Source organism: Pseudoalteromonas sp. 2CM36K, from assembly GCF_023161865.1.
Taxonomy (GTDB): Bacteria; Pseudomonadota; Gammaproteobacteria; order Enterobacterales; family Alteromonadaceae; genus Pseudoalteromonas; species Pseudoalteromonas tetraodonis.
The window spans coordinates 133,856-180,418 of sequence record NZ_JALNTK010000005.1 but is presented as its reverse complement, the minus strand read 5'-3'; the positions used below and the strand labels follow the sequence as shown (position 1 = coordinate 180,418).

Annotated in this window: 42 protein-coding genes, 2 tRNA genes and 2 pseudogenes; 21 read left to right on the top strand and 25 right to left on the bottom strand. The window is 39.7% G+C overall.

The window, feature by feature from the left end; translation table 11 throughout:
- Positions 1 to 2: 2 nt before the first annotated feature.
- Both MTN97_RS04910 and MTN97_RS04905 read right to left on the bottom strand, forming a co-directional pair.
- Positions 3 to 75, bottom strand: a tRNA-Thr gene (locus MTN97_RS04910).
- A gap of 72 nt (positions 76 to 147) precedes the next feature.
- Positions 148 to 223: transfer RNA gene (locus tag MTN97_RS04905), tRNA-Phe, on the bottom strand.
- 306 nt (positions 224 to 529) lie between these two features.
- On the opposite strand from MTN97_RS04905, the gene MTN97_RS04900 reads away from it, so the two are divergent.
- Positions 530 to 3,313, top strand: a complete 2,784-nt coding sequence (locus MTN97_RS04900; protein WP_248473808.1) for an ATP-binding protein — start codon at positions 530 to 532, stop codon at positions 3,311 to 3,313.
- Between the two features lie 58 nt (positions 3,314 to 3,371).
- On the opposite strand, the gene MTN97_RS04895 is transcribed toward MTN97_RS04900, so the two are convergent.
- Positions 3,372 to 3,644, bottom strand: coding sequence for an oxidative damage protection protein (locus MTN97_RS04895; protein WP_013464143.1), 273 nt, complete (start codon positions 3,642 to 3,644; stop codon positions 3,372 to 3,374).
- 33 nt (positions 3,645 to 3,677) lie between these two features.
- Positions 3,678 to 4,739, bottom strand: coding sequence for an A/G-specific adenine glycosylase (gene mutY / locus MTN97_RS04890; RefSeq protein WP_248473807.1), 1,062 nt, complete (start codon positions 4,737 to 4,739; stop codon positions 3,678 to 3,680).
- Between the two features lie 150 nt (positions 4,740 to 4,889).
- Between mutY and trmB the strand changes: the two genes are divergently transcribed.
- The 4 genes from trmB to arcA all read left to right on the top strand — a co-directional run bounded on the left by trmB (position 4,890) and on the right by arcA (position 9,641).
- Complete coding sequence (gene trmB / locus MTN97_RS04885) at positions 4,890 to 5,615, top strand: tRNA (guanosine(46)-N7)-methyltransferase TrmB (protein WP_024601262.1); 726 nt, start codon at positions 4,890 to 4,892, stop codon at positions 5,613 to 5,615.
- Between the two features lie 36 nt (positions 5,616 to 5,651).
- Positions 5,652 to 6,677 carry a methyltransferase gene (locus tag MTN97_RS04880; RefSeq protein ID WP_138563604.1) on the top strand — a complete coding sequence of 342 codons (1,026 nt, stop codon included), beginning with the start codon at positions 5,652 to 5,654 and terminating at the stop codon, positions 6,675 to 6,677.
- A gap of 183 nt (positions 6,678 to 6,860) precedes the next feature.
- On the top strand, positions 6,861 to 8,465 hold the full coding sequence (locus MTN97_RS04875) for an ATP-binding protein (RefSeq protein WP_033102601.1): 1,605 nt from the start codon (positions 6,861 to 6,863) through the stop codon (positions 8,463 to 8,465).
- Between the two features lie 459 nt (positions 8,466 to 8,924).
- Complete coding sequence (gene arcA, locus MTN97_RS04870; RefSeq protein ID WP_008110444.1) at positions 8,925 to 9,641, top strand: two-component system response regulator ArcA; 717 nt, start codon at positions 8,925 to 8,927, stop codon at positions 9,639 to 9,641.
- A 7-nt stretch (positions 9,642 to 9,648) separates the two neighbouring features.
- Here arcA and arcB read toward each other — a convergent pair whose 3' ends face one another.
- Positions 9,649 to 11,967: an aerobic respiration two-component sensor histidine kinase ArcB gene (gene arcB, locus MTN97_RS04865; RefSeq protein WP_248473806.1), complete on the bottom strand. Its 2,319-nt coding sequence runs from the start codon at positions 11,965 to 11,967 to the stop codon at positions 9,649 to 9,651.
- A gap of 207 nt (positions 11,968 to 12,174) precedes the next feature.
- On the opposite strand from arcB, the gene folE2 reads away from it, so the two are divergent.
- The 4 genes from folE2 to MTN97_RS04845 all read left to right on the top strand — a co-directional run bounded on the left by folE2 (position 12,175) and on the right by MTN97_RS04845 (position 15,574).
- Positions 12,175 to 13,095, top strand: coding sequence for a GTP cyclohydrolase FolE2 (gene folE2 / locus MTN97_RS04860; RefSeq protein ID WP_248473805.1), 921 nt, complete (start codon positions 12,175 to 12,177; stop codon positions 13,093 to 13,095).
- Between the two features lie 102 nt (positions 13,096 to 13,197).
- A complete protein-coding gene (locus tag MTN97_RS04855; protein WP_013464137.1) occupies positions 13,198 to 13,794 on the top strand; it encodes a DUF2726 domain-containing protein in 597 nt (198 codons plus the stop codon).
- A gap of 109 nt (positions 13,795 to 13,903) precedes the next feature.
- A complete protein-coding gene (gene mtnN / locus MTN97_RS04850; RefSeq protein WP_016900621.1) occupies positions 13,904 to 14,611 on the top strand; it encodes a 5'-methylthioadenosine/S-adenosylhomocysteine nucleosidase in 708 nt (235 codons plus the stop codon).
- Positions 14,612 to 15,574, top strand: coding sequence for a cobalamin biosynthesis protein (locus MTN97_RS04845; protein ID WP_248473804.1), 963 nt, complete (start codon positions 14,612 to 14,614; stop codon positions 15,572 to 15,574).
- Positions 15,575 to 15,613: 39 nt separating this feature from the next.
- On the opposite strand, the gene tyrS is transcribed toward MTN97_RS04845, so the two are convergent.
- The gene (gene tyrS / locus MTN97_RS04840) at positions 15,614 to 16,813 is read right to left on the bottom strand and encodes a tyrosine--tRNA ligase (protein WP_028834382.1); all 1,200 of its coding nucleotides are present in this window, start codon (positions 16,811 to 16,813) and stop codon (positions 15,614 to 15,616) included.
- Positions 16,814 to 17,302: 489 nt separating this feature from the next.
- Here tyrS and MTN97_RS04835 point away from each other — a divergent pair, with 489 nt between their 5' ends.
- A complete protein-coding gene (locus MTN97_RS04835) occupies positions 17,303 to 18,616 on the top strand; it encodes a peptidoglycan DD-metalloendopeptidase family protein (protein ID WP_036980092.1) in 1,314 nt (437 codons plus the stop codon).
- Positions 18,617 to 18,697: 81 nt separating this feature from the next.
- On the opposite strand, the gene MTN97_RS04830 is transcribed toward MTN97_RS04835, so the two are convergent.
- The 5 genes from MTN97_RS04830 to MTN97_RS04810 form a co-directional block, all read right to left on the bottom strand.
- Complete coding sequence (locus MTN97_RS04830; RefSeq protein WP_171034712.1) at positions 18,698 to 18,874, bottom strand: hypothetical protein; 177 nt, start codon at positions 18,872 to 18,874, stop codon at positions 18,698 to 18,700.
- A gap of 56 nt (positions 18,875 to 18,930) precedes the next feature.
- On the bottom strand, positions 18,931 to 19,902 hold the full coding sequence (locus MTN97_RS04825) for an aldo/keto reductase family oxidoreductase (RefSeq protein WP_248473803.1): 972 nt from the start codon (positions 19,900 to 19,902) through the stop codon (positions 18,931 to 18,933).
- A 136-nt stretch (positions 19,903 to 20,038) separates the two neighbouring features.
- Positions 20,039 to 21,169 (bottom strand): sodium ion-translocating decarboxylase subunit beta, encoded by a 1,131-nt coding sequence (locus MTN97_RS04820; protein ID WP_013464130.1) that lies wholly within the window; start codon positions 21,167 to 21,169, stop codon positions 20,039 to 20,041.
- A gap of 14 nt (positions 21,170 to 21,183) precedes the next feature.
- The gene (gene oadA, locus MTN97_RS04815) at positions 21,184 to 22,965 is read right to left on the bottom strand and encodes a sodium-extruding oxaloacetate decarboxylase subunit alpha (RefSeq protein WP_016900617.1); all 1,782 of its coding nucleotides are present in this window, start codon (positions 22,963 to 22,965) and stop codon (positions 21,184 to 21,186) included.
- 12 nt (positions 22,966 to 22,977) lie between these two features.
- On the bottom strand, positions 22,978 to 23,223 hold the full coding sequence (locus MTN97_RS04810) for an OadG family protein (protein WP_013464128.1): 246 nt from the start codon (positions 23,221 to 23,223) through the stop codon (positions 22,978 to 22,980).
- Between the two features lie 522 nt (positions 23,224 to 23,745).
- Here MTN97_RS04810 and MTN97_RS04805 point away from each other — a divergent pair.
- The 3 genes from MTN97_RS04805 (at position 23,746) to MTN97_RS04795 (ending at position 24,797) form a co-directional block, all read left to right on the top strand.
- Positions 23,746 to 23,919 carry a DUF1328 family protein gene (locus MTN97_RS04805; RefSeq protein WP_036980098.1) on the top strand — a complete coding sequence of 58 codons (174 nt, stop codon included), beginning with the start codon at positions 23,746 to 23,748 and terminating at the stop codon, positions 23,917 to 23,919.
- Between the two features lie 46 nt (positions 23,920 to 23,965).
- Positions 23,966 to 24,157, top strand: coding sequence for a hypothetical protein (locus tag MTN97_RS04800; protein ID WP_013464127.1), 192 nt, complete (start codon positions 23,966 to 23,968; stop codon positions 24,155 to 24,157).
- Between the two features lie 172 nt (positions 24,158 to 24,329).
- Complete coding sequence (locus MTN97_RS04795; protein WP_008115132.1) at positions 24,330 to 24,797, top strand: YcxB family protein; 468 nt, start codon at positions 24,330 to 24,332, stop codon at positions 24,795 to 24,797.
- Positions 24,798 to 24,852: 55 nt separating this feature from the next.
- Here MTN97_RS04795 and csrA read toward each other — a convergent pair whose 3' ends face one another.
- The 6 genes from csrA to ribA all read right to left on the bottom strand — a co-directional run bounded on the left by csrA (position 24,853) and on the right by ribA (position 31,291).
- Positions 24,853 to 25,044: a carbon storage regulator CsrA gene (gene csrA, locus MTN97_RS04790; RefSeq protein ID WP_004587515.1), complete on the bottom strand. Its 192-nt coding sequence runs from the start codon at positions 25,042 to 25,044 to the stop codon at positions 24,853 to 24,855.
- Positions 25,045 to 25,134: 90 nt separating this feature from the next.
- Positions 25,135 to 26,352, bottom strand: a complete 1,218-nt coding sequence (locus tag MTN97_RS04785; RefSeq protein ID WP_036980100.1) for an aspartate kinase — start codon at positions 26,350 to 26,352, stop codon at positions 25,135 to 25,137.
- Between the two features lie 6 nt (positions 26,353 to 26,358).
- Positions 26,359 to 28,959, bottom strand: coding sequence for an alanine--tRNA ligase (gene alaS, locus MTN97_RS04780; RefSeq protein WP_138627320.1), 2,601 nt, complete (start codon positions 28,957 to 28,959; stop codon positions 26,359 to 26,361).
- Positions 28,960 to 28,978: 19 nt separating this feature from the next.
- The gene (locus tag MTN97_RS04775) at positions 28,979 to 29,431 is read right to left on the bottom strand and encodes a regulatory protein RecX (RefSeq protein ID WP_069439196.1); all 453 of its coding nucleotides are present in this window, start codon (positions 29,429 to 29,431) and stop codon (positions 28,979 to 28,981) included.
- Positions 29,431 to 30,219, bottom strand: coding sequence for a BPSS1780 family membrane protein (locus MTN97_RS04770; protein WP_248473802.1), 789 nt, complete (start codon positions 30,217 to 30,219; stop codon positions 29,431 to 29,433). Before MTN97_RS04770 ends, MTN97_RS04775 begins: the two co-directional genes overlap by 1 nt.
- Positions 30,220 to 30,667: 448 nt before the next feature.
- Positions 30,668 to 31,291, bottom strand: a complete 624-nt coding sequence (ribA, locus tag MTN97_RS04765; RefSeq protein ID WP_248473801.1) for a GTP cyclohydrolase II — start codon at positions 31,289 to 31,291, stop codon at positions 30,668 to 30,670.
- Positions 31,292 to 31,523: 232 nt separating this feature from the next.
- On the opposite strand from ribA, the gene MTN97_RS04760 reads away from it, so the two are divergent.
- Positions 31,524 to 32,621: a TonB family protein gene (locus MTN97_RS04760; RefSeq protein WP_248473800.1), complete on the top strand. Its 1,098-nt coding sequence runs from the start codon at positions 31,524 to 31,526 to the stop codon at positions 32,619 to 32,621.
- A gap of 40 nt (positions 32,622 to 32,661) precedes the next feature.
- Here MTN97_RS04760 and MTN97_RS04755 read toward each other — a convergent pair whose 3' ends face one another.
- The 3 genes from MTN97_RS04755 to MTN97_RS04745 are packed head-to-tail and all read right to left on the bottom strand — an operon-like array spanning position 32,662 to position 34,330.
- Complete coding sequence (locus MTN97_RS04755; protein WP_248473799.1) at positions 32,662 to 33,114, bottom strand: low molecular weight protein-tyrosine-phosphatase; 453 nt, start codon at positions 33,112 to 33,114, stop codon at positions 32,662 to 32,664.
- A gap of 40 nt (positions 33,115 to 33,154) precedes the next feature.
- Positions 33,155 to 33,808, bottom strand: coding sequence for a glutathione S-transferase family protein (locus MTN97_RS04750; RefSeq protein WP_248473798.1), 654 nt, complete (start codon positions 33,806 to 33,808; stop codon positions 33,155 to 33,157).
- 15 nt (positions 33,809 to 33,823) lie between these two features.
- Positions 33,824 to 34,330, bottom strand: a complete 507-nt coding sequence (locus tag MTN97_RS04745; RefSeq protein ID WP_138627061.1) for a DUF3087 domain-containing protein — start codon at positions 34,328 to 34,330, stop codon at positions 33,824 to 33,826.
- 214 nt (positions 34,331 to 34,544) lie between these two features.
- Here MTN97_RS04745 and MTN97_RS04740 point away from each other — a divergent pair, with 214 nt between their 5' ends.
- The gene (locus MTN97_RS04740) at positions 34,545 to 35,702 is read left to right on the top strand and encodes a hypothetical protein (RefSeq protein WP_248473797.1); all 1,158 of its coding nucleotides are present in this window, start codon (positions 34,545 to 34,547) and stop codon (positions 35,700 to 35,702) included.
- A 286-nt stretch (positions 35,703 to 35,988) separates the two neighbouring features.
- Here MTN97_RS04740 and MTN97_RS04735 read toward each other — a convergent pair whose 3' ends face one another.
- The gene (locus MTN97_RS04735; RefSeq protein WP_248473796.1) at positions 35,989 to 36,345 is read right to left on the bottom strand and encodes a transposase; all 357 of its coding nucleotides are present in this window, start codon (positions 36,343 to 36,345) and stop codon (positions 35,989 to 35,991) included.
- A gap of 165 nt (positions 36,346 to 36,510) precedes the next feature.
- Positions 36,511 to 36,693, bottom strand: a complete 183-nt coding sequence (locus tag MTN97_RS04730; protein WP_248473795.1) for a hypothetical protein — start codon at positions 36,691 to 36,693, stop codon at positions 36,511 to 36,513.
- A gap of 840 nt (positions 36,694 to 37,533) precedes the next feature.
- Here MTN97_RS04730 and MTN97_RS04725 point away from each other — a divergent pair.
- From MTN97_RS04725 to MTN97_RS04700, 6 genes and pseudogenes are all read left to right on the top strand, one after another.
- Positions 37,534 to 38,865: an MFS transporter gene (locus tag MTN97_RS04725; protein ID WP_248473794.1), complete on the top strand. Its 1,332-nt coding sequence runs from the start codon at positions 37,534 to 37,536 to the stop codon at positions 38,863 to 38,865.
- Positions 38,866 to 39,185: 320 nt separating this feature from the next.
- Positions 39,186 to 39,869, top strand: a complete 684-nt coding sequence (locus tag MTN97_RS04720) for a CsgG/HfaB family protein (protein ID WP_248473793.1) — start codon at positions 39,186 to 39,188, stop codon at positions 39,867 to 39,869.
- Positions 39,866 to 40,213 (top strand): DUF4810 domain-containing protein, encoded by a 348-nt coding sequence (locus MTN97_RS04715; RefSeq protein ID WP_069439176.1) that lies wholly within the window; start codon positions 39,866 to 39,868, stop codon positions 40,211 to 40,213. Before MTN97_RS04720 ends, MTN97_RS04715 begins: the two co-directional genes overlap by 4 nt.
- Before the next feature lies 1 nt (position 40,214).
- A complete protein-coding gene (locus MTN97_RS04710) occupies positions 40,215 to 40,895 on the top strand; it encodes a DUF799 domain-containing protein (RefSeq protein ID WP_036980120.1) in 681 nt (226 codons plus the stop codon).
- Positions 40,896 to 41,036: 141 nt separating this feature from the next.
- A pseudogene (locus MTN97_RS04705) lies at positions 41,037 to 41,669 on the top strand (energy transducer TonB).
- A gap of 14 nt (positions 41,670 to 41,683) precedes the next feature.
- Positions 41,684 to 42,031 (top strand): annotated as a pseudogene (locus tag MTN97_RS04700) (RNA polymerase sigma factor); the annotation flags it as partial.
- Between the two features lie 154 nt (positions 42,032 to 42,185).
- On the opposite strand, the gene MTN97_RS04695 reads toward MTN97_RS04700, so the two are convergent.
- The 3 genes from MTN97_RS04695 to MTN97_RS04685 all read right to left on the bottom strand — a co-directional run bounded on the left by MTN97_RS04695 (position 42,186) and on the right by MTN97_RS04685 (position 46,486).
- Positions 42,186 to 43,562, bottom strand: a complete 1,377-nt coding sequence (locus MTN97_RS04695; protein WP_214552771.1) for a Na+/H+ antiporter NhaC family protein — start codon at positions 43,560 to 43,562, stop codon at positions 42,186 to 42,188.
- Positions 43,563 to 43,642: 80 nt separating this feature from the next.
- Entirely contained in the window at positions 43,643 to 45,283 is a 1,641-nt protein-coding gene (pbp4b, locus tag MTN97_RS04690) for a penicillin binding protein PBP4B (RefSeq protein WP_064664012.1), read from the bottom strand.
- A 30-nt stretch (positions 45,284 to 45,313) separates the two neighbouring features.
- A complete protein-coding gene (locus MTN97_RS04685; protein WP_248473792.1) occupies positions 45,314 to 46,486 on the bottom strand; it encodes an exo-beta-N-acetylmuramidase NamZ domain-containing protein in 1,173 nt (390 codons plus the stop codon).
- Positions 46,487 to 46,563 lie beyond the last annotated feature (77 nt).

Sequence of the window (46,563 nt, the reverse complement as noted above, 5' to 3'; positions counted from 1 at the left end):
GGTGCCGACTAACCGAGTCGAACGGTTGACCTACTGATTACAAGTCAGTTGCTCTACCAGCTGAGCTAAGTCGGCACACTAAACTGTGTGCTAAGGCACGTGTAATAACGTTTAATCTTATGATTTGAAACACTATTACTTTAATAATGGTGCCTCGACCCGGAATCGAACCAGGGACACGAGGATTTTCAATCCTCTGCTCTACCAACTGAGCTATCGAGGCACTTAAACAGTGCTAATTAAAAATCTTAACTGATTTTTAATGCAATTCCCAGCTAGCTCTACTAACTGGCTATCTGGGCGTGCGGCGTATTAAACGAGTTTTGCCCCTACAAGTCAACTTTTTTTTTATTCTTTATAATCGTTTGAACGGTTTTCAAACAACTCGAGGCTATTTTCGTTAATACAGTGTATTTATCCAACAAAAGAGTTTAAAAAACGTAGTGAATTATTTTTTTTAGGTGTTACGATTGAATAATAACTTTCGGTACAGGCTTACCGTTTTAATAATAAGACCACAGGAAAACTCATGCAGAGCAAGCCCTCTTCAGCAATAAAAGGCCTACTACCTTTATTCTTAGTTAGTAACCTTATAATAACCGCATTATTTGTAGTCGCCTTTGTGCTTTATTCACAAGGCAATGCTGATAACAACGCATCTGCTCCAACCTCTACTTTATCGTTAACAAAACTTGCTGAGCGTCTTGATCAGCCTTTAGCAGAAGCATTAACAATATACGAGCAAGACAAGGTCACGCAATTACTCGATATGACCACCTTACTCAATGATGATTATAAATATACGCTCCACCGTTTTAATGCCAATAATCAAGCCGAGTTAGTTTATAGCAATAACAGTAAAGCAATTGCGCCTTTAGCTGTTAATAAATATATTAAAGAACAAAATACTCTTCATCATTTAATCTCATCAGAGGGACAGGTAATTGGAGAGCTTATTATTGAGCAAACACAGTCCTCAGTTACACCATCAAATCAACACTCACCACTAAATGCCTATATTGTAGCCTTTGCTGCACTGGTGGTGCTGTTTGTATTAGCATTCATGTTGAATAAATACATTAACAAGCGATTACATAAAAATACAGATTCACTTACTCAAGAACTAAAAGAAATTACGCAAAACGATAACTATCAAAGTACCCTAAATGAGCAACTAGAGGGTGGTTTAGAAACGGTAGCTCAACAAGTTAATTTGTTACTCAAAAAGGTGAGTAAGGTTCAAGCTGACGATCAAGCGGCGAAAAAAGAATTAAAAAAATTACAAACAAGCCTTGAAACAGAAGTACAAAACAGAACCTTTGAGTTAGAAAAACAAACGCAAAAAGCGCTAAAAGCCAGTGAAACTAAAACCACCTTTTTAGCCACTATGAGCCATGAAATAAGAACACCAATGAATGGCGTAATCGGTACCATTGATTTACTTCGTCAAACAGAACTTGATGGTGCACAGCAACGTTTAAGTACAATTATTCGTGAATCTGCATTCTCGCTGCTAAGTATCTTAGATGATATTTTGGATTTTTCTAAAATTGAAGCAGGAAAGCTCAATATAGACCCGACTCCCTTTTCTGTTGCAGATACACTAGAAGAAGTCGCAAAGGTGTTATCGTCAGTTGCAAAAAACCGTCACCTAGAACTCGATTTATCAATTGCACCCGATATTCCTAGTAACCTTATGGGCGACTCAGTCAGGGTTCGTCAAGTACTTTATAACTTATGCAGTAATGCCATTAAATTTACCAGCACTAACGGCTCTACCCAAGGTAGAGTGAAAATATCGGTTGAAGTGGCACATAACACTGCCGATCATTTTACGCTACGTTTTTGCGTAAGTGATAATGGTAAAGGAATGACTCAGTCCCAATTAAGGAAAATATTCAGCCCATTTACTCAAGCTGAAAGCTCAATTACCCGAGAATTTGGCGGTACAGGACTTGGGCTTTCAATTTGTAAAAGCTTAACCGAGCTAATGCTTGGTACTATACATGTTACAAGCCATGAGGGGATTGGTAGTGAGTTTACCCTTGAACTGCCTTTTTCAACGGCAGGTAAAACTGAATTTGCCCATAAAAATACACTAAATGGTAAACATGTCGTTGTTGTTAGTGATAATGCTGAACGCAGCAAGGTAATTTATCGTTACTTATCATTTATGGGGGCTAAAATAACCTATGCCCATGAGCAAAAGGACATAGAAGCTCATCAAGACACAAAGGATATTATTTGGGTTGTTGATGGTATTGACGACATGAGTAGCATTAGCACTTTGCTGAGAAGTTTACTTTACTCACTAGAAGATAATAATCAGCAAATGGTGGTATTAAGTAAACTAGATGAAGCCGTTATTAATCATAAAAATATTTTTTATATTAATGCTTCACCACTATGTAAATCTAATTTTATGCTTTCAATTTTGGTTGCGGCGGGCTTACATAAACCTAAGCAAATAAAAAAAGCTAAAAGCATGAATCATTACTTAAATTCAGAAGAAGCACTCGCTGCAAATAGGCTTGTTTTATTGGTAGAAGATAACTTACTAAACCAAGAGGTACTTACCGAGCAGTTACATATACTAGGGTATAGTGTGGAAGTAGCGAATAATGGTGAGGAAGGCATAGAGATGTGGCGTAAAAACAGCTATTCGCTCATCCTAACCGATTTACATATGCCGAAAATGTCTGGCTACGATATGGTTGAAAAGATTAGAGAAGAAGCGGCACTGTTAGAAGCAATCGATGCCCAACCTTATATTATTGCTGTAACAGCCAATGCCTTAAAAGGCGAAAGAGAGCGCTGTTTAGCTGTGGGAATTAATGACTTTATAACTAAACCGATTGAGTTAAATGCGCTTGAGGACATATTAAATCAATGGAGCGATTTAGATAATAAACAGCCAAAACAAATTAGCTCAGCTGAAAAGCCAGCCATGCCTATTAATATGGAATCTGCCAATAAATATATAAATGGCGATGATGCTAAAAAAATTCGCTTCTTTAAAATGTATTTAGAGCAAAGCCAAGAACAAATTAAATCAATCAACTTTGCGGTACTACAAAAGAGTCAAAGTGAAATTATAGCTGCCTGCCATCAATTGAAATCTATATCAAAAACAGTGGGGGCTAATATTGTGGCTGATTTAGCGCAGTCATTTGAGGATAAGTGTAAGACTGATGAAATCAATGCCGATGAGTTAATTGAGATGAGAGATGAGCTCGAAATTGAATATTCAAGAGCAGCACAATTTTTAAAAGAACAAATTAGAAACCACGATCAACAAGATGACTTGATTTAACTAAACTGTTCATAGGTATGCACAACAAAAAAGGGCTTTTATAGCCCTTTTTTAACGATTATTTTTCTACTGGCTTATAGCCTTCAATCTCGACCTCTTTACCTTCGAATAAAAAGCCAACCATTTGCTCTTCTAAAAAAGTACGATGCTCTGGGTCCATCATATTTAAATGCTTTTCGTTGATCAGCATCGTTTGTTTATGCTGCCACTGTCCCCATGCTTCTTTAGATATATTATTAAAAATCTTTTCGCCAATTTCACCAGGATAAAGTTGAAATCCAAGGCCTTCAGCTTCTTTTTGTAACTTTTGACAAAATACAGTACGTGCCATGATTTATTCTCTCTAACGCTAAATGCTGCTAGTTTAACCTATTGGGCTCATTTGTTTAACCAACTTTTTAGTCGGTGCAGCTAAACCCACCTCTATTGATTGATCAAGTGGATACCATATTAACTGCTTGTCGTTCACCACATCAGGAATTTGCTGAACATTGAGCACATGTGGGTTTATGGTTAGCTCAAAATGTGAGAACACATGGGTAAAAGGCGCTAATATCTCAAGCTCACTTTTTAGCCCTTGTTGTGCTAAAAAAGTGTCGAGCTCGCTGTGCTCATTAAATTCAAAAAATCCAAATAAGCCGCCCCAAATACCGCTATTTGGGCGCTTTTCCATGAGTACTTTGTCGTCATGTTTAATAATTAACTGATGACAACTTTTTTTAGGCACTGCTTTTTTAGGTTTAGAATGTGGAAACTCTTTAACCTTACTCGCATTAAAAGCACCACATTGTGTTTTTAACGGGCATGCTTCACAGTCAAAACGACTTCGTGAACAAAGGCTTGCCCCTAAATCCATCATAGCTTGATTAAACTCAGTCACATTATTTTTAGGGGTGAGTTGTTCACTTAAATGCCACAGCTGATTTTCTACCTTTTTGACACCATACCAACCTTCAACCATGAAAAATCGCGCAAGCACCCTTTTTACATTGCCATCAAGAATAGGATGATGCTGCCCCAACGATAAAGATAAAACAGCACCGGCAGTGGAGCGCCCTATTCCGGGTAAATCCATCATCTCTTCAAGTGTGCTGGGAAACTGGCCTTGATATTTGTCTCGCACTATTTTGGCCGTTTTATGCAAGTTGCGCGCGCGTGCATAGTAACCTAGACCAGTCCAGTGATGCAGAACCTGATCTTCATCAGCATTTGCTAAAGCAATAATATCGGGAAAGCTTTGCATAAACTTTTCGAAATAGGGAATAACAGTCACAACTTGAGTTTGCTGCAACATCACCTCAGACACCCACACTTTATAAGGCGTTTTAGCTAATTGCCATGGCAATGTTTTGCGCCCATGGAGATGATACCAATCAACTACTTGGTTAGAAAACCAATCAGACTGCTGCTTTTTTAAATCCAACATATTTACTTTTTTACTAATGCTCAATGGCGGCTCAGTCTATTGGAGTTGTTGAAAAGATCAAGCTATAACGCCCTAGAGCTTGTCAACCCCGCACGGGTCAGGGATAATACGCAACCATTTTTAAACACATTGTTTTGTCAGGCCAATAATATGAGTGAATCAAGTAACAACAACCTTGAGCAAGCTAAGCAAGAAGGTAAGTATATCCGCACTATTCGTAGTTTTGTAAAACGCGAAGGCCGATTAACCAAAGGCCAAGCCGCTGCAATCGAAAAATGCTGGCCAACAATGGGGCTTGAGCATAAAAACGGCCTGCTTGATTTAAACGCAGTATTTGGCAATGACAATGATGTAGTGTTAGAAATTGGCTTTGGTATGGGCAAGTCATTGGTTGAAATGGCAAAAAATGCACCACATCTTAACTTTATCGGTATAGAAGTACATCGCCCAGGCGTTGGCGCGTGCTTAATGGATGCCGACGAAGCAGGCGTTACTAATCTTCGTGTATTTGAACACGACGCCGTTGAAGTCCTTGCAGATTGTATAAGTGATGAAAGCTTATCGACCTTACAATTGTTCTTCCCTGATCCGTGGCACAAAAAGCGTCACCATAAGCGCCGTATTGTACAAACGGAGTTTGCAGAAAAGCTACGTTCTAAATTAAAAATTGGCGGCGTTTTTCATATGGCAACCGATTGGGAAAACTATGCAGAGCATATGCTTGAAGTAATGCAAGCAGCACCTGGTTACAAAAACCAATCAGAGACTAACGACTATGTACCTCGTCCTGATTTACGTCCGCTGACTAAATTTGAACAACGTGGCCATCGTTTAGGCCATGGCGTATGGGATTTAATGTTCGAACGTACTAAATAACCGTTAATTAAATAATCAAGTAAGGTAAAGCCATTTATGAGCGTATTAACCAATCCGAGCCTATTATTACTTCGCAACAGCGAGGAGCTAAAAGGTAAATCAATATTGGTGGTCAACTTTGTTCAAGATGGCTTTTTAAATGAGCTAAAAACGCTCAACCCACAAAGTAAAATAACGGCTTTTAGCTATAACCATGCAAATGGTGAATTTGCTAAAAACATATCGGGTATAAATGTAGAAGTTAATCACACGATTAGCGCCGGTGAATATGATTTAGTAATTCTTTATTACCCCAAGTCTAAGCCCGAGCTATTAATGGCATTAGACAACATACGCGCAGTGATATGTAAAGAAGCTGAGCTGCTAGTCGTTGGCGAAAACAAAAGCGGTGTAAAATCAATTGAAAAGCAACTCGCCGGTAAAACGGCGTTTAGTAATAAAATTGACTCTGCAAAACACTGCGTTTTATATTCATTTTCAGAAATAACCCTTAATTCAACATTTGATATTAGTACTTACCACAAAGAGTTTGTGGTAAACGTAAGTGATATTGGGTTTACTGCTGTAAGTATTCCTGGCGTGTTTAACCATGGCGGCCTTGATGCAGGCACTAAAATGCTACTAGAAAATGCACCAAATTTAAAACACGGTAACGTTCTTGATTTTGGTTGTGGCGCGGGGCTTATTGCTACGTTTTTAGGGCTAAAAAATCCGGCTCTTACATTTACATGTAGTGATGTAAGCGCACTAGCTGCCTATGCAACAACACAAACGCTTAAACTTAATAACGTTAATGGTGAAGCCTTACTGAGCGATGGTTTAAACAGCATTGCAGGTAAGTTTGATTTAATTATTAGTAACCCACCATTTCATACCGGTATTGCAACTGACTACACAGTGGCCGAATCGTTTTTAAATAATGCTAAACAGCACCTAACTAAAACAGGTAAGCTCACTATTGTTGCTAATAGCTTTTTAAAATATCCACCTATTTTAGAAGCCCAATTTGATAGTTATCAAACGGTGTTTAAAAATAATAAGTTTGCTGTATACAGTAGCTAAAACTTATTATTAATCCCCTATCAAAACATAAATATGCGGTATATTAGCCGCATATTTACTTTATGACGTAGGTTAACTAAGAATAAATAGTGTAATTAAGCTAATCTTTTTGCTTCACTTTTTCCTGTTTTTGCTAAACTAGTATTTATTACATTCACAATTGACACGGATGACCCTCTCGCAATGCCTAAAACTGTAGAGCAAAATAGCATTCGTAGCATATTGTTTAAAACCATCATGCTTATAACAGCCATCTGTTTGCTATTATCTCTTTCTATTTCTACTTACTTAAGTACACAAGAGCAAAAAAAGCAGCTGATTAGTAAACTTGTGCTGGTGTCAGAGATCATTGCCTTTGATGCAATGCCGTCATTACTAAATAAAAATAGACCTGCAGAAGAAAGGCGGTTAAAGCTTCTTCAACAAGTTTCATCGGTTACAAACTTACATATTTATGCGCTAGATGAGCAAACAAGAAAACCAGTATTTTTTACCAGTTTTAATGCCCGAAAATCGCCACCTGTACCAATCAAAACAGACAGTATTAACGACTTTATAGAACCCCAAGTAGGTGATGAGTTTATTGAGTACATTACTCCAATACTCAATAATGATCAGTTACTTGGTTATGTGTATATTAGGGGCAGCTTGGATAACTTAAATAAGCTTATCACTAAAAAAATTATAATTGATATTGCCATTATCGCTTTAATACTTATCTTCATCTCTTTGATTATTTTAAGGCTACAAAAAAGGATAGCCAGCCCAATAGAAAATTTAAGCTTGTTACTGCAAAACATAGCTAAAAATCATAACTACTACGCCCGGGCGCCTTTAACAAACTTAACTGAAATAACCCGGCTTTCTAATAGCTTAAATGTAATGCTGGCGCGAACACAAAGACAAATAGAGCGCCACGAAGAAGATAAAAAAGAAATTAAGCTACTAAACTCAAATCTTGAAGAAAAAGTAAGCCAACGAACCATCGCGCTCAGAGAAGCAAATAAAGAGTTGCTATCTACACTTGAAAAGATGCACCAATACCAAACTCAAATTGTCGAAAACAAAAAAATGGCTTCATTAGGGCAAATGGTGGCAGGTGTAGCTCATGAGGTAAATACCCCTATAGGGCTTGGGATCACCGGTTCTACTTTACTAAGGGATAAACTCGCGGAGCTACAAATTAACTTTCAAAATAAGTCATTGACTGCCAGTCAATTTGAGCAATTTACTAACGATGGCATTGAAAACTTAGACCTCATCTACAGTAGTTTAAACCGTGTCGCAGAGCTTATTTCTAACTTTAAAAAAGTGGCCGTGATCAAAGATGATGAAATCACTAGCACCGTTCACTTACAGCAGCTCATAAACGATACATTATTGTCTATGGGGCAAGAATTAAGAATAAAAAATCCTAAAGTTCTTATAAATTGTCCAGCAGATTTAACCGTTGAAAGTAAAAAAGGGCCACTGCAGCAAGTTTTCCATCAACTAATTTTAAACTCCCTACTACACGGATTTGTAGCTGGCGGTGACAATGTAGTGCAAATTGATATTGTGGCAACAAACACAAAAACACAAATTACCTACACCGACAACGGCCTAGGTGTAGAGAGCAACATAAGAGCGAAAATTTTTGACCCCTTTGTTACCTCAAAACGCGGTCAAGGAGCCAGTGGATTAGGCATGCATTTAGTTTACAACTTAGTGACCCAGGCTTTGGCTGGAGAAATTGTGTTAGATACTGAGTATCAATCAGGAGCACGATTTATTATTACGCTATTTTAAAAAGTGAAATAAATCCGTTGCCTGCTCTTGAATTACGACTTTATGACCATACTAAGACAGCACTCATTGAACAGTTGTATCATTAATGCTGTATTTTCACACAATTAATGAACTTAATTGTGTTTAACATATCACATACATTGATGAAAAATTGTAAAGTGATATAATTTCGTTTTGAATTAGTCTGATTATTTTAAGTATCTTTAGGTGGTTGATGGATGTATCAATTATTAAAGGGAAATGGCTTCGACTTTATAATTCAAATTATACATCCAACGTTAAGTATCAATTAAGCCGCGGTTTTTAATAATACGTCAAAGTAGGTTTGGGCGCGCAGCTGTTTTTATCTAATTTGTTTTTACTTGTTAACATTTAGATATAATCCTATAATTCTAGTAATCGGTTTTGATGATCACACCGATTTTAAAATAAAACACACTCCAAAAAGGTTAATTAAAAATGCAAACGCCAGTCATTCTGATCGTAGAGGATGAAGACGTAACTAGACTAAACCTCGTTAGTTTATTTGAAGCCGAAGGTTACAAAGTTATTGAAGCCATTGATGGCGATGATATGCATGATAAGCTTACAAATAACGATGACGTCAATCTTGTAGTTATGGACATCAACCTGCCAGGTAAAAACGGGCTTATTTTAGCTCGCGAATTACGCCAAAAACGCAAAGTTGGTCTTATTTTCTTAACAGGCCGTGACAACGATGTAGACCGTATTTTAGGTCTTGAAATTGGTGCTGATGACTATATTACTAAGCCTTTCAACCCGCGTGAATTAACTATTCGTGCTCGTAACTTAATTACGCGTACTGCATTAGGTGGTGAAGAGTCTGCTATTGAAACAAATGGCGTGATCACCTTTAACGGTTGGGAACTTGACGAAAACAGTCGTTGCCTTACTTCTCCAAACGGAGACGCGAAACGTCTACCTAAAGGCGAATACAGAGCACTGCGTTTAATGCTTGACTCTCCGGGTCGTATATTTAGCCGTGAGCAACTAATTAAACACATGACTGGCCGAGAGCTCCGCGCTAACGACCGTACGGTTGACGTAACAATTCGTCGTATCCGCAAACACTTTGAAAGCGACAACTCAACATCTGAGTTAATCAGCACCATCCATGGTGAAGGTTACCGTTTCATTGGTAAAATCGACAGCTAATTAGTTATTACTCTAATTGCTGTAAAAATAAATGAAGGGCCTGTTGTCCTTCATTTATTTTATCTGTTAACTCCTCAAGCCACACAGCTAACACTTCGTCACTTTGCTCCAGCGCCCCATGCTCCATTTGCTTTGCATGCAACTGAACATCATTAAGACCCACCGAACCAGCGGCACCTTTTAATTTGTGCGCAACCGATTTGTACTCTTCTCTATCAGCAGCGTTTAACGAAGCTAATAGCTCTTGTTGGTACTGCGGATTTAGCTTTGCGAACAACTGGCTACTGCGTTTAAATACTTCAACGCCCATCGAATTTACAAAGTCTTCAATGGTTTCAACATCCAACAAGTCAGTATTAATTTGATTTAATAACGCTTGATTGACCACTCGTTGAGGAGCCTCGGTTTGCGCTTGCTTAATGCCAAAGAGTTCAGCGAGCATATTATCTAACTTGCTTGTGTTTATTGGTTTAGCTAGTGCGCCTTGAATAGATATACCCTCAAGCTCTTCTTCAGCACTGCGAACATTGGCCGTTAATGCCACTATTGGTAGCTGATCAAAATGACTTTGAGCGCGAATTTGTCTTGCCACTTCGTCACCATTAATATCAGGCAACTGCATATCAAGTAATACTAAATCTAAGTCATCTTCAGTTTCGACAAACGATAAAGCATCTTCACCCGTTTCAGCCCACAGCACTTCGTGTCCACGTTGCTCTAGTAGGTTAGTAGCAATTTCAGCATTAAGTGGCACATCCTCCACTAATAAAATATATAAGCTACGCCCAACATAACTATGTTCGGTAGGAGCACTACATAAATTCAGCGGAATTTGTACCGTAAAGCAGCTGCCCTCTCCTGGGGTACTATTAACCGTTATTGTACCTTTCATTGCGCTTACTAACGCTTTGGTGACAGCTAACCCAATACCTGAACCAATGGCATTGGTGCCTTTAAGATCTGGCGCTTTATAGTACATGTCAAAAATGCGTGTTAGTTGCTCTTGTGGAATGCCTTCACCGGTATCGAGTATTTTAATAATAAGCCAAGGGCCATCTTCACGGTTTTCTCTGGCACAATCTAAGATTACGCTCCCTTGTTGAGTAAACTTAACAGCGTTATTAATTAAGTTCCACACCACTTGGCGTAAACGAGTCGGGTCAAGCAAAGCATATATGTCAAGCATGCCAGAACGCTTCACTTCAAAAGAAAGCTCTTTTTGCTCAGCAATAAGGCCTGCAAAGTTAACCACATCATTGATAAAGTCCGAAACATTAATTTCGTTGGCGGCAATATCTAACTGCTCACGGTCAATTTTATCTAAATCTATAATATCGTTGAATATGTTACCTAGCGTTTCGGCGCTTGAAAACACGGTATTACACCAACTGCGTTGCTGTTTGTTTAATTCGGTATCCAGTAGCATGCGCGTTAAGCCCACAATACCATTAAGCGGTGTGCGTAACTCATGGCTTAATGTGGCAATAAATTTCCCTTTATCTTTATAAGCTGTTTCTAGTGCCTGCGCAGCTTCTTTACGACTGGTAATATCACGGCCAAACGCAAGTAAACCAATGTAATCCCCTTGTTCATTAATAAAGGGAAGTTTACGCAATTCAAACCACCTAATTTCACCGTTTACTGAGTACTCCACATCTATAGTTAAACCTTGGTGCGTACGCTCAACCTGCTCATCAGTTCTGAGTACTTCTGATAAAAAGTGGCTTGGGAATATTTCTTCTGCGGCTTTACCAATAAGTTCGCCACTGGTTTTGCCCATTACCTCTTCAAACATTTTATTACAACCGGCAAACACCCCGTTGTTATCGCGGTAATAAAATAAATCCGGCGAGGAGTCTACTATTGAGCGCAGTAACATGCCTTGCTGTGCGAGTTCTTGTTGTGTTTTTTTACGCTCTGCAATTTCACGCCTGAGCTCTTCTATTGCTCGATGTTTGGCATGAAAAGCCATTTTACGTTCGTCAATTTCAATATTTAAGCGGTTAATATTGTCTTTGAGGGTTTGATTTAAAAGCTTTTCTTGTTTTGTGGCACTATCTAAATAAGCATAAGAGGCATCAAGTTGCCGAATAGAGTTTAATAATATGCTGATAACTAAAGGAGAAACAACCGAGGTAAAAAATACTACGGCCAGTATATCAACCAAGTTTACTTCGCCTATGGCGACGTAATAAAACATACTTGATAAAACCAGCGATATTGTCAGTAATAATGCATAGCAAATAGCTGCAGTTTTAAACTCACCTAAACGAGTTATTGAACTGGAAAGAACTCGAACCCACGGGTTCAAAGAAGAATCAGTCATATATCAGTTTTTCTCTTAGCTAAATGCTTAGGGTCTGTTGACCTTTCAAGGTTAAAGGCTAATTTTAGCATTTTCTACCAGCTATTTTCATGTTGTGCGACAAAAACAATAAAATTTCATGTTTGGTGTTATTTGCTGCATTTCAGCAACCCTTTATTTAGTGTAAAATGCGGCGTTTTAAATATTGCAAATAACGAGTAACGTATCATGCAAAAAACTATGCCAGATATTGCTAACACGGCTGCCACATTACAAACAGGTAAATTAGACTGGGTAGGTATGGGCGATATAGAGCTGCCTTTTATTTTTGAATCTCTTGATTTAGCTCCAGTTACCGTTAATGCAAAAGCACGCGCCTTTGTTAATTTACACAAAGAAGATGCTAAAGGCATTCATATGTCGCGACTATTTTTAGCGTTGGATCACCTCTCAACTGAGCAACAGGTCAATCCACAAAGCTTAGCACAAGCCTTAGATACCTTTATCACCAGTCATGAAGGCTTAAGTGATAAAGCACACATTGAATTTAAATTTGAATTGCCGCTACGCCGTAAGTCATTACTTAGTGGTAAAGCAGGTTGGAAAAGCTACCCTATTGTACTTACCAGCACTATCAATCAAGGTGTCATTAGCTTTGAGCTCAGTGTTGATGTGACTTATTCATCAACCTGCCCCTGCTCTGCTGCACTGGCTCGCCAATTAATTCAAAACGCATTCAGCGAAAAGTTTTCTCAAGAAACACTCACTCAATCAGAAGTTTTAGAGTGGCTTGGAACAACTCAAGGAATTGTTGCCACCCCGCACTCACAGCGTTCAATTGCTAATGTTAAAGTAAAGCTAGATCAAAATATTCAAGAGTTTGATGTAGTTAACTTAATTAATTTACTCGAAGATGAGCTTAAAACACCAGTACAAGCTGCGGTAAAACGTGAAGACGAACAAGAGTTTGCTCGCTTAAACGGTCAAAATTTAATGTTTTGTGAAGACGCAGCACGAAAAATTAAAACGACGTTAGAGTCAAAAGAGTTTAGCGATTACTTCCTGCAAATTAACCATTATGAGTCTTTACATGCTCATGATGCAGTTGCGATTGCCGTAAAAGGTATTGAAGGCGGCTATAAAGCATAATAGTGCTCATCCCCATTCGTTAATAAAACAACCATAACAACTATTTGGGCACATAAATTGCTTTAGAAAAACAGTGTCAATTTGTTGTTATGGAGTTACCGTATGGAATTCGCTTTATTATTAATATTAGTGCTAGTTGTTGGGGCATCTGTCGTTGCGTCAAAATTTAATGATGACGGCGGAAACCCTTATCCTTTTACTCGTAAGCAAAGTGTATTTACCCAAGTAGAAGGGGCGTTTCTGAATTTATTAGAGCGCGCTGTTGGCGATCAATATAAAATTGTTAGTCGCGTTAAACTAATCGATGTGATTGACTGTAAACAAGGCCTGTCTGTTAAATCTAAACGTGCGGCAATGGCTAAAGCAAAAAATAAGCAGCTCGACTTTGTTTTAGTAGATAAAGAAAAAATGACCATAGTGGCTGCGGTTGACTTAGTTAATAACGCTAATAAAGATGGCCACAAAGCACAGCGCGACTGGTTTGTTAATGGCGCATTGGAAGCCGCAGGTATTCCACATATTCGTATGAAAGTGAAGGCAGGCTACCGCCCAAGCGAAGTACGCGATGCAATTATGTTTAAATTAGGTAAGCCAGCGGCATCTAAACCTTCACGACCTACGCGTGCTAGAGTTCATAAACCGGCGGTATTGTCTCCTTCTCAAGCAAAGGCACAATCAACAGCCCTTGCTGAAATATAATCAATAAGTTTATAAAGTGCGGGCTTTTTAAGCTCGCATTTTTGTTTGTTTTACCCCACGTTATTTTTTGCAGTATAATCACCGTATTCAAACTCAGGAATTTAACACTATGAATGTTGGTATTATTGGCGCAATGGAGCCAGAAGTTAAAATTTTGCGCGAGGCGATGCAAAATCCACAAGTTTTAACCAAGGCTGGTTTTACTTTTTACACAGGCGAGCTTGCAGGCAATACCGTCACTTTAGTGCAATCAGGTATAGGTAAAGTCGCTTCGACAATCGCAACCACATTACTTATCGATAACTTCAATCCAGATTGTGTTATTAACACAGGCTCTGCCGGTGGATTCGACCCATCACTAAACGTTGGCGATGTAGTAATTTCATCTGAAGTACGTCATCACGATGTTGATGTAACAGCGTTTGGTTACGAAATTGGCCAAGTACCACAAATGCCAGCAGGTTTTACTGCTCACCCTAAACTTGTAGAAGCAGCCGAGCAAACAATTGCACAAATTAGTGAAGTAAAAACCCTTGTTGGTTTAATTTGCACTGGCGACTCGTTTATGTGCGACCCTGTTCGTATTGAAAAAGCACGCAGTGACTTCCCTACAATGCTAGCAGTAGAGATGGAAGGTGCATCAATTGCGCAAACGTGTTTTGCACTTAATACACCATTTGTTGTTATTCGCTCAATGTCTGATATTGCAGGCAAAGAGTCGCCGCAATCATTTGAAGAATACTTAGAAACAGCCTCTATAAATTCATCAAAAATGGTCGTAGCTTTACTTGAGAAATTAACGGCGGTTACGCTGTAAATGCTCAATAATATTGTTCAAAATCATTTGGACTTTATTGTATTTATTTGTGCGCTCCTTGCTGAGCGCTTTTTACCTTTAGTAAGTTGGTATCACCCTAACCACATACTCTCTGCTATTTTTAGCGCTATAAGCCAGCGTATTTATAAAAAAACAGACACCAAGCAATATCATTATTTAGCAGCCTCAATGGCAAGTACTCTTATACTTAGTACTGTGCTTATTATTGTAGTTTTACTGCTTCAGTTTGCCTTTTACCCCGAGCTGTTATCAGGTCTTATTTTATATTTATGCCTAGAAAACAGTAGCCTGAATAAAAAAGCGATACGCATAGCTAGGCTAGTCAAAAAAAATCAAAAATCGACAGCACGCGAATTATTAAAGCCACTAGTAGCCCGAGAAGTTATTGCACTTTCAAGCCCCGGGATCATTAAAGCCATTATGGAAAGTGTCATACTTAGAACGGCGCGTCATTACTTTGTGGTAATTTTCATATTTTTAGTATTGGGCCCCGTCGCCGCTCTAGCCTATCGTTTAATCACTTTAATTCAACAGGCGTGGCGAAGTGATATAGCCCCAAATAGCTCTTTTTTGATGCCGCTTAAACTGGTTCTTTTTATTGTTGAGTACATTCCCATACGTTTACTCGCGCTGACAATTGCCTCACTAAAGGCCAGTAAAAAAAGCATGCATTATATTAAGTATTATGGCCGACACTTCTATCAAACCAATACAGGCTGGTTACTTAGTGTATGTTCTGCATCTTTGGGGGTACAACTTGGTGGGCCTGCTATTTATAATACACAGCGTTTTAATAAAATGCGTGTCGGTGTAGAGCGCCTTCCCAACGCCGATGACGTACCACAACTACTCAATACACTTAACCAAACTCGCCTTTTTTGGTTTCTGATTATTATTAGCGTTGAAGTTATTAAGGCTGTTCTCGTTTTTAAGTTCGCATAAAAAAACCAGCCGTAGCTGGTTTTTATAATGTCCGAAGTTTTAAGCTACGGTGATATTTGCAAATTTGCGTTTACCTACTTGGTAAATAGCCGTTGTGCCTTTTGCAATTTCCAATTTGGTATCTGTAATTTTGTCTTCGCCGTTAAGCTTTACTGCACCTTGTTTGATCATCCTCATGGCTTCTGAGGTACTCGCCACTAAGCCCGCTTCTTTAAGTAAGTTAGCGATTAAAATTGACTCTTCATCAATATTAACTGTCAGCTCAGGGATTTCATCTGGCAAAGCTTTTTTCTGAAAACGCTGGATGAAGTCATCATGAGCAGCTTGCGCATCAGCTTCACTGTGAAAACGCGCAATTAGCTCTTTAGCTAATTCAATTTTAATATCGCGCGGGTTAGTACCCTGCTCTACACGCTGTTTTTGCGCTGCAATTTGCTCAATAGAAAGGCTACTTAGCAAATCGTAGTAACGCCACATGAGTACGTCACTAATTGACATGATTTTACCGAACATATCTGAAGGCGTATCAGTAATACCAATATAATTACCGAGTGACTTCGACATTTTCTGAACGCCGTCAGTTCCCTCAAGTAAAGGCATCATTAATACTGTTTGTGGTTTTTGACCTTCATCTTTTTGCAGCTCACGACCCATTAATAGGTTAAAACGCTGATCGGTGCCGCCTAGCTCAACATCTGACTCTAATGCGACTGAATCCCAGCCTTGCACCAGTGGATACAAAAACTCATGAATCGCAATCGATTGACCGCCAGCATAGCGCTTTTTAAAATCATCACGCTCAAGCATACGCGCCACAGTTTGACGCGCGGCTAATTTTATCATCCCCGCAGCGCCTAATTTCTCCATCCACGTAGAGTTAAAAGCGACGGTTGTTTTAGCCGGGTCTAAAATTTTGAACACCTGCTCTTTATAGGTTTCGGCGTTGGCAAGCACGTCATCACGTGTAAGTGGTTTACGGGTCACATTTTTGCCCGTTGGATCGCCAATCATACCGGTAAAATCACCAATTAAAAAAATAACCTCATGACCTAAATCTTGAAAGGTTTTCATTTTATTAATGAGTACAGTGTGACCTAGGTGTAAATCTGGAGCCGTAGGATCAAAACCAGCTTTAATTTTTAGCTTTTTCCCCGACTTTAATTTTTCAACCAACTCATCTTCAATTAATATCTCTTCTGCACCGCGTTTTATCTCTGCTAGAGCGGTTTGTAAATCCACTGTGTGTTACTCCAAAAATTCTGACAACGAAGGGGTGTAATATGCTCACGGTTTATTGCTAGCGCGTTATCACAAAGCAAATAAAACTATTTAGCTAACATAACAAATTTCCACCTAATTAGAACAACTTTTTTAACTAATCGCAGCACCAACCAAATTGCAGGGTGTACGTTCTAAAAGGGGATATAAACGAGCGATTAATAATACGCCAAAAGTGTTTATCACAAACTAAAAACAGTTTACAAATTAATCACTTCTCGTAATTAAACCGTTTTATAAACTAATATAACATTATGATGAAAAAGCAAAGTATCCAAGAATATAAAATAGTGTAACAGTTCAACTTTAAACACAAACAGCCTGAATACCCTACGATTTTAGCCTAATTTAACTCGAGTTTAAATCTACAAAATACTAGTATTCACAGATTATTCGTTATATCCTGCAATATAACCTATTTATTATCTTGACAGCAGAAAAAGGCACGTTATGGTTCACGTGGTTAACACGCTCCCCAAAAAACACAAAATGCTTATTCTAGGTTTGGTTTCTGCTATTGTTGCCTTAGCCTTTCTTCCTTCTGAAAAAGCCACTGCATCCAAAGACAATAGTGAAAACACACTAGAAATTGGTAAGCGCTATGAATTACAAATTAAAGTAGGTGAGAACGAAAAACTCACTGACCTAAATTCAGAGCAGGCAGCACAAAAACTTCCAGAATATGATTTTGTCGATCACCAAGTTAAAAATGGTGACAATTTAGCGATTATTTTTAAGCGCGCTGGTTTTTCTGCACAAACGCTGCATAAACTTGTAAACACCAACGCTGAAACACGTAAGCTAACTAAAATTCACCCAGGTGAAACGTTAAGCTTTGCTACCGCCGAAGACGGTTCATTAGCTCAATTACGCTACGTTATTTCTAAAACGGATACGCTATTCGTCACACTTAATGACGAAGGCCAATACGACACCTCAATTGACAGCAAAGAAATAGAAACACTGAGCAAAACAGCCGGTGGGGAAATTTCAAGTAGCTTTTGGACCTCTGCAATTGCAGCAGGTTTAAGTGAACGTCAAATCATGAACTTTGCCGATATATTTGGTTGGGACGTCGATTTTGCAAACGACATCCGCAAGGGTGACGAATTTGGCTTAATTTATGAGTCTCATTTTGTTGACGGTGAGTTTATTGGCACCGGTAAAATAATTGCCGCTGAATTTATAAACCAAGGTGAGCGTTACACCGCTATTCGTCACACAGACGGTAACTTTTACACCCCTGAAGGCCGTAGTATGAAAAAAGCCTTTTTGCGTGCGCCTGTTAATTTCAAATATATTAGTTCAAGCTTTAACCCTCGCCGCCTACACCCCGTTACAGGACAAGTGAAAGCACATCGCGGCATTGATTACGCTGCACGTACCGGTACGCCAGTTGTATCATCGGGTAATGGTAAAGTAATTAAAGCAGGCTATAGCAAATATAATGGTAATTACGTATTTATTAGCCATGGTACTCAATATGTTACTAAGTACTTACACCTTAACAAGCGCCTCGTCAGAACAGGGCAAAAGGTAAAACAGGGAGAAAAAATAGGTACTGTTGGCTCAACTGGTCGTGTAACCGGTGCGCATTTACATTATGAGTTTTTGGTTAACGGCGTTCACCGTAACCCTAAAACCGTAAAACTACCTAAGTCTGAACCATTACCTCGTTCAGAGCTTGCTAAATTTAAGCCTATTGCTGATAACTTTATCGCACAACTAGAGCGCAGTCGTGAGCTACAACTAGCACTTAGATAACCACTTCACTGATTAAATAAAAAAGCCTTTGCTGGGGTTACCCGCAAAGGCTTTTTTGTGTGTGATATTTAAGTTTCAATCTTAATTTACAAGTACGTAAATTAGCTGCACAACCAAAGATATCATGACTAATGGCCAAATATACTTGCTGTATTTGGTAGCACCCTCTAGCCCCATTCTACTTTGGTACTTTTCTAGCAAAGGAATAATGATCACCAAAGCAATCACTAAGCTAATTAAAATGACAAATATATTCATATCAACACCTTTGTATTATACCAATTTGTTCAAATAATATTGAAACGGGTATTAACTCACGGCAAAGCGCAGCCTTTCGCGCTAATATATAACTCATACCAATGCTCTCGACTTAAATTAATATTAATTGCATCACTCGATGCCTTAATACGATCTACATTAGTTGTGCCTATAATTGGCTGAATCGATGCAGGATGGCGAAGTAGCCATGCCAATACAATAGCTTCTGCACTTGTGCCATATAAAACAGCAAGCTTACTAACTAAAATACTCGTGTTTACATCCGCTTGTGACGCTTTTGACAGGTCACCGCCTGAGTATAAACCTTGGCACAAACTGCCCCAACTCTGAATTTGAATGTCATGCTCACGACAATACTCAACACACCCTGGGGTAAAGTTAATATCTTTGCCATCGGCATTACCCACATAAATGCCCTCATCAACCCACTGATGTTTTTGTAAACTGGCCTCTATTTGATTTGCCACAATTGGCATATCTAAAGCGCGCTGCAAAAACCTTATTTGATGTTGAGACATATTTGAAACTGCAAAATGACGCACTTTGCCACTTTCTTTTAAACAGCTAAATATTTGCGCAACTTCCTCCACCTCCATTAATGGATCGGGGCGATGCAACATAAGCACATCTAAGTAGTCGGTATTTAATCGTTTAAGTGAGCCCTCAACAGAACGCTCAATCCAATCAGCAGAAAAATCATAACGCTGCGGGTTTTTCTCATCAGCAAAGCGAATACCACACTTAGACTGAATATACATTTGTTCTCTAAGCTCAGGACGCTCAGCCAACGCTTTACCAAAAACGTGCTCAGCTTTGCCTAAAGTATAAATATCAGCATGATCAAAAAAGTTAATCCCGCTTTCCAATGCTGCGTCTATGCATGAATGGGCTTGCTTTAAGTGCCCACTGTTAATGGCGTCTTTATTCCAAGCACCTCCTAAACCCATACAACCAAATACAAGCTTACTAACCTTGGGTAAATATTTTGCCAGCGGTGTGTGTAACATTTGACAGCCCTTTAAAAAAATGAAGAGTGATTACTTTAAACAAAAAACCCTATACAAGAAACCGCTTAATCTAAAACATTAAATTTTAGGCAAAAAAAAGCGCAGTAAACTGCGCTAATGGTTGGATTAAATATTACTAGCCAACAAGTGCTAATAAAATACCTGCAGCAACAGCACTTCCCAGTACGCCAGCTACATTAGGCCCCATGGCATGCATCAGTAAAAAGTTGTGCGGGTTATTTTCAAGACCGACTTTATTAACTACACGAGCCGCCATAGGAACAGCCGATACACCCGCTGCACCAATTAATGGATTAATTGGGGTTTTTGATATTTTATTTAAGCCTTTTGCCATAAATACACCTGAGGCCGTACCAATAGCAAACGCCATTGCGCCCAGTACTAAAATACCAATGGTTTCCACTGTTAAGAACTGCTCGGCAGCAAGCTTAGAGCCTACCGCTAGTCCTAGAAATATGGTGGTTATATTAATAATTTCGTTTTGAGCACTGTTACTTAGCCTATCGACCACACCCGACTCACGCATTAAGTTACCTAAACAAAACATACCAACCAGTGGAATGGCGGCTGGTAAAAAGAGCGCAGTTAAAGTAAGTACCATCAGCGGAAAAATAATTTTTTCCTTTTTTGATACTTTACGCAGTTCTGGCATTTGAATTTTACGCTCTTCAGGCGTTGTAAACGCACGCATGATAGGCGGCTGAATAATAGGAACCAACGCCATGTATGAGTACGCAGCCACGGCTATAGCGCCTAATAAATCAGGCGCCAGTTTTGACGCTAAAAAGATAGCGGTTGGCCCATCAGCGCCACCAATAATGGCAATTGCTGACGCATCTTGTAAACTAAACTCAAACCCTGGGATAAAGTTAAGTAAAATAGCCCCAAATAAGGTAGCAAAAATACCAAACTGCGCCGCAGCACCTAATAACAACATACGCGGGTTGGCAATTAACGCACTAAAGTCAGTGAGCGCGCCCACTCCCATAAATATTAATAACGGAAAAATTCCGGTATCAATACCTACATAGTAAACATAATAAAGTAAGCCACCAGGGTCAGACAAACCTGCCACAGGAATATTAGTTAAAATAGCACCAAAACCAATGGGCAGTAATAGTAGCGGCTCAAAGTTTTTAACTATAGCTAAAAATAATAACAAACAACCAACGGCAATCATGATCAGCCCAGGAAATGTAAAGTTAGCAATGCCTGTGGCATGCCAGAGGTTTAAAATACCATCCATCCTCTATTTACTCCTTAAGCTAATGCAATCATTGCATCGCCGGTTGACACTGAATCACCTTCAGAGACAAGCACGTCTGCAATTGTACCGGTATGCATAGCGCGTACTTCGGTTTCCATTTTCATGGCTTCCATAATAATCACCACATCGCCTTCATTTACTACCTGACCTGGCTTTACTTTAATTTTAAAGATATTACCGGCAAGTGGCGCATTAAGAGTTTCACCTGAAGCAACTGATGCCGACTGCGGAATATGCTCAGAGTCTTTTAGCGTCACCTCTTTAAGCTCACCGCCTTGAGCAACCACGACATCGTATACTTTGCCATCTACTTTAACGCTGTATTGCTCAGCCTTAACGCCTTTATTGTTTGCCGCTGATTTTTCAGGTGCTTTATTTGAGCTATCATCAGCGCTGGGAACAGGTTCAAATGCGTCAGGGTTATTACGGTTTTTAATAAACTTCAAACCAATTTGTGGGAATAAGGCATACGTGAGCACATCATCAATTTGCTCATCAGCAAGCGTTAAGCCTTGCTCTTGCGCAAGTTTACTTAATTCAGCCTCAAGCGTTTCAAGTTCAGGTTTGATCACATCTGCAGGGCGACAGGTAATTGCTTCGCTGCCATCAAGTACACGCTCTTGTAGCTCTTTATTCATAGGAGCAGGTGTTGAACCATACTCACCTTTTAATACGCCAGCGGTTTCTTTGGTGATGGTTTTATAGCGCTCGCCAGTAAGCACATTAAGTACTGCCTGAGTACCAACAATTTGCGAGGTCGGTGTAACTAATGGAATAAAGCCCAAATCCTCACGCACCCGTGGAATTTCAAGTAATACTTCGTTTAGCTTATCAGCAGCGCCTTGCTCTTTAAGCTGATTTTCCATGTTAGTTAACATACCACCTGGCACTTGGGCTAATAAAATTCGGCCATCAACACCTTTTAAACTGCCTTCAAACGCAGCGTACTTTTTACGTACGTCTCTAAAGTAAGCTGCAATTTCTTCAAGGTGGTTTAAATCAAGCCCAGTATCACGCTCAGTACCTTCCACGATTGCAGCAATTGTTTCAGTTGCTGAATGACCATAAGTCATACTCATAGACGATACAGCCGTATCGAGCATATCAATACCGGCATCAATCGCTTTTTGATACGTTGCTGTACTTAAACCCGTTGTTGCATGACATTGCATGGCAATAGGAATTGAAACCGTTTCTTTTAAGCCTTTAATCAGTTTTTCTGCATCGTAAGGCTTAAGCAATCCCGCCATATCTTTAATACAAATTGAATGACAACCTAATTCTTCAAGCTGCTTAGCAAGTGTTAGCCACATATCCAATGTGTGTACTGGGCTTACCGTGTAAGAAATCGTACCTTGGGCATGCGCGCCTACCTTAACCGCCGCTTTTATAGCAGTTTCTAAGTTACGTACATCATTCATGGCATCAAAAATGCGAAATACGTCTACGCCATTTTTGTGTGCGCGCTCAACAAACTTTTCAACAACGTCATCAGCATAATGGCGATACCCCAATAAGTTTTGACCGCGAAGTAACATTTGCTGGGGTGTATTTGGCATCGCCTTTTTAAGCGCGCGAATACGCTCCCAAGGATCTTCGCCTAAATAACGAATACATGAGTCAAAGGTAGCCCCACCCCAAGACTCTATAGACCAATAACCTGCGTCATCAATTTTTTTTGCAATAGGTAACATGTCGTCTAATCGCATGCGGGTAGCTAAAAGCGACTGATGGGCGTCTCGAAGTACGAGTTCTGTTATTTTTAATTTAGCCATTGGTATGCTCCTCTAATTATTATTTGTTTTGTACTGAGCAATGGCAGCACTAATTGCAGCGATGTGCTCATTTGGCACACCTTGAGATTTAAAAGATGGTGTTCTCTGTGATACTTCAAGTTCTGGCTGAGAAAATTTGCTAGCCAGCTTAGACATAACTGTCACTGCACCAATCAATAAAGAAAGAAATACAAACACACCCACCATACCGGTTAGCATTAAATTGCCTGCAGTTGTAAGCAAAGCCCCTATATCCATAATTCTCCCCTGTTCAAAACTGAATACATAAAAAGTCAGTTTATTTAAATAAATATTCACCAATAGTAACAAAAACTACTCTTTTGTCTACACATTGTAAATTGGTAAAACCAATTAATCTAAAAGTAACATATCACCAATAAGGTTAACACCACCTAAAATAGCTTATTTAACCTATATATATAGATGGTAAAAATGTTCGTTATAAATAAAGAATATATAAAAACCCTAATATTCTGTAAAAACACATAAAAATATACCAAATGAGCTAATCCACTAAAAACTGCCAAAGTAAATGCTAATTGGTCTTACCAAAATAACGACTGTAAAAACTATTTATTATCTCATCAGACACCACTGTGAATAAGTTACAGATAAAACCGTAAAAATTACCAACCTAATATAAAGCTAAACTCAAAAAGATAAGTTAAACCATTGATTTAAAACAAAATAAAATACTGGCATATTACTCGCTTATATAAAAACAACACTTTAACACTTAGATAAATCAAGGAGATGACAATGTTACGCTGGACAATTACATTTTTGGTGATCGCACTAATCGCAGCCGTTTTAGGATTTGGTGGTATTGCAGGAGCCGCAGCAGGAATTGCTAAGATCATATTTTTTATCTTTATAGTTTTACTGGTTATTTCACTTGTCTCTGGCGCTTTACGTGGTAAAAGCCCCAAGTAGATAAGAAACAACGAACTTTTTAAATTTATATACAAGGAATTACATTATGAAATCATCAACACTTAAAGCAGCAGCTATTGGCCTATTCGCAAGTGCATTTATTATGGGTTGTGAAGACAATCATGCAGAAGAAGCCGGTGAACGCATCGACGAAGCCGTGACAGATGTTCAAAATAAAGTAGAAGATGCCTGTGAAGAAGTAAAAGAAGGAGTCAACGCTGAAGAAACAAATTGCTAATTCAGCCCCCTTTTTTAAAAGCGACCATTTGGTCGCTTTTTTTTTGTGTTTAGTATTAGTCGCCAAGTTGCTACCCATTAATTATAAACTCTGAACTATTAATTCTTTTTAAGCTGCGCATTTACCACATAGCTTGCTAAAATGATAAAAAATAGCTTTTAAGTATAGATGCATGGTATTTACGACAACCTATAAACTCGATAAACCTTACTTTTATGAATGCTTCGACCAATCGCTGCCTTATAGTAAACGCGCGCAACCTAAATATTTTTTATTAGCACTGCTTGTTGTATTGGGATTATTTGGTATTTATGGTTTAGGAGATCATTACCTAGGTACATTTTTGCTGATGCTAGCCCTACTCGAATGCATCGCCTTTTACTATCGCCGCCCATGGTGGGTTACCAGGCAAATGCTAAGCAGAGCGTCTGGTTCTGAAGTCACTCTCACCTTCGACGAAGACGGAATAAAATCAACCAATCATTACAAAAATTACCAGTTAGCTTGGCACGACATTAACGAAATTATTACTACAGATTGTGGACTATTGTTAAAAAGTAAAAGCGGTATGCAATACATTTCTAAGGCAATACTCGACGAAGAAACGATTGATTTTATAAACAAAAAAGCCACTCAGTGAGTGGCTTTTACAAATGTCATAGTTATATTAACTAGCACATTTTATACTATGTTGATTAAGCATTGCCCGGATTAGGGTTAGACTTTTCAGCTTGTATGCGCATGTAAATTTCTTCACGATGAACTGATACGTCTTTAGGTGCGTTAACACCGATACGAACTTGATTTCCTTTAACACCCAGAACAGTAACGGTTACTTCGTCACCAATCATCAGGGTCTCGCCTACTCTACGAGTTAGTATTAGCATTCTCTTGCTCCCATGTTCCAATAAAATTATAAGATTCCGAACAAACATTTTAATTAAAATTAGACTAAAAAGTAAGTAAAAACCCTCAATCTATTCATTTTCTGTTAAAAATGTCTTATGTAATGCACGAACAGCCAGCTCGAGGTATTTTTCATCTATTAAAACTGAAATTTTAATCTCTGAGGTGGCAACAAACATCACATCAATGTTTTCTTGTGCTAACGAATCAAAAAATAAGCTCGCTACCCCGGAATGAGATTTCATCCCCATACCCACCGCTGACACTTTCGCCACATTGGTCGATCCGTCAATTGCCTGTGCATCAAATTGCTGTTGCTCAGCCGTTAACAAATCAAGTGCGTTTAAGTAATCATTTAAATGCACAGTAAAAACATAGTCGACTTTTTCAACTTTATGATTAATTTGATTAATCATATCTATTTCGATGCCATTATCAGCAAAAAGTTTCAAAACTTTTGCAAGATGTTTGGTGCCTTGCGGCATTCCATGCACCTTAATTAAGCACTCATCTCGATTAAATGCAATACCCGATACGACATTGCTTGTCACGTCGCACTCCTCAAAACTAATTAACGTGCCTTCATCGGGTTTAAAGCTAGATAACACCCGCAGAGGAACATTGTGTTTACCAGCAGATTCTACAGAGCGAATATGTAACACTTTAGCGCCTAAACTTGCCAGCTCAAGCATTTCGGCAAAGGTGACATGACTTAAACGTCGTGCGTTAGGTTCCACACGCGGATCTGTAGTATATACGCCATCAACATCGGTATAGATCTGACACTCATCGGCTTTTATTGCACCCGCTATTTCAACCGCAGAGGTATCGGTACCACCACGCCCAAGTGTGGTCACATTACCCTCAATATCGCGCCCCTGAAAGCCGGCAATAATAGCAATGCGGTTGTGTTCAAGCTCATGTTTTAAACGCGTTGCAGCCACGTCTTCTACACGGGCTTTACCGAACATGTTATCGGTTAATATATTCACCTGATCGGCTAACAAGCTTACCGCAGAATGACCGCGTTTAATAATCGCCATCGCTAATAAAGCTATAGAGACTTGTTCACCGGTACTCAGTAATACATCGAGTTCACGACTACTCGGGCGAGAGTCGATTTGTTTGGCAAGATTAATTAAGCGATTGGTTTCTCCCGACATTGCCGAAAGCACCACAACCACTTGGTGGCCTTGTTGCTTAGTTTTAACAACAAGGTCGGCGACCGCTTCAATACGCTCTATTGAGCCTACCGAAGTGCCGCCAAATTTTTGAACTATAAGTGCCACTTAAGCTTAAGTACGCTCAGTTAACCAAGCTGTTACGCTATCAAGTGCTGCTGTTAAATTTTGTGGCTCAGAACCACCCGCTTGCGCCATATCTGGACGACCGCCGCCTTTACCACCGACTTGGCCTGCCATGTGATTAACTAACTCACCCGCTTTTACTTTGCCAGTTAAGTCTTTAGTTACACCCGCAATTAGGCTTACTTTGTCGCCGCTGGCAACACCTAAGGCAATAACACCTGAGCCAATTTTATTTTTAAGGTCGTCAACCATACCGCGAAGCGCTTTTGATTCTGTGCCCTCAACGTTGGCCACTAACAATTTAACCCCGTTAATTTCAACCACTGAATCAAGTAACGATGCACCTGCCGCACTGGCTAGTTTATCGTTAAGCTGGGCAACTTGTTTTTCAAGCCCTTTCGACTTTTCAAGCAAGGCAGTTACTTTTTCAAGCACTGACGTATTGTCACCTTTTACAAGCGCTGCAACATCAGCTAATTGTTGCTCTTGCTCGCTTACATAAGCAATTGCCTCTGCACCTGTTACCGCTTCAATACGACGAACACCGGCAGCAATACCGCTTTCAGATACAATTTTGAATAAACCAATATCACCCGCACGCTCTACGTGTGTACCACCACAAAGCTCAATTGAGTAATCACCTATGCTTACTACACGTACTTCGTCATCGTACTTTTCGCCAAACAATGCCATAGCACCTTTTGCTTTAGCATCTTCAATTGCCATTAGCTCAGTATTAAGTGCAAAGTTACGACGAATTTCGTCATTTACTACACGTTCAATTTCGCGCAGTTCTTGTTTGGTCACAGCTTCAAAATGAGAGAAGTCAAAACGCAGACGATCTGGCTGCACAAGTGAGCCTTTTTGCGATACGTGCTCACCTAAAAGCTGACGCAGTGCTTCATGCAAAATATGTGTAGCGGTGTGGTTTTTCTTAATGCTTTCACGACGCGCATCGTCAATGGTCGCATCCACTTTATCGTTAACGCCAATACGTCCTTGAACTGTTCCATGATGAGCAAAAGCATTACCCAATTTAGTGGTATTCGTTACATTAAACTCACCACCGGCAACAGTAATTGTTCCGCTATCACCAATTTGGCCGCCTGATTCAGCGTAAAACGGAGTACGGTCTAAAACAATAATACCTTGCTGACCATCTTCTAATAACGATACCGATTCGCCACCGGCAAAAATTTCTACCACAGTGCCACGGTAATGATTACTATCATAGCCTTTAAAATCAGTGTGCTTATCTGATTTTAATTGCTCATTATAATCTGCACCAAATTTGCCTGCTTGCTGTGCTGTTTTACGTTGCACTGCCATACATGCTTCAAAACCTTGATGGTCAATGGTCATTTGGCGCTCTCGCGCTACATCGGCTGTTAAATCGGCAGGGAAACCATAGGTATCGTAAAGTTTAAATACTAAATCACCTGGGATCACATCCCCGGTTAAATCACTCAAGCTTTCTTCTAAAATAGCTAAACCACGCTCAAGCGTTTTACCAAACTGCTCTTCTTCAATACGCAGTACTTTTTCAATAATTTCTTGTTGCTTAGCAAGTTCTGGGTACGCTTGACCCATTTGCTCAATAAGTGCAGCAACCAATTTATAGAAAAACGCGCCTTTAGCACCTAACTTATTACCGTGACGTACTGCACGACGAATAATACGACGCAATACATAACCACGGCCTTCATTTGATGGCATAACCCCATCTGAAATTAAAAACGCACACGAACGAATATGATCTGCTACCACGCGAAGCGATTTATCATCCATATCTTGTGCATTAGTAACGCTTGCAGCGGCCGCAATTAAGCCTTGGAATAAGTCGATTTCGTAGTTTGAATGCACACCTTGTAAAATAGCTGAAATACGCTCAAGGCCCATACCAGTATCAACAGATTGCTTAGGAAGTGGCAGCATAGTTCCGTCGCTTTGACGGTTGTATTGCATAAATACTAAGTTCCAAATTTCAATGAAACGGTCACCATCTTCTTCAGGTGTGCCAGGAGGACCGCCCCAAATATGCTCGCCATGATCATAAAATATTTCAGAACATGGACCACAAGGACCGGTATCACCCATAGACCAAAAGTTATCGCTCGTTGCAATACGAATAATACGATCTTCAGGTAAGCCTATATCGTTAGCCCAGTAGCCAAAGGCTTCTTCGTCATCATGATAAATAGTTACTAACAGCTTTTCTTTTGGTAGTTTTACAACCTCAGTTAAAAACTCCCACGCAAATTTAATTGCATCTTGCTTAAAGTAATCACCAAAGCTGAAATTACCTAGCATTTCAAAAAAGGTATGATGACGTGCTGTGTAACCTACGTTTTCTAAATCGTTATGTTTACCACCAGCGCGCACACAACGCTGCGAACTAGTTGCGCGTGTGTAAGGGCGGCTTTCAGCGCCTAAAAATACATCTTTAAATTGCACCATACCGGCATTATTAAATAACAACGTGGCATCGTTACCCGGTATGAGCGAACTAGAAGGAACAACTTGGTGTTGCTTGCTGGCAAAAAAGTCTAAAAACTGTTGCCTAATTTGTGCGGTAGTCATGTGCTGCATGTGAAAGTCTCACCTGTATTTACTGTGCTTGCATTGCAAAATTTATTTGATCATAGCTAAATCCTCGATACATTAAGTAGCGCACGCGCTTAGCTTTTTCTTTGTACTCGAGGTTTGCCGGTGTCGTTGAATATTTTTTGTTGTACGCTTCCTGCGCGAGCTCAAACCAATCTATTTCCAGCTCTTCAATCACTGTTTCAAGCAGTGCTCTATTAATCCCTTTACTCATGGCCTCACTTTGAATTCGCTTTAAGCCATGGCATTTAAATATGTGTTTTCTTACAAACCCTTCACAGTAACGCTGCTCGTTAATAAAATTGTGCTTTTCACACCAATCAAGCAGGTTTTCTATGAACTCGTCGGTTGCTTCTCTTTGCTGTAACTTTTGGGTTAACTCACGGCGCGAATACTCTTGCCGACCAAGCAACCAAAGCACATAGTTTTTTAACTTTTGTTTTAACGTATCATCCATTAAGCGTCAAAGCGTCCGCTTTGCTCGCTACTTAAAGGCTTAATGTTACTGTCATCACTTGGTGGCACAACGGGCATAAAAATAGCCTGATAAGATACAAAGAAACTAATGTAGCAAATTGGCATTAAAATCAACAGCGGTAGTAGCGATAAGAACATCGACAACACCATTAATAATGCGCAAATAATACCATAAACACTCAGTGGTAAAATATTATAATAAAACACCATAAACGAACTTTTTAAGGCATTTAAAATACGTTGTTCTTTATTAAAGTAAACCAGCGGTACCGCATAGGCAAACGAAGTAAAGTATATCGACAGCGCAATTAAAAACAGTGCCACATTGGCAAACGAAATACTCTTAAGCATTTGGCTAATTGCTGTATTAGGATCTAAGTCAGGCTGCGTCATAACCGCCATCGCATCGGCAAATAAACCATTGGCGAGCAGCGCAATTAAAATACCGGCACCCATTTGATAAAGCGCTAAGCGAAATAAGCCTAAGCGATTTCCTTTGGCTGAAAAGGGCTTCAAAATGTCGGCTAACATAATTTTTCCGCCTTGCTGCTTGGTAAGCACGGCTTGATAAAAACCAGCGGTTAAAAATGGTGTAGCCAATGCTGCAGCTATTTGTAATAACGGCAAAAATAAAGACAACAAGCCAACAATGCCAATAAACAAGTGCATAAAGATAAAGGTTAATGGCTGAGTTTTAAAAATTAGCCAACCCGCTTTAAACCATTTTAATGCCGCATCCGCTTTAAAAATTCGTAATTGTGTAGACATACTTGCTCTTAATTAAAACAAAACACGCCGAGTATAACTCGGCATTGGTTGGTATTACAGAGGTGGCGGCGATAAATGCCGTTAATATTAGGGTCTGTTGCCCTTTGCGGATTAAAATTTGTTCAAACTAGGAGCGGTTTAATCACGGCGCGAGGTTTGTAACCTAGTGGGCTCGATAACTGCTCCTGCGTTATTCTACTGGCTTACATCCATGTAAGAATAAGTAAAAACCGAGCAAAGCTTCCGCGTCCTGCTCACGCCCCTTACCTACATCCATGTAGGCAACAAAGAGTAAATCACCCCTAGGCAGAACCCTTCGGGCAGCGCCTGTTTGGCATTGATGCTGCGTTATCGCCTATTTATGGGGAATAACCACACCACATAGGCTCTGCCTTGCCTAAATACCAAACAGACTGCTGCAAATTTAACCTTAAAAGGTCAACAGACCCTAAGTTTTTTTAATTTTCTTAATATCTAGCATATGAGAGCCATGCTTAATTTTAGTCTCTAAATACGCCTTGTTACCTGAAAGCCCTGCTTTAATGTGTGCATGAGTGCCCACAACAGAGTCCACCTCTATGCCAGCATCTTTTAATGCGTTAAGCTTTTTAGGATTGTTAGTCATTAATTTTACATGCTTTAAATTGAGCGCATTGAGCATTAATACAGCATCCGAAAAATCACGTAAATCATCAGCAAAGCCCAAATGATTGTTGGCCTCGTAAGTGTTCATACCTTGTGACTGCAGTACATACGCATCAATTTTATTATATAAACCAATACCACGCCCTTCTTGGCGTAAATAAAGTAAAATACCGCCTTGTTCGTGCATCATTTCAATACACTCATTTAACTGCTCACCGCAATCACAACGTGACGAGTGAAACACATCACCGGTTAAGCATTCAGAATGCATACGAATAAGCGGAACACCTTGCTCGGTATCGGCGTTATTAAACACTATAGCAACATGCTCTTGGCCATCTTTTAAGCCACTAAACGAGATAATTTCTGCAGGAATATCACTATTTTTGCCAACATTAAGCTGGACTCTTGCTCTTACTTGCGCCACGACCAATCCAAATATTAAAAAACTACGACCCGATAAAGTGATAATATCACAAAATAGGTTAAATACACCGTAGTACAAGACTGTTTATGGCAAATATATGGCGACGGTAGCGACTATTTTCAATCTTTAACCGCAAATATATTACTAGCGAGCGTTTACCTTGATTTACCTAAAGTGATGACATATACATAAGGATTTGCTAATTTGTTATCGACAAATAATAGGGATCATTATGAAACTAAACAAACTTGCATTACTGATGGGCTTAAGTTTATCTTTATTAAGCACCACGTCATTTGCCGAGCAAGCAAATAACGCTCAAACCATTTTCAACGACGCGTATCAAAATTATTTAAATGCGATTAAAACCAAAGAAAATGTGCAACAAGCCGCGGAGCAGGCTTACACATCAGGTAAAGCTGTTTACGGTGATAATTCAGATAACACCGCAAACTTAGCGATTAACTATGCAAAATCAATTAATGGCTATGGAAAAAAATGGATTGAAAAACGTTTTTCACTATATCAACAAGCCTACACTATTTTAGTTAACAACCATGGTAACCAATCGTTAGAAACCGTTGATTCTTTAGTTGGTATGGCTAATTTTGCCCCCTCAGCTCAAAAAGCGGACTATTATTTAGAGCAAGTAATTGCAATAGCAAATACAGAAAATAGACCTAAATTTTTGGCCGATATGAAATTAGAAGCGGCAACCATATTAGCCAATAAATTCAGCTACGAAAAATACCGTGAAGCTAAAAACTACTTGGAAGAGGCCGATGAGTATTACCAGGCTAACTTACCTAAAAACTCAGTTGAACAAATAAAAGCTGACTTTTTAATGGCGTCGTTTGCTGAGGGTAGAAAAAGATACGACCAAGCAATTGAACGGCTTAATCGTGTAGTAAAGGTCTTTGATGAAAACTTAAGTTACGATCACAGCGCCGAGCTTACCGCACATTCAAGATTAATTGGCTTGTATGAAAAACAAGGCAAAAGTGATGAAGCCACCAAACACTGCATCGCGATTGCTAAAATGGTGCCGTGGAAAGAAAGCCAAGAACAAACGCCGCTATACCGCGTAAATCCCAAATACCCTAAAAATAAAGCGCGCTTTCGTAAAGATGGAAAAGTCGTTATGGAGTTTGAAGTGGATGAGTCTGGCTTTGTAAAAAATCCGCAAGTACTTAGTTCTGAAGGTGGCGTGGCCTTTGAAAAATCGGCAGTAGAAGCATTAGCACAATGGCGTTATGCACCTAAGTTTGAACATGGAAAAGCCGTTGCAGCAACTTCCAAAGTACAGCTCGACTTTAAAGTAAACCGTTAATAACATACCAAAGGCACGTTGAGCGCCTTTTTAGTTTATTCTACTTTAACTTAGCTAAAATGTTGTCGCTGGCGGCCTCTATTAAATCAAGTACCTTTTCAAAGCCATCATCACCGCCATAGTAAGGATCGGGAATTGCGCTTTGTGTTTGCTCGCCATACTCTAAAAACAACGCAAGCTTGTACTGCAAATGTTCAGGGCAACGTGCAGTTAAATCTGCGAGGTTTTGCGTATCGGCTGCTAAAATTAAATCAAACTCGCTAAAATCACTACTACGCACCTTGCGCGAAAAAATACCTTTAAAACTATAACCACGTTTTTCACCAGCCTGCAGAGAGCGTTTATCTGGCGGATTACCTTCATGGTGTCCAATAGTCCCTGCCGAGTCCACTAGCAGATCAATACCTAACTCTTTAGCGCGAGCTTTTAATACCGCCTCAGCCGTCGGAGATCGACAAATATTACCCAAACAAACAATCAGTACTTTTTTCACTTATGGCTCCCTAAGCTTTGCAAAAAATCAGTGATAAACGTTATTTTAATGAGGCTAATATTTTTTGTTCGCCTTCAAGCATGCTCTGCATAGCGGTCCCCTGTTTTACACGGCAATGTAAAGCAGCAAGCTTAGGCCAGCGCGACTTATCAAGTTGCTCACCGCCATGCTCCATATTCATTAACTGGCAGCTCACTGCAATGTCGGCAAGAGTTAAGCTGTTACCAACAAAAAATTCGTTATTACCTAAATAACCTTCTAAATAATCAAATAAAGGCGGTAATTTTTCATTTAATGCACTTTGCACTAATACTTCATCGGTTTGCTTTTGCATTGTAGGAGCAATAATACGCTGCTGAAATACCGTAAATGTTGCAAAAGGAGCCAGCTCGTAATCTGCGTATTTTTCTAACCAGCGAACAGCTGCACGTTGCTCTATAGTATCACCGAGTAAAGCCGGTGAATTAGGGTATTTTTCATCAAGATATTGGCAAATAACGCTAGAATCCGCCAAACTTAACTCGCCATCTTTTAGCGCCGGAATACGCCCCAACGGGTTAATTTCTAAAAACCAGTCAGGCTGATTAAACGGCGAGACTATTTCGAGTTTATAGTCCAGTTGCTTAAGCACTAAACATACACGTACTTTACGTACATAGGGAGAAAGCGGGACACCATAGAGAATTATGCTCATTGTGATTCCTATAAATTAAAACTGCTTTAAAATTGCGTCATCGTAGTCATCGGCATTAAGGGTTAAATTATATTTAGCCGCAACGCTATCTAACTCGGCTTGTTTAATCGCTAAATCATCCATGGTGATGGTGTTATCGTCAAGCCGCCATAACAAGCGTGAGCCTGCATAACTATAGTGAATGGCTAATAGCGCATCAGGATTACCTTCACGTCCCGCCGCTTTAAGCTTTGCCATCTTGCGGGTAATTTTATTAAGCGCTTGTTTAAGCTCCCATACATACACCACCTCGGTCATAAAAGGATGTGTACGGTATTTATTTAACAACCAGCCAATACCAATACTCGTAACAATTACGCCTAATAAGTTCCAATGAAAATGACTCCCACTTTCATCGGGAAATAATGCAATAAGCGTTTGTGAAATAGCTAAACTACCAATCGCTAAGCTTGCGGCACAACCGACTATAACGCGGTTTAAATGTTTACGATAACGAGCTTTATCTATTTGAATAAGTTGCATAGTTGCCTAAAAGTAAAAAACTAAAAAATACACAGCCACCATTGTAGCTAAACCCACCACAGAGTTTCGACTCTTTTTAATAAAATACCCGTAATTTTTGATTTAACGCCGGTTTTATACTGCTTTTAACATAAAACCAACCAACGATTTTATTTGCACCCACTTATTAGGCATAGGATAGTAGACAACAAATACGACTCAGTTTAGGACCATCATGATAAAAACACTGATTGCCACAAGTTTAATATTTTCTTCTTTTAGTACTTTGGCCAATTTAAACACACCGCTAACCCCAGAAGAATTGCGAATTGAAAAAGCCAGCCAAGCGATGCCAGCCGTACTAAGCGCTTTTGCCAGCGAAGTTAATCAATTTGAGCAGCAATTCAAGTCACTATCAAGCTACGCACAAGCCGTAGATGCCGTAAATGACTACTCAAAACGATTATGGTTTAGTGCAAAAAAACGCATTGCTACAACGCAAAACTTAGATGATCGCGCGCTTTATTGGGCTCGCTTACAATCAAGTAAAATAATTCGCACCACAAAACCTGCATTTTCGCTGAGCACCGCGCAGCAAACAGTGTTATTAACGTTGCTAGAAAACGGAAGCCGAGGTCGCACAGACCTAAGCTACTCACAAAACACCACAAAAAAAATATTACTAACCGGGTTTGACCCATTTTTACTTGATAGAAATATAAACCAAAGCAACCCATCGGGCGTGGCTGCGTTACTTCTTGATGGCCAAGTCATTAACTATAAAGGGATTAGTGCTGAAATAAACACAGTGATGGTGCCTGTGCGTTATGAAGACTTTGATCACGGTATTATAGAATCTTTACTTGCCCCTTATTACGCACTTAATAATGTTGATATGGTGGTTACCGTTAGTATGGGTAGTAAAGACTTTGACCTTGAGCGCTTTCCAGGCAAGCGCCGCAGTGTAACAGCGCCCGACAACGCCAATATAGTGTATGGAGGCAGTAAAACAGCGCCGCTCATTCCAAGCTTAAACGACCGCCCATTACCAGGTACTGAGTTTGTAGAATTTAGCTTACCTGTTAGCGCTATGTTAAGCGCAAAAGGCCCTTTTCCTATTAATGATAACCATCATGTTATTACCCTCAAAAAAGACTTTGAGCCTAACAGTTTCGATGAATTAAAAGACGCTATTGCAGTGCGAGGCGGTGGCGGTGGTTATCTGTCTAACGAAATTTCGTACCGCAGTATTCGGCTGCGTAATCAGCTAAATTCAGATATTCCGACTGGGCATATTCACACTCCTCGAATTGCCCAGTTTGAACCCGAAACCGAAGCTAAAATAGTTAAGCAAATTCAAGCTATGTTAGAGCGCAGTTTAGTCGCGATCTAACATCGTTTGCTTTTTTAGCGTTAAAACAACAATTAAATAATAAAGCGTAGGAGCACTTAAGTACTTTTATGCTTTATTACTTTAAACCGCTAAAAAAGCATGCTGCAATTACATTAAAATTAAATGTGCTTTGTATCAGCTTTGGCTATTTTGTAATAAAAACTCATTACTTTAATTATTAACTAGATCTTCACAAATTGTGTTCTATGCTCATTTGAGGTTCAGACCTTATTACAGGGACATAGCAATGCTCACAATTAACCACTTTTTAATTCTTTAAATGTAACTATTCAGCCTCATTTGAAATGAATATATCAGGCAGCTGATTTTTGAATAATAACTCAAGTGCTAGGCTTGCAGATACATATTGTTTTCTGCAAGTCGATAAATAGCTTCTCAGCAAGCAGAACATTTCAGCTCCTTGCCTACTTCTAAAACACCCCGGTATTTTTTCTTTAAGTAAGGTTTGCATATCCTTCGCCCATTGCATGCCGTCTTGCTCCCAAGCCCTTTCTAATTCTCGGATGTGGTGAGCATTACATAATGCATGTTGGCATTGGGTATATTGATAATATGGTTTCCAATGGTCATGGCATAGCACACCGGTAAAGTGCGGTAAAATACCGACCTCATCAACATGCAAAGTTTGATGCGGGTTTTGTAATGCCGCTTTGATAATACCTTCTGCGCCCGATGACTTTACTAGTGCCGCTGCTTGTTCATTAAAGTTAAATAAACTGCCGGCACTGAGCAGAATACCTAGTTGGTCACTAAAGTATTCTTCAATGCGGTTATAAGGGAGTAATTGCTATTGTGATAAGTAAACCGCATGGGCTTTCACACCAACACCATATTGAATAGGACTGTTAACACCTTGGAGGAATTCACCAACAAACCGCTTCTTTTGCTCATTCTCAAGGATTTGAGCCTGGCATTCGGTCACCACTTCACTGATATCTATATCGACGACTTGTCGCTTTTGAAAATCCACCTCACGATAGTGACCTTTAGGTAAAAAATCTCGGTCAACTAAAATGACTTGTACCTCATCAGGTGTTTCTGTTTGAGTCAGCGTTTTACCTACTCGGCCTTTTTGTCCGCCAACTGATTTTTCTGACTTCTCTCTCGTTGGCTTTGTACGGTTGATATCTTTTAATGGAGGAATGCTACTATTTTGACTATTAAGTCCTAATTTACTAGCTAACCTGAACTCTGGTTAAGAGATTTACTAACACATTGAATCAATAAAAGATATTTGTGTTTATTTATCTCTAGCTAGAGATTTTTAGTGAAAACAAGGCGAAATTACGCGTCAATAGCTCGCCTATTGCAAGTAAATTCAACGCAGTTAGCACTGAAAATAGCTGCTTGAGATGGATTTATTATCCGGAGTTCAGGTTAGCTAGCATAACAACGACAACAAGAATGAGTTCAATAGACATCTTCACCGCTGGCGAGAATGTTTTATCTTCTTGTAACTGAATTTTAGTTTGCTCAACTATTTCAGTGATATTTATGCTGTTTAAATTCATTAAAGCTAGAGCGATAAGGTAATCGCTCTAGCTTGGCATACTGGCAGGATCAGCAAATAGCTAAAAAAGATCCTTAGAAAATAGTTTGTCTTGGTGAAGAGTTACGAAAAAATAAACAAAAAAATTACCGAATATCTGCAAAACGGTGAAATGAAAATATTATTAAATGATTATTTTATTCATTAACCTCTATTTAAAGTCTGCATAGGGCTGCGCCATATAAAACTCCCTTTTACAGCTTGGAAAACCTTCTCGCTTGCTCTAGTATCTAGTTGTCTTAGCTCATAATTTGCATTTTAATGAAATCATTTCCGTCACTGTACTTTGCTAATTTATTTTTAATTATTGGTACCGGTTTACTTACTACCTATTTAGCGCTTTATTTAGGTAAACAAAGCACGTCTACGTTTTGGATAGGCTTGATGACCTCGTGTTATTACCTTGGCTTATTACTGGGTTCAAAACTTGGCTATCATCTTATTAAATCGGTGGGTCACATAAGAACCTTTGCAGCAAGTACTGCGGCGGTTACTGCCTGTGTGGCTGCTCACGGGGTGAGTGATAATCTTTATATATGGTTAGGCCTTAGGTTTTTTGTTGGCTTAGGTATGATGTGTAATTACATGGTGCTAGAAAGCTGGCTGAATGAACAGTCAGCCCCCGAATCACGCGGCCGGGTATTCTCGTTTTATATGATCACTTCATACTTGGGGATGATTTTAGGGCAATTAGCGCTCGCACAATTTCCTGAGCTAGGTTATGCGCCGCTATTTTTAGTCTGCATGGCGTTAGCAATCGGCATTATTCCTATTTCTATCACCCGCAGAATCCACCCAAAACCCTTAAAACCGATAAAAATGAGCCTATTTGATTACGCTAAAAAAGTGCCACAATCGCTTACTGCGGTCCACTTTGCAGGCATTATCAATGGTAGCTTTTATGGTCTAGCACCTATTTTTGCTAAGTTATCAGGCTTTAACGCCGCTGAAATTGCTATTTTTATGTCGCTAACTATTTTAGCTGGCCTGCTGGCACAGTGGCCAATGGGCATGCTTTCTGACCGTATTCGCCGTAGTTTATTAATTCGTACTAATGCCATAGCCATAGGCATTGTGAGTTTGGCATTGTTTTTATTACCAAGCTCACAGTTAATTGCTTACATACTGACCTTTATATTTGGTTTGTTTGCCTTTACTTTATATCCGCTTTGTTCGGCACTGGCCAATTCGCGAGTTGAAGACGAAGAACGCGTAGGCGTGTCATCAGCGTTATTGGTTGCTTTTGGCGCTGGGGCAGCAATAGGCTCAACAGTTAACGCACAGATCATGAGCTACTTTGGGCACCAAGCATTGTATGCGTCTATTTCGCTATTAACCGTAACCATGTATTTATTACTCACGTTTATTAATTCTAAACAAAAAGTAGAGCAGCCTGAACCCAGTGATTATGTGGTGGGTACTTCTGATGTAACTAACTCGCCACTGGCTGCCACTATGGATCCCCGTATTGAAGAAACCACCGCACAAGATCAAATGTTGGTTGTGGATGACGAAGAAATAGATGATGAGTTTTTTGAACATCCCCAAGGGGAGCTGTTTAAAGACCTGGAAAACGAGCAAAAAAATGCATAGCGCTGACGCTATGCACTAACAAACAACTAATGAACACTCAATGGCGCTGCACTTTCAGCCTCAATTAAATGAAGCGTCTCAAAAGTTAACCAACAAAATTAGAGAAAATATCAATAATTTTTAAGCTAATAAGAGCAATTATAAACACCTAACAATTAACGTTGTTTACAATTAAAAACAATAATAATTGCATATTAATCACTTTTTGTTTATAAATGACCTCGGAACGGATTCTTGAACAATGTCATAAGCTTATCAGTGTAAACACATCTCCAAGTGTTCGTTTAATTATTTATCCCATACGAACATTGGAAAATTTCATGTTAAAAAATAAAAAACATTTTGCAACAGCCCTAATTGCTGCACTTGCAGCTGCCACTTTATCTGGCTGTGCAACTACTTCATCAAAAGCTATAGATACACCAACAGTCGCAACTTACAAAACCACTTACTCTGGCACCAAGAGTAAATTAGTTGTGGGTCAGTTTGTAAATCGCTCAAGTTTTCAAAATGGTATATTTTCATCAGGCCAAGATCGCTTAGGTAGCCAAGCAAAAACAACCTTAATGAGCCACTTACAACAAACTAACCGTTTTAGTGTGCTGGATCGCGACAATATGCAAGCACTTGCAGAAGAAGCTAAATTAACAGGCGCAAAGCAAGTAATTAGCGGTGCAAAGTATGTAGTAACTGGCGATGTAACTGAATTTGGCCGTAAAGCCATAGGTGATCGCCAATTATTCGGTTTATTAGGAAAAGGCAAGTCGCAAATTGCATACGCCAAAGTAACACTTAACATTGTTGATGTAACAACATCAGAAGTTATTTACTCAGTACAAGGTGCTGGCGAGTACAGCTTATCAGAGCGTGAAGTAGTTGGCTTTGGTAGCACAGCTTCATACGATGCAACATTAAACGGAAAAGTACTCGATTTAGCGATTCGTGAAGTGGTAAACAAACTAGTTACTGGTCTTGAATCGGGTCAATGGGGTAGTAAAGCATGAAAAAGCTAATCGCTACCGCTATAGTATGCGTCGCGCTTACTGGGTGTAATAACACCAAAGAACCTCTTTATTATTACGGTGACTATAACAGCGCCGTTTATGCTTATTTAAAAGCAGATGAAGTTTCGGTTGAAGAGCAAATAACTATTCTAGAGCAGGTTATTGCTGATGCAGCTAATAACAGTAAAGCAATAGCACCAGGATTACATGCTCATTTAGGTATGCTGTATTTTGATACAGGCAATGCTGTGAAAGGTATTACTCATTTTGAAACAGAAAAACAATTATTTCCTGAATCAGTTCAGTACATCGACTTTCTTCTAAAATCGGCAAAGGGTGCTTAATATGCGTTATTTAAAGCTAATCTCTATCGCAACATTATTAACAGCACTCGCAGGCTGTGTATCACCGCCCCCGAGCCATGATTACAGTGCATTTAGACAAGCAGATCCTCATTCAATTCTTGTGTTGCCTCCTTTAAACAACACACCAGAAGTAATCGCGCCATATAGTGTAATGACACAAATGATGACACCTATCGCTGAATCTGGTTTTTATGTATTTCCTGTCGCGGTTGTTGATCAAACCTTTAAAGGTAATGGCTTAACGGTTGCAAACGATATCCACCAAGTGCCCGTTAAAAAGCTACATGATATTTTTGGTGCTGATTCAGCCTTATATATCAACATTGAAGAATACGGTACCAGCTACGTAGTTATTTCAAGTGAAACAGCGGTCACCGTATCAGCAAGACTTGTTGATTTACGCACTGGCGAAGTCCTATGGCAGGATAAGGCGAGAGCATCGTCTGCTGAGCAACAAAACAACAACACTGGTGGTGGTTTAGTCGGAATGCTAGTTGTTGCAGCTATTAATCAAATTGCTGAAACAGTGAGTGATAAAGGCTTTGAAGTTGCAGCAATTACTTCTAATCGTTTGCTTTCATCTGATACATACAATGGTTTATTGTATGGCCCACGCTCGCCAAACTACGGCCAGCCCGCGCTAAGTGAAAAGAAACAGTAGTTTGTAATTAAATATACAAAAGCCGAGTTAAATACTAACTCGGCTTTTTAATAAATTAAATTTTAAAACTATTTAACTCCTTTTCTATTTGCTAGCCGTTATAGCTCTGAAACAACATAATAAGTTAATTTGGAGCGACTTATGCACACACTTGAATTCCCTAAAAACCCCATGTTCAAAGCATCAACAGCTGTTATTGGCGGTGTCGCGATCACCTTTATCGCATTTGCCTTTATGCAATACTTAATTAGTGGCGAGCAAAGAGCGCCTATCAAATTGGGTGATGATATTACTGTTGAGATTTTTCAAGCGCCAGAAGATAAACAAACCACGCATATTAAAAGAATACCGCCACCACCCACACCTAAAGTGCCGCCTAAAGCACCGCCACGTGTAACACCTAGTAATGAGCCAATAACAGCAATAAGCACAGCACCACCCATAGTAATTGACAGACTTGGTGACGATATGAAGCAAATAATTACCCGCCCAACGGGAGATGCTTCACCCATTGTGCGCATAAATTCTAAATGTTGAACTACCGCAGCACGTGATGGCATAGAGGGCTGGGTGCAACTTAGCTTTAATGTTTCACCCACAGGTGAAGTAATTGATGCCACAGTAGTGAATGCCGAACCAAAACGCATATTTGATCGCGAAGCACTTCGCGCCATTAAACGCTGGAAATATCGTCCAAAAGTAATTGAAGGTGTGGCACAATTACAAACAGGTCAAACCGTACAGCTTGATTTTAAATTAGACAGTTCGCAGTAAGGGAATAAGCGCCTATGCTATTGAATATTAAGTCATGGTTATTTGAAGTGCCAAGCAAAGACTGCATGGCGCGGTGTGCAAAAAGTGGCGACAACCGCCACTTAGAGCAACTTATTACCTTATACAGTAACAATTTATATCACTACCTAGTTACCCAATCTAATACACATTTAGCATACGATGTAAGCCAACAAACATGGCTAAAAGTAATCGAAAAGCGCCACCTTTACCAAGCACAAACCACGCCTAAAGCCTGATTATTTCGACTCGCACGTAACACTCTGATAGACGAATACCGCAAACAGCAACACTTTATAGAGCTTGACGAAAACAGCAAACTGCCTGCGCAAAATAACAATCAAAGTGTATATAGCAATAATTATTGTAATTGAGTAAACAAAAAATATAGAGCGTCCCTACGATAATCCAGTAAGATAAGCGTCTACAAAAACAGTAAATATATAAACCTACAATTTGAATGGGTGGTACGTTGGGTTTCGCTACGCTCTACCCAACCTACAAAACAATTAAGCTCGTTACTAAGTAAGCTACAAACGTTAAACCGCCGCCTACTAATGCATAGGGTAATTGGGTTTTAACGTGGGTAAGTAGGTCACAGCCTGAGGCGATGGCTGATACTGCGCTGGTGTCGGATATAGGGGAACAATGATCGCCAAATATCCCGCCGCCTAAAATAGCGCCTACCACCAGCGATGGCGGTAAACCAAGCGCTTGAATAAGCGGTACGCCAATGGGGATGAGTATGGCAAATGTGCCCCACGAGGTGCCTGTAGTAAACGACATAACCGCGCCAGTTAAAAACAGCACGGGCACTATTAAATATATTGGTAAGTAATCGCCAACCAAAGATGCCACAAACACGCCTGTACCTAGCTCTTTTAAGCTTGCACCTAAGGTGAGCGAGAGCAATACAATACTTACCAGTGGGAGTAATTCACCCATGCCTTTAAAGCCGGTATCAACAAGTTGGTGATGGGTAAATTGGCGCGAGCCAATCATTAAACAATAGGCTACAACAATAGCTAAAACCGTGGCGTACAATACTGATTTTGAACCGCTGCCCTCGGCAAGTACGCCGTTACCGGTATAAAACATAAAGCCAACCATACTAACAATTAGCGTTAACAGTGGCACTAGCATAAAGCGTGCTTTAGAGCCTTTTACTTCTTCTTTTAGCTCGGTTGTTTGTAGCTCTAGTTTTTGTTCAGCTACTTTCATTGGGCCATGTACTTTATCAAAGGCAATGGTATAAAAAACAATAACCAAGGTGATTATGGCGTAAAAGTTATAGCCTACACTGCCCCACAGCACTGATACGGCCGACTCGCCTAATTCGTAATTACCTAGCAAGCCCAGTACGAATGCACCCCAGCCGTTTAGTAATATTAAAATACACACAGGGGCGCTGGTGCTATCGATTATGTAGGCTAACCGCGCGCGGCTCATTTTAAATTTGTCGAACAGGCCGCGAGATAAAATACCCGAGGTAAGCACACTTAAGTTTGACTCTATAAATACCGCTACGCCGGTAAACATAGTTAAAAATCCCACTTGGCGCTTACTTTTAGCAACGCCTTTGTTCATCAGCAAATTAACGGTAGCAGCAACACCGCCAGACTCGCGAATATAGGCCAGTAATGCGCCTATTAAAATACTAAATATGAGTATACGGGTATTACCTGGCGAGCTTGCTACCGAAATAATGCGCTCTATAGTATTTAAAAATGTATTAAATACGCTATTTCCTTCGCCCTGAATGGCCAGTAAAAACTCTGATGAAGCCACTGCCACCAAAAGAGCCATAATCACTTCTTTACGCCAAAACACGATAGCAATGGCAATCAGTGGCGGTAAAATAGAATACCAATGCATAAACAAACCTTATTTATTTTTATAATGACGACGCTTTACTTAACTTAATAGATATAAGCAATTAAGTCACTTACTAACGCTTATTGATTTAATAATGCCTCATAAACAAGCGACACAATAGAGCCGTATTGCGCTGTTTCAAAATTTTTCCCTACAAATTGATAGCGCTTTTCAGTACCTTTAATAGGAGTATGCCGCGCATTAGTGAGTAAAATAATGGCCAAATCGTAGGCCGGATCAATCACGGTGACTGTGCCTGTCCACCCTGTGTGGCCATAGGCCTGAGCGCTGGCATAAGGGCCAAAGTGCCAGCGCCGCGCTTGGTTATTTCCCGCAAGACGAAAACCTAACCCGTAGGTTTCATCACTGCTTTGTGGCGTTAAAAATTGCGCTAAGCTACTGGCGTTAAAAATTTGCGTATCGCCATAACCACCTTTGTTAAGTAGAACTTGGCACAACACAGCTAAATCGGGAGCGTTACTAAATAATCCCGCATGGCCTGCAACACCATCAAGCGAATAATAAGCACGTTCGTCATGCACCTGCCCTTGCAGTACATTGGTGCGAATATTATCAAAATGAATACGCCCATCTCGAGTATTACCGCTAAGCTCCGTGGCAGCAAACTGCTGACGGTTAAAGCCTTTTTTAAGCGGGTTAAATAAGGTGTTATTGAGTTTTAAAGGCGCGTAAATATGCTGCTCTAGGTATTCATCGAGTGGTTGGCCGCTAATTCGCTCAATTAAAACACCTAAAATCATGTAATCAATATCAGAGTAAACATGCGGCGCTGTAGGTTCAGCGGTTAATGGCACGCTTGTTAATAATAGCTGTTTCGTAGTTTCGCTTGTTTGTGAGAAAAACGCATCGCCGTAAGCGGTGTCTTTTCGATGAAAATCAAACACTGGCGGATAACCGGCACTATGAGTTAGTAAGTCTTTTACTTGGCGGTGCTCTCGACCACCTCCCTGATACTCTTTTAGGTATGAATGCACCGTATGATTTATGTTTAACTGCCCCTCGCTGACCAATTTCATTAATGCAAAGTTAGTAGCAAATATTTTAGTATTTGAGGCTAAGTCAAATAAGGTATTAGTTTGCATAGGCTCTGGGCGCAGTAGCATTAAATCACTTTGCTGATATTGTTTTGCATCGCCATACGCGGTTAATTTTAATACCTTACCCGCTTTAACAACCGCTAATACCGCTCCTGGAAAGCCTGCTTTTATATCGTTTTCAATTAAGGTATCAACTTGGCTAAAGTCGATTTCTTTTGTGGCGGTATTTTCTAAAGTAGCAAATGCAAAGCGCAGGGTTAAACTACCACCAGCAGGTTGAATATTCTCTACCTTAAAGGTGTTCACGCCGTTATGTGTATAGTGCCCTAAATTAAAGTCGTACTCGGTGTTAGCGCGTAAAGGCTCATTAAGTGAGAGCTTTTTATTATTGATGTATATATCGGCGCTAACCGCACTGACATTTTGTAGCAATAGTTCTCCACGGCCACGGTAGGCTTTAAAAGTGCCGCGGTTATTTACATATTCTCTGCTGCTCGGATTTGGCTCAGGAAAGGTAGCAATCACCTGCGCATTAGCTAACGCGTTAATATGATTAACCGTTAAAGGGCGCTCTGATTTAATTGCTGTAGAGCGACTACAGCCCGCAATAATAATGCTCAGCAGCAATATAACTACTTTATAGTACGTTTTATTGTTTATCATTTTTAAAGCCCAATGCACGCATCCCTTTTATTAATACAGTAAATAAGGCGCTCTTTGCTGTTTAAACTGTTTTAGCTCGGCTTGCCAACTTTGTTTAATCTCCTCAGCTGAGTGCCCTGCTTCTATGGCGAGCCTTAATTTATCAGTTCCTGCGAGCTTATCCATAAAATCGGCACGTTCAAAAAACAGCTGTTTAGCCTGTGTAAGCTGCTGGTAAGCATTAATTAAATAATTTAAGTTTAAACCGACGGTATCACTATGGCGTAAATCAATCCCTTTCACTAGCTGATCTTTAAATTTAGGATTAAGCGCTGCGCCTTTTATTGAGCGAGGGGTAAAGCTAAAATCCCCAAGTGCTACTGGTGAATAACCAATAACCTGAAAGGCAAAGTCAGTTCCTCTACCTATACTAATAGGAGTGGCTTCAAAAAAGCAAAGTGATGGGTAAAGCGCAATTGATTGATCGTTGGGTAAATTAGGGCTTGGTTTTACCGGCAAACTATATGGTGTTGTGCGGGTGTAGCCGGCAACAGGGATCACATTTAGCTTTAAATCACGAGCCTGATTGATCCACCCCTCACCTTTGATCATGTTAGCAAGCTCGCCTACCGTCATACCATGCAGTACAGGGATTGGGTGCATACCCACAAACGATTTAAACTTCGGTTCTAAAATTGGCCCGTCAATGTGGCTAATATTAGGATTTGGCCTATCGAGTACTATAAATTCAACACCACGCTCGGCCGCGGCTTCCATCATGTAATGCATAGAGCTTATGTAGGTATAAAAACGTACGCCCACGTCTTGAATATCAAAAATAATTACATCTACATTTTGCAATGACTCGGGGGTTGGCTTTTTGTTTTTACCGTAAATAGAAATAAGCGCAATACCGGTTTTGCTATCAACGGCGTTTTGTACATGAGCACCGGCATCGTGATCGCCTCGAAAGCCATGCTCAGGTGCAAAAATTTTAGTGATGTTGATGTTTTTAGCCAGCAAGCTATCAACTAAATGCGTTTGCCCCACTACAGAGGTTTGGTTAACCACCAGCCCTACACGTTTGTTTTTTAATTGGGGTGCATACAAAGCAAATTGCTCTGCACCAACGGCGATTGCATGTTTAGCCTCATTTGCATGTGTAGCAACGGTAAAAAGTGCACTTAGTATAAAAAAGAAGGTAAAAAACACGGTTTTAAACATACAGCAAGATCCTTTTAAACAAGGCATTTAAAATAACACAGCTAAGTTTAAAGAGCAGCTTAGGTTTTAAGAATTAG

Coding starts and splice junctions, on each gene's coding strand:
- alaS (WP_138627320.1), bottom strand. CDS start 28,959: ATGCAGCACATGACTACCGCACAAATTAGGCAACAGTTTTTAGACTTT.
- trmB (WP_024601262.1), top strand. CDS start 4,890: ATGAGTGAATCAAGTAACAACAACCTTGAGCAAGCTAAGCAAGAAGGT.
- MTN97_RS04900 (WP_248473808.1), top strand. CDS start 530: ATGCAGAGCAAGCCCTCTTCAGCAATAAAAGGCCTACTACCTTTATTC.
- MTN97_RS04760 (WP_248473800.1), top strand. CDS start 31,524: ATGAAACTAAACAAACTTGCATTACTGATGGGCTTAAGTTTATCTTTA.
- MTN97_RS04855 (WP_013464137.1), top strand. CDS start 13,198: ATGGAATTCGCTTTATTATTAATATTAGTGCTAGTTGTTGGGGCATCT.
- MTN97_RS04805 (WP_036980098.1), top strand. CDS start 23,746: ATGTTACGCTGGACAATTACATTTTTGGTGATCGCACTAATCGCAGCC.
- MTN97_RS04745 (WP_138627061.1), bottom strand. CDS start 34,330: ATGCAACTTATTCAAATAGATAAAGCTCGTTATCGTAAACATTTAAAC.
- arcB (WP_248473806.1), bottom strand. CDS start 11,967: ATGACTGATTCTTCTTTGAACCCGTGGGTTCGAGTTCTTTCCAGTTCA.
- MTN97_RS04880 (WP_138563604.1), top strand. CDS start 5,652: ATGAGCGTATTAACCAATCCGAGCCTATTATTACTTCGCAACAGCGAG.
- MTN97_RS04725 (WP_248473794.1), top strand. CDS start 37,534: ATGAAATCATTTCCGTCACTGTACTTTGCTAATTTATTTTTAATTATT.
- MTN97_RS04825 (WP_248473803.1), bottom strand. CDS start 19,902: ATGTTACACACACCGCTGGCAAAATATTTACCCAAGGTTAGTAAGCTT.
- MTN97_RS04775 (WP_069439196.1), bottom strand. CDS start 29,431: ATGGATGATACGTTAAAACAAAAGTTAAAAAACTATGTGCTTTGGTTG.
- mtnN (WP_016900621.1), top strand. CDS start 13,904: ATGAATGTTGGTATTATTGGCGCAATGGAGCCAGAAGTTAAAATTTTG.
- MTN97_RS04770 (WP_248473802.1), bottom strand. CDS start 30,219: ATGTCTACACAATTACGAATTTTTAAAGCGGATGCGGCATTAAAATGG.
- csrA (WP_004587515.1), bottom strand. CDS start 25,044: ATGCTAATACTAACTCGTAGAGTAGGCGAGACCCTGATGATTGGTGAC.
- MTN97_RS04750 (WP_248473798.1), bottom strand. CDS start 33,808: ATGAGCATAATTCTCTATGGTGTCCCGCTTTCTCCCTATGTACGTAAA.
- MTN97_RS04795 (WP_008115132.1), top strand. CDS start 24,330: ATGGTATTTACGACAACCTATAAACTCGATAAACCTTACTTTTATGAA.
- pbp4b (WP_064664012.1), bottom strand. CDS start 45,283: ATGATAAACAATAAAACGTACTATAAAGTAGTTATATTGCTGCTGAGC.
- MTN97_RS04695 (WP_214552771.1), bottom strand. CDS start 43,562: ATGCATTGGTATTCTATTTTACCGCCACTGATTGCCATTGCTATCGTG.
- MTN97_RS04715 (WP_069439176.1), top strand. CDS start 39,866: ATGAAAAAGCTAATCGCTACCGCTATAGTATGCGTCGCGCTTACTGGG.
- MTN97_RS04710 (WP_036980120.1), top strand. CDS start 40,215: ATGCGTTATTTAAAGCTAATCTCTATCGCAACATTATTAACAGCACTC.
- mutY (WP_248473807.1), bottom strand. CDS start 4,739: ATGTTGGATTTAAAAAAGCAGCAGTCTGATTGGTTTTCTAACCAAGTA.
- MTN97_RS04845 (WP_248473804.1), top strand. CDS start 14,612: ATGCTCAATAATATTGTTCAAAATCATTTGGACTTTATTGTATTTATT.
- MTN97_RS04835 (WP_036980092.1), top strand. CDS start 17,303: ATGGTTCACGTGGTTAACACGCTCCCCAAAAAACACAAAATGCTTATT.
- MTN97_RS04820 (WP_013464130.1), bottom strand. CDS start 21,169: ATGGATGGTATTTTAAACCTCTGGCATGCCACAGGCATTGCTAACTTT.
- MTN97_RS04830 (WP_171034712.1), bottom strand. CDS start 18,874: ATGAATATATTTGTCATTTTAATTAGCTTAGTGATTGCTTTGGTGATC.
- arcA (WP_008110444.1), top strand. CDS start 8,925: ATGCAAACGCCAGTCATTCTGATCGTAGAGGATGAAGACGTAACTAGA.
- oadA (WP_016900617.1), bottom strand. CDS start 22,965: ATGGCTAAATTAAAAATAACAGAACTCGTACTTCGAGACGCCCATCAG.
- folE2 (WP_248473805.1), top strand. CDS start 12,175: ATGCAAAAAACTATGCCAGATATTGCTAACACGGCTGCCACATTACAA.
- MTN97_RS04740 (WP_248473797.1), top strand. CDS start 34,545: ATGATAAAAACACTGATTGCCACAAGTTTAATATTTTCTTCTTTTAGT.
- MTN97_RS04895 (WP_013464143.1), bottom strand. CDS start 3,644: ATGGCACGTACTGTATTTTGTCAAAAGTTACAAAAAGAAGCTGAAGGC.
- MTN97_RS04875 (WP_033102601.1), top strand. CDS start 6,861: ATGCCTAAAACTGTAGAGCAAAATAGCATTCGTAGCATATTGTTTAAA.
- MTN97_RS04685 (WP_248473792.1), bottom strand. CDS start 46,486: ATGTTTAAAACCGTGTTTTTTACCTTCTTTTTTATACTAAGTGCACTT.
- MTN97_RS04810 (WP_013464128.1), bottom strand. CDS start 23,223: ATGGATATAGGGGCTTTGCTTACAACTGCAGGCAATTTAATGCTAACC.
- MTN97_RS04720 (WP_248473793.1), top strand. CDS start 39,186: ATGTTAAAAAATAAAAAACATTTTGCAACAGCCCTAATTGCTGCACTT.
- MTN97_RS04800 (WP_013464127.1), top strand. CDS start 23,966: ATGAAATCATCAACACTTAAAGCAGCAGCTATTGGCCTATTCGCAAGT.